General features: G+C 38.1%; 58 protein-coding genes and 3 tRNA genes (1 of these 61 cut by a window edge). 37 read left to right on the top strand and 24 right to left on the bottom strand.

Features of this window, described 5'->3' with window-relative positions; genetic code table 11:
- Positions 1–45 precede the first annotated feature (45 nt).
- From J4526_00935 to J4526_00925, 3 genes are all read left to right on the top strand, one after another.
- A complete protein-coding gene (locus tag J4526_00935) occupies positions 46–924 on the top strand; it encodes a hypothetical protein (GenBank protein ID WFO75495.1) in 879 nt (292 codons plus the stop codon).
- Between the two features lie 4 nt (positions 925–928).
- Positions 929–1,822: a hypothetical protein gene (locus J4526_00930; protein WFO75494.1), complete on the top strand. Its 894-nt coding sequence runs from the start codon at positions 929–931 to the stop codon at positions 1,820–1,822.
- Between the two features lie 109 nt (positions 1,823–1,931).
- Positions 1,932–3,041: an alanine--glyoxylate aminotransferase family protein gene (locus tag J4526_00925; protein ID WFO75493.1), complete on the top strand. Its 1,110-nt coding sequence runs from the start codon at positions 1,932–1,934 to the stop codon at positions 3,039–3,041.
- Between the two features lie 21 nt (positions 3,042–3,062).
- Here J4526_00925 and J4526_00920 read toward each other — a convergent pair whose 3' ends face one another.
- Complete coding sequence (locus J4526_00920; GenBank protein WFO75492.1) at positions 3,063–3,269, bottom strand: hypothetical protein; 207 nt, start codon at positions 3,267–3,269, stop codon at positions 3,063–3,065.
- A gap of 116 nt (positions 3,270–3,385) precedes the next feature.
- A tRNA-Ile gene (locus J4526_00915) sits at positions 3,386–3,487 on the bottom strand.
- 367 nt (positions 3,488–3,854) lie between these two features.
- Here J4526_00915 and J4526_00910 point away from each other — a divergent pair.
- The 5 genes from J4526_00910 (at position 3,855) to J4526_00890 (ending at position 7,435) form a co-directional block, all read left to right on the top strand.
- Positions 3,855–3,949: transfer RNA gene (locus tag J4526_00910), tRNA-Ala, on the top strand.
- A 78-nt stretch (positions 3,950–4,027) separates the two neighbouring features.
- On the top strand, positions 4,028–4,579 hold the full coding sequence (locus tag J4526_00905; protein ID WFO75491.1) for a hypothetical protein: 552 nt from the start codon (positions 4,028–4,030) through the stop codon (positions 4,577–4,579).
- 76 nt (positions 4,580–4,655) lie between these two features.
- Positions 4,656–6,305, top strand: coding sequence for a DUF2070 family protein (locus tag J4526_00900; GenBank protein WFO75490.1), 1,650 nt, complete (start codon positions 4,656–4,658; stop codon positions 6,303–6,305).
- A 64-nt stretch (positions 6,306–6,369) separates the two neighbouring features.
- On the top strand, positions 6,370–6,651 hold the full coding sequence (locus J4526_00895) for a hypothetical protein (protein ID WFO75489.1): 282 nt from the start codon (positions 6,370–6,372) through the stop codon (positions 6,649–6,651).
- 1 nt (position 6,652) lies between these two features.
- Positions 6,653–7,435, top strand: coding sequence for an HAD-IIA family hydrolase (locus J4526_00890; GenBank protein ID WFO75488.1), 783 nt, complete (start codon positions 6,653–6,655; stop codon positions 7,433–7,435).
- On the opposite strand, the gene J4526_00885 is transcribed toward J4526_00890, so the two are convergent.
- Positions 7,432–8,085: a metallophosphoesterase gene (locus J4526_00885; protein ID WFO75487.1), complete on the bottom strand. Its 654-nt coding sequence runs from the start codon at positions 8,083–8,085 to the stop codon at positions 7,432–7,434. The two genes, J4526_00890 and J4526_00885, sit on opposite strands and share 4 nt — an antisense overlap.
- 114 nt (positions 8,086–8,199) lie before the next feature.
- Here J4526_00885 and J4526_00880 point away from each other — a divergent pair, with 114 nt between their 5' ends.
- Positions 8,200–8,733 (top strand): hypothetical protein, encoded by a 534-nt coding sequence (locus J4526_00880; protein ID WFO75486.1) that lies wholly within the window; start codon positions 8,200–8,202, stop codon positions 8,731–8,733.
- Between the two features lie 54 nt (positions 8,734–8,787).
- Here J4526_00880 and J4526_00875 read toward each other — a convergent pair whose 3' ends face one another.
- Positions 8,788–9,621: an NAD+ synthase gene (locus J4526_00875; GenBank protein ID WFO75485.1), complete on the bottom strand. Its 834-nt coding sequence runs from the start codon at positions 9,619–9,621 to the stop codon at positions 8,788–8,790.
- 168 nt (positions 9,622–9,789) lie between these two features.
- Between J4526_00875 and J4526_00870 the strand changes: the two genes are divergently transcribed.
- The 3 genes from J4526_00870 (at position 9,790) to J4526_00860 (ending at position 12,363) form a co-directional block, all read left to right on the top strand.
- Positions 9,790–10,569 (top strand): hypothetical protein, encoded by a 780-nt coding sequence (locus tag J4526_00870; GenBank protein ID WFO75484.1) that lies wholly within the window; start codon positions 9,790–9,792, stop codon positions 10,567–10,569.
- A 180-nt stretch (positions 10,570–10,749) separates the two neighbouring features.
- The gene (locus J4526_00865; protein ID WFO75483.1) at positions 10,750–11,424 is read left to right on the top strand and encodes a hypothetical protein; all 675 of its coding nucleotides are present in this window, start codon (positions 10,750–10,752) and stop codon (positions 11,422–11,424) included.
- Between the two features lie 63 nt (positions 11,425–11,487).
- On the top strand, positions 11,488–12,363 hold the full coding sequence (locus J4526_00860; GenBank protein WFO75482.1) for a phosphatase PAP2 family protein: 876 nt from the start codon (positions 11,488–11,490) through the stop codon (positions 12,361–12,363).
- Positions 12,364–12,395: 32 nt separating this feature from the next.
- Here the strand turns inward: J4526_00860 and J4526_00855 are convergent, their stop codons facing one another.
- Positions 12,396–13,379 (bottom strand): dihydrodipicolinate reductase, encoded by a 984-nt coding sequence (locus tag J4526_00855; protein ID WFO75481.1) that lies wholly within the window; start codon positions 13,377–13,379, stop codon positions 12,396–12,398.
- 189 nt (positions 13,380–13,568) lie between these two features.
- Between J4526_00855 and J4526_00850 the strand changes: the two genes are divergently transcribed.
- The 3 genes from J4526_00850 to J4526_00840 all read left to right on the top strand — a co-directional run bounded on the left by J4526_00850 (position 13,569) and on the right by J4526_00840 (position 15,498).
- Positions 13,569–14,558: an NAD-dependent epimerase/dehydratase family protein gene (locus J4526_00850; GenBank protein WFO75480.1), complete on the top strand. Its 990-nt coding sequence runs from the start codon at positions 13,569–13,571 to the stop codon at positions 14,556–14,558.
- Positions 14,559–14,685: 127 nt separating this feature from the next.
- Positions 14,686–15,210: a hypothetical protein gene (locus J4526_00845; GenBank protein WFO75479.1), complete on the top strand. Its 525-nt coding sequence runs from the start codon at positions 14,686–14,688 to the stop codon at positions 15,208–15,210.
- A 27-nt stretch (positions 15,211–15,237) separates the two neighbouring features.
- Positions 15,238–15,498 (top strand): DUF4405 domain-containing protein, encoded by a 261-nt coding sequence (locus J4526_00840; protein ID WFO75478.1) that lies wholly within the window; start codon positions 15,238–15,240, stop codon positions 15,496–15,498.
- A gap of 2 nt (positions 15,499–15,500) precedes the next feature.
- Here J4526_00840 and J4526_00835 read toward each other — a convergent pair whose 3' ends face one another.
- The 3 genes from J4526_00835 to J4526_00825 form a co-directional block, all read right to left on the bottom strand.
- A complete protein-coding gene (locus tag J4526_00835; protein ID WFO76265.1) occupies positions 15,501–16,763 on the bottom strand; it encodes a GHMP kinase in 1,263 nt (420 codons plus the stop codon).
- Positions 16,764–16,780: 17 nt separating this feature from the next.
- On the bottom strand, positions 16,781–17,737 hold the full coding sequence (galT, locus tag J4526_00830) for a galactose-1-phosphate uridylyltransferase (protein WFO76264.1): 957 nt from the start codon (positions 17,735–17,737) through the stop codon (positions 16,781–16,783).
- Positions 17,738–17,870: 133 nt separating this feature from the next.
- Entirely contained in the window at positions 17,871–18,842 is a 972-nt protein-coding gene (locus tag J4526_00825; protein WFO75477.1) for a hypothetical protein, read from the bottom strand.
- A 104-nt stretch (positions 18,843–18,946) separates the two neighbouring features.
- Here J4526_00825 and J4526_00820 point away from each other — a divergent pair, with 104 nt between their 5' ends.
- From J4526_00820 to J4526_00810, 3 genes are all read left to right on the top strand, one after another.
- Positions 18,947–20,212 carry a hypothetical protein gene (locus J4526_00820; protein ID WFO75476.1) on the top strand — a complete coding sequence of 422 codons (1,266 nt, stop codon included), beginning with the start codon at positions 18,947–18,949 and terminating at the stop codon, positions 20,210–20,212.
- A 404-nt stretch (positions 20,213–20,616) separates the two neighbouring features.
- Positions 20,617–21,729 (top strand): M42 family metallopeptidase, encoded by a 1,113-nt coding sequence (locus tag J4526_00815; protein WFO75475.1) that lies wholly within the window; start codon positions 20,617–20,619, stop codon positions 21,727–21,729.
- Between the two features lie 69 nt (positions 21,730–21,798).
- Entirely contained in the window at positions 21,799–22,821 is a 1,023-nt protein-coding gene (locus J4526_00810) for a DUF1152 domain-containing protein (GenBank protein WFO75474.1), read from the top strand.
- Here the strand turns inward: J4526_00810 and J4526_00805 are convergent.
- Together J4526_00805 and J4526_00800 are read right to left on the bottom strand one after the other, a co-directional pair.
- Complete coding sequence (locus tag J4526_00805) at positions 22,810–24,087, bottom strand: ABC transporter permease (GenBank protein ID WFO75473.1); 1,278 nt, start codon at positions 24,085–24,087, stop codon at positions 22,810–22,812. The genes J4526_00810 and J4526_00805 overlap by 12 nt on opposite strands.
- Complete coding sequence (locus J4526_00800) at positions 24,084–25,016, bottom strand: ABC transporter ATP-binding protein (GenBank protein ID WFO75472.1); 933 nt, start codon at positions 25,014–25,016, stop codon at positions 24,084–24,086. Before J4526_00800 ends, J4526_00805 begins: the two co-directional genes overlap by 4 nt.
- A 155-nt stretch (positions 25,017–25,171) precedes the next feature.
- Between J4526_00800 and J4526_00795 the strand changes: the two genes are divergently transcribed.
- Positions 25,172–25,831 (top strand): hypothetical protein, encoded by a 660-nt coding sequence (locus J4526_00795; GenBank protein ID WFO75471.1) that lies wholly within the window; start codon positions 25,172–25,174, stop codon positions 25,829–25,831.
- 27 nt (positions 25,832–25,858) lie between these two features.
- A complete protein-coding gene (locus tag J4526_00790; protein WFO75470.1) occupies positions 25,859–26,173 on the top strand; it encodes a transcriptional regulator in 315 nt (104 codons plus the stop codon).
- Between the two features lie 255 nt (positions 26,174–26,428).
- On the opposite strand, the gene J4526_00785 is transcribed toward J4526_00790, so the two are convergent.
- Complete coding sequence (locus J4526_00785; GenBank protein WFO75469.1) at positions 26,429–27,706, bottom strand: hydroxymethylglutaryl-CoA reductase, degradative; 1,278 nt, start codon at positions 27,704–27,706, stop codon at positions 26,429–26,431.
- A gap of 121 nt (positions 27,707–27,827) precedes the next feature.
- Between J4526_00785 and J4526_00780 the strand changes: the two genes are divergently transcribed.
- Positions 27,828–29,150: an ArsB/NhaD family transporter gene (locus tag J4526_00780; protein WFO75468.1), complete on the top strand. Its 1,323-nt coding sequence runs from the start codon at positions 27,828–27,830 to the stop codon at positions 29,148–29,150.
- A gap of 23 nt (positions 29,151–29,173) precedes the next feature.
- Positions 29,174–29,980 (top strand): hypothetical protein, encoded by an 807-nt coding sequence (locus J4526_00775; protein WFO75467.1) that lies wholly within the window; start codon positions 29,174–29,176, stop codon positions 29,978–29,980.
- Here the strand turns inward: J4526_00775 and J4526_00770 are convergent.
- Entirely contained in the window at positions 29,969–31,594 is a 1,626-nt protein-coding gene (locus J4526_00770) for a hypothetical protein (protein ID WFO75466.1), read from the bottom strand. The genes J4526_00775 and J4526_00770 overlap by 12 nt on opposite strands.
- A 562-nt stretch (positions 31,595–32,156) precedes the next feature.
- On the opposite strand from J4526_00770, the gene J4526_00765 reads away from it, so the two are divergent.
- A complete protein-coding gene (locus tag J4526_00765; protein ID WFO75465.1) occupies positions 32,157–33,554 on the top strand; it encodes a hypothetical protein in 1,398 nt (465 codons plus the stop codon).
- Between the two features lie 194 nt (positions 33,555–33,748).
- Here the strand turns inward: J4526_00765 and J4526_00760 are convergent, their stop codons facing one another.
- Positions 33,749–34,105, bottom strand: coding sequence for a hypothetical protein (locus tag J4526_00760; GenBank protein ID WFO75464.1), 357 nt, complete (start codon positions 34,103–34,105; stop codon positions 33,749–33,751).
- 213 nt (positions 34,106–34,318) lie between these two features.
- Here J4526_00760 and J4526_00755 point away from each other — a divergent pair, with 213 nt between their 5' ends.
- Positions 34,319–34,966, top strand: a complete 648-nt coding sequence (locus J4526_00755) for a hypothetical protein (GenBank protein ID WFO75463.1) — start codon at positions 34,319–34,321, stop codon at positions 34,964–34,966.
- A 240-nt stretch (positions 34,967–35,206) separates the two neighbouring features.
- Here J4526_00755 and J4526_00750 read toward each other — a convergent pair whose 3' ends face one another.
- Together J4526_00750 and J4526_00745 are read right to left on the bottom strand one after the other, a co-directional pair.
- The gene (locus tag J4526_00750) at positions 35,207–35,542 is read right to left on the bottom strand and encodes a hypothetical protein (GenBank protein WFO75462.1); all 336 of its coding nucleotides are present in this window, start codon (positions 35,540–35,542) and stop codon (positions 35,207–35,209) included.
- A gap of 428 nt (positions 35,543–35,970) precedes the next feature.
- Positions 35,971–36,123: transfer RNA gene (locus tag J4526_00745), tRNA-Thr, on the bottom strand.
- Between the two features lie 706 nt (positions 36,124–36,829).
- On the opposite strand from J4526_00745, the gene J4526_00740 reads away from it, so the two are divergent.
- A complete protein-coding gene (locus tag J4526_00740) occupies positions 36,830–38,053 on the top strand; it encodes a beta-N-acetylglucosaminidase domain-containing protein (protein ID WFO75461.1) in 1,224 nt (407 codons plus the stop codon).
- A 176-nt stretch (positions 38,054–38,229) separates the two neighbouring features.
- Here J4526_00740 and J4526_00735 read toward each other — a convergent pair whose 3' ends face one another.
- Positions 38,230–39,459 carry an iron-containing alcohol dehydrogenase gene (locus J4526_00735; GenBank protein WFO75460.1) on the bottom strand — a complete coding sequence of 410 codons (1,230 nt, stop codon included), beginning with the start codon at positions 39,457–39,459 and terminating at the stop codon, positions 38,230–38,232.
- 465 nt (positions 39,460–39,924) lie between these two features.
- On the opposite strand from J4526_00735, the gene J4526_00730 reads away from it, so the two are divergent.
- Genes J4526_00730 through J4526_00715 form a run of 4 tightly spaced genes read left to right on the top strand, consistent with a single transcriptional unit; the run spans position 39,925 to position 45,215 of the window.
- Positions 39,925–40,707 carry a hypothetical protein gene (locus J4526_00730; GenBank protein WFO75459.1) on the top strand — a complete coding sequence of 261 codons (783 nt, stop codon included), beginning with the start codon at positions 39,925–39,927 and terminating at the stop codon, positions 40,705–40,707.
- A complete protein-coding gene (locus J4526_00725; protein ID WFO75458.1) occupies positions 40,704–41,432 on the top strand; it encodes a hypothetical protein in 729 nt (242 codons plus the stop codon). The genes J4526_00730 and J4526_00725 overlap by 4 nt, the downstream gene beginning before the upstream one ends.
- A gap of 58 nt (positions 41,433–41,490) precedes the next feature.
- Positions 41,491–43,542: a hydantoinase/oxoprolinase family protein gene (locus J4526_00720; protein WFO75457.1), complete on the top strand. Its 2,052-nt coding sequence runs from the start codon at positions 41,491–41,493 to the stop codon at positions 43,540–43,542.
- A gap of 5 nt (positions 43,543–43,547) precedes the next feature.
- The gene (locus tag J4526_00715; GenBank protein ID WFO75456.1) at positions 43,548–45,215 is read left to right on the top strand and encodes a hydantoinase B/oxoprolinase family protein; all 1,668 of its coding nucleotides are present in this window, start codon (positions 43,548–43,550) and stop codon (positions 45,213–45,215) included.
- Here J4526_00715 and J4526_00710 read toward each other — a convergent pair.
- Positions 45,210–45,536, bottom strand: a complete 327-nt coding sequence (locus tag J4526_00710) for a hypothetical protein (protein ID WFO75455.1) — start codon at positions 45,534–45,536, stop codon at positions 45,210–45,212. The genes J4526_00715 and J4526_00710 overlap by 6 nt on opposite strands.
- A gap of 106 nt (positions 45,537–45,642) precedes the next feature.
- Between J4526_00710 and J4526_00705 the strand changes: the two genes are divergently transcribed.
- The 4 genes from J4526_00705 to J4526_00690 all read left to right on the top strand — a co-directional run bounded on the left by J4526_00705 (position 45,643) and on the right by J4526_00690 (position 49,571).
- A complete protein-coding gene (locus tag J4526_00705; protein WFO76263.1) occupies positions 45,643–46,854 on the top strand; it encodes a hypothetical protein in 1,212 nt (403 codons plus the stop codon).
- Positions 46,844–48,130 carry a phosphoadenosine phosphosulfate reductase family protein gene (locus J4526_00700; GenBank protein ID WFO75454.1) on the top strand — a complete coding sequence of 429 codons (1,287 nt, stop codon included), beginning with the start codon at positions 46,844–46,846 and terminating at the stop codon, positions 48,128–48,130. The genes J4526_00705 and J4526_00700 overlap by 11 nt, the downstream gene beginning before the upstream one ends.
- Positions 48,118–48,687, top strand: a complete 570-nt coding sequence (locus J4526_00695) for an adenylate kinase family protein (GenBank protein ID WFO75453.1) — start codon at positions 48,118–48,120, stop codon at positions 48,685–48,687. Before J4526_00700 ends, J4526_00695 begins: the two co-directional genes overlap by 13 nt.
- 74 nt (positions 48,688–48,761) lie before the next feature.
- Positions 48,762–49,571 (top strand): 50S ribosome-binding GTPase, encoded by an 810-nt coding sequence (locus J4526_00690; GenBank protein WFO75452.1) that lies wholly within the window; start codon positions 48,762–48,764, stop codon positions 49,569–49,571.
- Here J4526_00690 and J4526_00685 read toward each other — a convergent pair.
- Positions 49,568–49,894 (bottom strand): divalent-cation tolerance protein CutA, encoded by a 327-nt coding sequence (locus tag J4526_00685; protein WFO75451.1) that lies wholly within the window; start codon positions 49,892–49,894, stop codon positions 49,568–49,570. The genes J4526_00690 and J4526_00685 overlap by 4 nt on opposite strands.
- 122 nt (positions 49,895–50,016) lie before the next feature.
- On the opposite strand from J4526_00685, the gene J4526_00680 reads away from it, so the two are divergent.
- From J4526_00680 to J4526_00665, 4 genes are all read left to right on the top strand, one after another.
- Positions 50,017–50,742: a DUF432 domain-containing protein gene (locus J4526_00680; protein ID WFO75450.1), complete on the top strand. Its 726-nt coding sequence runs from the start codon at positions 50,017–50,019 to the stop codon at positions 50,740–50,742.
- 2 nt (positions 50,743–50,744) lie between these two features.
- Positions 50,745–51,596 (top strand): mechanosensitive ion channel, encoded by an 852-nt coding sequence (locus tag J4526_00675; GenBank protein WFO75449.1) that lies wholly within the window; start codon positions 50,745–50,747, stop codon positions 51,594–51,596.
- Positions 51,597–51,720: 124 nt separating this feature from the next.
- Positions 51,721–52,749 carry an inorganic phosphate transporter gene (locus J4526_00670; protein WFO75448.1) on the top strand — a complete coding sequence of 343 codons (1,029 nt, stop codon included), beginning with the start codon at positions 51,721–51,723 and terminating at the stop codon, positions 52,747–52,749.
- A 22-nt stretch (positions 52,750–52,771) separates the two neighbouring features.
- Complete coding sequence (locus J4526_00665; protein ID WFO75447.1) at positions 52,772–53,440, top strand: DUF47 family protein; 669 nt, start codon at positions 52,772–52,774, stop codon at positions 53,438–53,440.
- A 15-nt stretch (positions 53,441–53,455) separates the two neighbouring features.
- On the opposite strand, the gene J4526_00660 is transcribed toward J4526_00665, so the two are convergent.
- The 6 genes from J4526_00660 to J4526_00635 form a co-directional block, all read right to left on the bottom strand.
- On the bottom strand, positions 53,456–54,208 hold the full coding sequence (locus tag J4526_00660; protein ID WFO75446.1) for a nucleotidyltransferase family protein: 753 nt from the start codon (positions 54,206–54,208) through the stop codon (positions 53,456–53,458).
- An 82-nt stretch (positions 54,209–54,290) separates the two neighbouring features.
- On the bottom strand, positions 54,291–54,830 hold the full coding sequence (locus J4526_00655; protein ID WFO75445.1) for a 2-oxoacid:acceptor oxidoreductase family protein: 540 nt from the start codon (positions 54,828–54,830) through the stop codon (positions 54,291–54,293).
- Positions 54,827–55,660 (bottom strand): 2-oxoacid:ferredoxin oxidoreductase subunit beta, encoded by an 834-nt coding sequence (locus J4526_00650; protein ID WFO75444.1) that lies wholly within the window; start codon positions 55,658–55,660, stop codon positions 54,827–54,829. Before J4526_00650 ends, J4526_00655 begins: the two co-directional genes overlap by 4 nt.
- A gap of 6 nt (positions 55,661–55,666) precedes the next feature.
- Entirely contained in the window at positions 55,667–56,785 is a 1,119-nt protein-coding gene (locus J4526_00645; protein WFO75443.1) for a 2-oxoacid:acceptor oxidoreductase subunit alpha, read from the bottom strand.
- Complete coding sequence (locus J4526_00640; GenBank protein ID WFO75442.1) at positions 56,778–56,999, bottom strand: 4Fe-4S binding protein; 222 nt, start codon at positions 56,997–56,999, stop codon at positions 56,778–56,780. The genes J4526_00645 and J4526_00640 overlap by 8 nt, the downstream gene beginning before the upstream one ends.
- Before the next feature lie 69 nt (positions 57,000–57,068).
- Positions 57,069–57,671, bottom strand: partial view of an NAD-binding protein gene (locus J4526_00635; protein ID WFO75441.1) — the 3' portion only. Its footprint extends 411 nt past the window's final position; 603 of the gene's 1,014 nt are visible here — the last part of the coding sequence; its start codon lies off the right edge, out of view; the stop codon is at positions 57,069–57,071.

The raw sequence follows: 57,671 nt of genomic DNA, 5'->3' as shown, positions 1-57,671 counted from the left end.
GAAAAATGATGATCTATACGTCAATCATAATAGTGGTGAACAATATTGGGTGTCAGGATACTAATAGATAAAGTATATTACGTAAGAGAAAACGGTGTATTTGAAGAAGGGTTTGTCTACATTGATGAAAACACTATAGGTGATCTTGGACGGGAGCCACCGGTAGAGTATAGTTTGAGTGAGCTCCATTATACTTTTGATAAGAAAGCTATTGTAATTCACGGGTATTCTGTAGCCTTAACGCCATCATTATACCCATTTAGGGGTATAACCGACAAATATGATCTTAGTGTATTTAGTAAAGAAGAGATCAAAGGCTTCATTAAAGCAGCTTTTTACGAGCTTTTAGCTAACGGCATTACTCTGCCGGTGATCTACAATGAAAACATGGAGTATATTCAGCTAGCTATTGATGTAGCGAAAACACTTTCAATACCTATTGCAATAATGGGCGATGAGAACTTGTTTAATTCTTATGGAAACATTATTAACAATAAGTCGATCTATGGAATAAAAGTAGATAGTGATCTACCTAGAGAAAGGATTTGCTATGATGAAATAAGTCCCCATTGCAGTATTGTTTATCTGAAGAACACTGTTAATGTAAATGCATTGCTTTCTCATGCATTAAGAAAATATGGGTTCGTCGACATCATTAAAGTACTGACAAGCCCGTACAGGATATTGGGTCTTGATAATGGTTTTATAGAGAAAAATGCAAGAGCACACATAACCATATATGATGCTAGAAAACCATTAAAAGCACCATTGTTAAAACACGCACCACAAACCATTCTCGCTAGAGGGTATTTACCAGATGTAGTTATTGTAGATGGTGACATAGTTGTTGAACAAGGTCTGGTTTATGTTGTTAATGAAGTAGAAGTAGCAAGAGCACTAGATGTTGTTTATAATAAATGGTGAAAGAATGAAATTATCTGTTGACTGTATTTTTTGTTTAATCGAGAGATTGTATCGTTTTATTAAAATTGTTGATTTGGGGTATAATGAGGTAAAAATAATTTTTAAATATATTGTAGATAATATTGGTGAAAAACCTCTTTATGAAATACATTATGGTTCTCTAAAACTTATCAACTTATTTGATAGTAAAAAGAAGCTATTGTCGTTGAGGAGAAGAATATTCTTGATGACAAAGAAACTATACGATATTGCCTTATCGATTACAAGTTCCATAAGGAGTATGGGTATAGAAGATGTTTTATCAAGAACAATAATATTATCTATACTTGTTGATGACCCATGGTTTTTTATTGAGAGTAAAACAGACAATATAGATTACACGAAGTTATCATCCATACTATCTAATCCCGCACCGCCTGGTCTAGAGGTACTCAAAGTAATAGACTATATGCCGTCAGGTTCTTCATTAGCGTATTTTCCTGGTAGCTTGGCTAGTTTATGGGTTGATAAACTCTTCATAACTATGCTTGCTGAAAAGAATATTGATGTTAACGTATACATATATAACGACTTGATAGGTTTTCAGCAATCTTTGGGTGACCTCAAAGATGCACTAATGGAAACCAGTCTTGTTTATCATGTACTTAATAAACCTGCTGACATATCATTTGAATTATTTAAGGCGATAAGAGACAATGACTTAATCCTCATCAGGAACCCCATTGGTATTGATTGTATTATCGAGAAGCTTGAGGAACTAAAAGATATTGCGTTAGCCAATAAGATCATACTAGTATTTAGATGGAAATGCCCCGTTGTTGAGAACATACTGGGCTACGTTCATGGCAAGTATTTTGTTATATCAACTGATTTGTTAATAAGTAAATTGTTTTTGTAAAGATAATTCGTTTTAAGTAGTTTAATATTATGTCCATAGTTATGGTAATAAATAATAGTCGTTTGGTCACCAGTTTATATGGTGTTGGGAGGGGTTTTGGGTGAATGTTTTGTCCGACCCAATTAAAATGATAAATAAAATAAAGAAAGTATTTATACCTGGCCCTGTAGACCCGCTTGACGAAGTGAAAAAAGCGTCATCCACAAGTGTGTTTAGTCACCGCTCTGAAGAATTTTCTCTACTATACAATAATATTGAAAAACTCATGAAACCAATTGTTGGCGCTTCTGAAAAATGCAAAGTAATATTGATGCCTGGCTCCTCTACGCTCGGTATAGAGTCTGTATTTATTAATATTCTCACGCCAAAAGATCGCGTCTTAGTTATTAAACATGGCTTCTTTGGTACGTGGATGGAGGAGATCGTTAAAAGATATACCAGTAATGTTGATTCAATTGAAGCTCCTTTAGGAAGTGTTAGTGATCCAGATATTGTAGTTGACAAGATTAAAGAAGGTGGTTATGATGTTGTTGGTGTAGTACATTATGAAACTAGTGCTGGTACGGCTGTAAGGTATCTTGATAAAATAGGTAAAGCAGCGGCGGAAACAGGTTCGATAGTTATTGTTGATGGTGTATCCAGTGTTGGTGCAGAAGAAATAAAAATGGATGAATGGGGTCTTGGAGCTATTGTGACGGGTCCTCAGAAATGCTTAGGTGCATACCCTGGTCTATCGATTATTGCTCTAGATAAGAAAATGGTTGATTTAATTTATGAAAAGAAAGATAAAGTGAAAACACCGTTTTACATGGACTTATGTAAGTATATAGAATACAAGGACAAGTATGGTTGGACTGTGACAACACCGCCTATAAATAATGTCGTTAGTCTGTATGTTAGTTTAAAGAAAATTCATGACTATGGCGTCAAGAATTACTTCGAATTGCATAAAGAAAGAGCAAAAGAAGTATATAGTTATGCTGAAGAAAAAGGTCTCAAACCACTGGTAAAAGACGAAAGTATACGTGCTTATAGTGTTGCGGTAATAGAAGTTAATGGAGCAAAGAATGTTGTTAAAAAGCTTAAAGAAAAATATGGTTTCGTTATTGCAACAGGTTTAGGCGAGTATGCTGATAAACTTGTAAGAATAGGCATGATGGGCTTTGCGCTTGTTGAAGACTTAAAGAAAGTAATCGATTACATTAAAGATTTAGCTTAAACAATTATTTTTACTTAAATATCAATGTTTTATTCTATAGAGGTTCTTACTCCACTTCTCAACATATCCCATCTTTGCTAACCGAGAAAGAAGTTTACCTGCGGATCTCACGGAAATACTCAGCTCGTAAGCCAGTTCTTGTGGTCTAATATATTGTTTCTTGCTTCCAATAAGGCGATGAGCTAGAGCATTCAAATCTATAGTTACGGTGAGTACGTGTTTTTCCACCAATTCCACCCATTACAGTATAAATAGAATATAAAGAGGAGAGAGATTGGTGTAACTATTCTGATCTATAAGAATTTCTACTAAGGCACTACTAAGGTAGAGGAACAAAGAAGAAGTGGGCCCGGGGGGATTTGAACCCCCGACCTCCCGGTTATCAGCTTCGCCTGGCCTCACTCTTTTCGGCCAACGGGCGCTCCACCAGGCTGAGCTACGGGCCCACTCCCGGCCTCAAGACTCTTTCTATTCCGTATTCCATATTGTTACAGGACTGGGTTTATAAACTTGTCATTTTATTTCGTCATAGTGCCTCAGAAAGCAAGTTTCATCACGTGATTAAGTATTCTTGGTATTCAGTTTATCCGCTGCTCCTCATAGGCATACCATATATTCGGGGCCCGTGAGAATTAATGCTACAATGGATCATCACTTGTCAGGCCGCCCGTCGCCTACATCTTCTCACGGGCCCCTCGATTAGTCAGTAGGGACTCGGGTGTATTAAGCAATACTTCTTAACGTTAATACTATATAAATAGATGGAATGCTAAATTATTAAGCCCCCAGATTGTATGTGTGTTAAAGAGAGGTGGGCCGGTAGCTCAGCCTGGAAGAGCGCCGCCCTCGCACGGTTCGAAGCCAGGGATAGGCGGAGGTCCCGGGTTCGAATCCCGGCCGGTCCACCATAATCCTTGTACCTTCTTTATTAATGGTAGTAAATGTTTTATTTTCACTATTAAGCCCTATTTAATGAGGGGATATTTTTGCAGGAAGCCATTATTACTGGTGAAGCCAGTATTTACGTGACAATAGCTCTGATTATAGGAGGAATAATTATCGCATTCATTGGTAAAACATTGTTGAAATATATAATGATGATTGTCTCAGGCGGTGTAATATCTGTTGCAATGTATATCTTGTTAACACGATGGCTTGACGTAGGAACATCTCAAGCAATAATAATATCAGTAATTGCTTTCCTTGTTGGAGCATTCCTAGGTTGGTTTATTGTTAAAGCAGCTATATCGGTTGTTATAGGATTAATACTGGGTGTGGTAGCAGGAGTAGCTCTTGGTCTTGAAGAAAATATTGCCGCGCTCATAGTCATAATCATAGTTAGCATGGGGCTCTCCTATGTCTTAGCCGAGAAAGTCATAGACTTTGCATTAACGCTACTAGGCTCAATTCTAGTCTTCTTCGGAATATACTCTTATTGGCCTACTATAACTGGAAAGGAAATAGGAGGCGTATTAGCGCTAATAGTATTCATAGCGGCAACATACTACAAAGTGAAGAAGAAAAAAGAAAAAGAGTAAGTACTCCATAAGCGAATGCAGTATAGACTTTAATAAACTAGAAACAAGGTCTCTCTGATAAGAGGTAGGATTAGTAGTGGGTAACAGGTCTAGTGTACAGAAATATTACAGAGTACTATTTAGTCTACCATCAAAAACCGTTATCATGGCTCTTATTGTATTGACATCTCTGGTACTTTATACAATATTAGGTGTTTTCTTTAAAGTATTTGTTTCATTAATTATACTCTCAGCACTATTGCTTTACCTGTATGGGCTAGTAGAAAAAAATCCTTTTTCCACGGTTAAACGAGTACTTGGATACATATTGTTCTCACTTGTCCTTGTACTGTTTCCTGTACTAGTTGTCAAAGAGTTACTGGGTATAACTAGTGTATCAGTGGTTTTGGCTAGTTTATCTGGTCTACTCTCAATATTAATAGTAGGAATATCGGGTCTTAATAGAAAAACCATAACCTACGTGTTGGTTTCTTCACTATTCTTGGCACTTGTAGTGTTTATGTTTATTAAGAGTAATGTAATAATATTCGTTTATGGTGTAATACCAGCTTTATTAAGCATAGGTACAGCGTATTATGTCGCAAGGCATAAGATCAGGGGTATAGATGTATTAAGTGTTGGTATAGGTTTTCTAAGATATAAGCTCAATGGAGAGAAGCTTATTGAGAGGATCTTCTCGAGATTATCTGTATTTAAAAACATACAAGCACATATAATATCAACAAGTAATGCAGCAATAATCTATACTGACATACATTATGGTCCATTTGGTAGAATCGGAAGTAGCGATTTTCCATCAATTCTTAGCAGTTTTCTAAAAGAGTATAAGACGTTGATTCTACATGGAATGGGCAGTCATGATAGAAACATTGCATTAAAAGAATATGCTATTAAATATGCTGAACTAATAAGCAATGCTATCCGTAGCAAGAAAGGAAGAGAGTGCATTCCTATAGACACTTTTACTGTTCGTGTAAATGAATGGGAAGCACTTGTATGTCTTTTCTCATGCATGGCACTAGTTTTTCTCTCTAGAACAAATGGGGGTATAGACGATCTACCCTACAGTATTCAAGAGTACGCTTGGAGGAAAAGTGTTGAAGAAGGTATCCAACCAATAGTAGTTATTGATTCGCATAATAGTGAATTAACAGTTGAACCCGACATAACCAGTATATTTACGTTGATAGACAAAGTAGTTGATTCCATAAAAAGAATCAAAATACAGAACCTGAACTACTGTGTAGGTGTATCATCAAGCAAGATAAATAACACTCCCGGTGTAGTCAATGGAGAGATTACGCTTCTCACGCTGAAGACTGGAGAAAAGTATACTTGTATACTCTACATACCTGGAAACAATATGGAGCCTGGTGTAAGAGAGGAACTAATCAAGGAAATGACCATGCAGGGGTGCGATATAGCGGAAGTAATTACTAATGATGAACATAGTGAAACAGGTGTTTTCTCGGGAGAAGTCTACAAACCCATTCAGCTAAGTAGAGAACTTTTGGAAAAGACGAGGGAGTTAGTAAAACAATCTCTTGATAATTGTTCACAGGAGCAGCTCTATTATAATAACATAGTATTCAAGGCGCCATTAATGGGTAATAGTATATGGAGGCTAAAATGGTTTTTAGAAAAACTATTCTATAAAGTAATGATTATTGACTTCATTAACGTTCTCTTTGTACCAATTGCGCTTACACTTATTTTGCCAGCATAAGGTCACTAGAATAGGTGGTGTATTGATGTATAGTATACCTGGGGATATTGTTGAGAAGATAAAAATGTCTTCCAAAAATCTATTCAAAAAAGTTTTGCATGAGAAACAGGATGATTATGATATGTTTGTATTGCTTAATGATAAAGGCTTTATAGTATGTGCGAAAAAGACACCTTATGCTTACTATGCAAAAATTATTAGGACTGACGAGGTAATGTTGTGGAATTGTTATAGTATAGAAGAAGATCCTCGTGGAACCTATGTTTTCTCGGATAATAAAGACGTGTTTATTGAGAAAATATTTTCTAAAATAATATCCTTAAAACAGGGAAATAGGGTTGAATGAAATGATTAAGTATAAGCTTGTATTAATGGATATGGATGGAGTTGTTTGGCGTGGTAAAGAGCCTCTTAGACAAAATATTGAAGCAATTAAATTCATGCAAGAACAAGGACTACGAATAGTGTTCTTCACAAACAACTCATCTAGGACAAGAATAGAGTATTTCGATAGGCTAAAGAGTCTTGGGCTAAACATTAACTATGAAGACGTATTAACAAGTGGTTTCCTAGCGGCAGAGTATCTGGTGTCCAAGAATTTGAATACAGTGTTTGTAGTAGGTGAGAATGGTTTAGTAGAAGAACTAGTACTCAAAGGTATTCATGTGGTTGTTGACAAGGAGACTGTTGATGCAGTTGTGGTTGGTATTGATAGATTCCTAACATACAACAAATTATCTAGGGCCTCCCATTATATTAGGATGGGTGCATTATTTATTGCAACTAACACTGATGCTACATATCCTTCGGAAAAAGGTGAAGAACCTGGTGCGGGTTCCATAATCGGTGCTTTGACGGTAGCTACAGGAAGGAGCCCGGATTTCGTTGCAGGTAAACCAAATACATGGGTTATTGACTACATTCTAAAGAAACATCATGTAAATAAGCATGAGATACTTGTTGTAGGCGATAGACTTGATACAGATATAGAGCTCGGTAGAAGAGCCGGTGTTGATACACTCCTTGTTTTAACTGGAGTCACTAGGCCTAATGATGGAAGGATCAGTAAATATAATCCAACTTATGTAGTCAATGATCTAAAAGAATTTATTAATGTTCTTAAAACTTAGAACCGTTTTATATTAACGTCAATAGTGTTTTTCTCGATAGTAATTAATGCATAGTATCTTTTAAACAAGGGCCCAGGATTAATAATTGTTGTCCCATTAATTTTTTCAACACCTTGTGCTTCGTGGATATGACCTGTTATCCATAATAATGGTTTTTTCTCTTCTAAAAATTCTCTAAATACCTTTGACCCGGCGTGAATTCCTGAAAATGTTCTATCAAGTATACCGTATGGTGGATTGTGAGTTACAATGATTGTCTTGCTAGGATCGATTTCTTTGAGTTGGCTAAGGAATTTTGTTAGTTCATCTTCTCTATATTCTATGAATGTATTGAAAGGTGTTATGATACTGCCTCCAATTCCATAGATACTGTATTCATTTACTTGTATTACTTTATTGTGTACGTTATAGATATCTCCGTTGAAAGAATTATGTCTAAGAAGTTCCGGGGGATCGCAGTTACCTGGTACAAAGAGTACTGGCGCTATTTCTGCTAGACTTGATAGTATTCTTAGTGCCTCAGCTAAGCTTCCAAAATGTGTTATATCCCCAGCAACAATAACATAGTCAATATTGTTTTTAATAACGCCTTTAAGTTTGTTTACAACATTAGTTCTTCCATGTATATCGGTTATTGCTAGGAATCTCATAGCATTTCACCATGTATTTACTACTAATTATGCTTGCTACTTAAGGAAGATAAACCAGTTAACTAATACTATATGAAGGTCTTAGATGTAGGGGTAGCTAGGTGAGTTACAAAAGTGTATAAAGGCAGTGGTGTTAAAGAATATAGCGGCTTAAAAGTGCTAGTTGAAGTAAAGGAAGGAAGAGTCGTTGTTAGCGGAAGAGAATATTTAGCCGAGCATTGCTACGCGACGGGTTTTCAAAAAGCCGTAGTGAAATTAAGTGGAAAAACAAGTATTGTTATAGAATATAGTGAATTACCTAAAGTAGTCTTCGAGGGAATATTAATTAAAATAGGTCCAGAGATCGATATTGGTTTTGAAAAACCAGTTATCATTACTACTGAACATACTGAAGGAAAAATCAAGGCAGTTATAGAGAACCTTGACTTAAAAATAAGTGCTGAAGGGAGTACCTACAAAATAGCGTTTGAAGAATGGATGACGTTTAGCTCGCCTAAAATAACAATAGAAATTAATAATGGATTTGATACGGTGCTAAATATTATTACAAGACCATTTACTTCGCTATGGATACATAGTTTGACAAGAAAGAAAATCTATGTTAATCCGGGTGAAAATGAGTACCGTATATTAATAGAGCCTTATTAGCTTTTACATAAAAGTATGTAATTAGTATGATTTCATAGATTTAGAAACTTTCCCCTATAACTCTTTAATAGGTTCTGGAACATTAGGTAATGATGGTATTGGTGGAGTCCCTCTTTTATGCCTACTTTTTCTATGTAATTCGATTATTTTCTGAACTTTCTCAATACTAATTCCTGTGGCTTCGGGTATTTCCTCAGGTTTTAAGCCAAGGTCGAATAAACTATAGAGTACAAGATCTATTTCAGTATACTTCATACCAAGTTCTTCCTCTGCCATATGGCCAGGCCATAGTCTTGGACTACTTGGTTTATTGTATATTTTTTCTGGTATACCTAGATACTTAGCTAGGTGCCTAACCTGTGTCTTATATAGACATCCTAAGGGCATGAGATCAGTTGCTCCATCACCATACTTTGTGAAGTATCCTATTAATATCTCGCTTCTATCGCCAGATCCTAGAACTAAGTAGTTGTTTAGATTAGCGTAGTAGTATAGTAGTATCATTCTAATTCTCGCTCTAAGGTTTCCACATGCAATATTATGGTCTGCATTGAAAAACGGTATATTTTCTGCAAAAGAATCGTAAATCTTTGATATATCTATTATGGTATAGTTTATGCCTAGTTTCTTGGCAAGGTCTATAGCATCTTTAACATCGGCTTCAGGTGTAGTCCTTGGATCAGGCATTATTAGTCCATGCACTCTATTGTTACCGAGTGCCTTTACCGCCAAAGCTGCTGCTGTACTTGAATCAACACCGCCACTCAATCCTATAACAACACCTTTTGCGCCAGAATTTTCTATAATTTCGCGAATAAACTCTTTAATAGTGTTCTCCACGGTATTAATATCGAAATTCAAGAGGTCACTTATTGTGATTCTCTTCATATTAACCACCTACTAGTTTGTGAATTTTCTACATAAAAGAGAAAGTCCGTGAAGAGCGCGTTCATCACGTGTCAGACCCGGGCTCTCTTCATCCTTAGTGCAATAGATTTATCCAACCCTAAATATAATTATCTTCTTGATGTTAACATACGACATGTGGTGTGTTAGTTGAGTGACATAGAGCTACGTCCATCATTAAGAGAGTACTTTAGGTCTATTATTAGTGAGAGACTGCCCGAGTTGCGAAACTATATTGTTCCTAGAAGACAAAGTTTCTATGAAGCCCCATACCCATCGCCTATTAGGGTTGTTGGCGACGGTTTTATATTTGGTATACGTGTCTTCTGTACAAGCGATTCGTTAAAGGATATAATCAAAATATTTACGACTAATCGTAAAATAGTGCTTCTTGAGACACAGATTTTTAGAGTTAGTGAAGGTTTTCTGGGCGTATTCGTACTTGTTACTGAGAAGGAACGAAATATATGGAAGATAGCAGGTGAAGTGGCTGATATTGATGGTGTAGAGCTCGTCGAAGTGCTTAAGTCAAAAAAACCGTTTACAAAGATGTTTATAAACAGCTTTACATATCCTCCATACTTACTTGAAAAGAAAACAGTAATCCTTCCTTTTGATAAGGTTATAAATATACTATCTACAATGAATAGCGAGGATTTAAGGAAATTAGCGAAAGGAATTGCCGAAGACATCATGGCGATTGTGAAAACTCAATTAGAACCAGAAGTACTTGTTCAATTGCTGGAGTCTCTTGGTATCGCACAATTGGCTGGGGTTACGTTCATAAATAACGATGTTGTAATTAAGATCAAACATTTTGGAAACGTTACCTGCTGCACATTCTACCAGTATTTATTAGAGGAATTATTGGGAAAGAATATATCAATGATCAAAGATGAGGAGGCATGTCTATTCAATATACAGTCATGAAGAATGTCAGAAAGGGCGTTTTTCTTCACCAAATATTAAGATGATCTGTAGATTGGTCGTTCATCATCCTATCGGGACATTATTTGGGAGTCCTAGATAATAGTAATATTTCTAAAAACAATTAATATACTTATTTAGCGGTAACTAGTAAATTAATTCGGAGAAAATGGGTTGATGGAAGTGGAGACAGTTATTCAAAGAAGGACAAGATATATTAAGACGGCAATTTTGATTATTGTTGCTTTCGGAATGGCGTATATTCTTGGCTACACTGTAGCTAGAGGATACAACGTATTTCTTGAACAGGAAATAATTTATCCACCAAGAAAAATTGGTCCTGTAAATTATACCGAAGATGTTTATGGTACAGTCGTTTATGTGCATATTACTGGTGTTTGTTATGAAAAAAGTGGTGTAGGTAATTCAACTAAGTATATTAGCTTGGGGATGTGTCGAGAATGGGTTCGGGCCGGGGAATTATCAAGACATTATTATGGTAGTTCCATAGAATATCCTTTGGGAGATAGGGTAATCGTTGCAGTATACTCTACTTTTACTGCTGATGTAGTTATAACGTATATAGCACCAGCAATATTCGTTGCTTTAGCTTATGGGATAATTAGTGTAATGGGTTATAGATTTGTGCCTGCCCTGTCTGTTACACAGCTCATTGGAGGATTCTTGGGTGCTAAAATGGGTTTAGAAGGTATTTTGGAAAAAATATATCCTTACATAATAGTTAAAACACATATATTATTGCTTGAGGCATTATTTTTACCAATAGCAGTATTGGCAGTCCATGCTTGCTTGAAGAAAATAGCTATGTCGTGGAGTAAGCGAAAAAGAGAACAATAGATTGTAATATTATACTACTGTTAATCAATTGCATAACAGATAATTGCCGGAGGCTGTGTATGTATGGTATTTCGTGTTACGAACCATGGGTTGAAGCTGGGAATAATAGAATTAGTAATGTACGGTATATCATTAGTTACAGTAATATTGTTAATCAGTGCTATTTTGACTGATAATGTTCTTATATGGAAGCTCTTGTCTAGTTTAGGTGAAGAATATTTTTACGTGGTCTTTTCTTTACTAGTATTGGTATTTATTGATGCTGATTTAGGTATCATACTATTTTACACGATAATGCTGTCGGGAGCTACCAATATTATCTTGAAGAACGCTTTCAAAATGCCCAGACCGCCTGAAAGCTTGTGGAGAGATAGTGCTGAAGGCTATGGTTTCCCAAGTGGACACACACAAGTAGCTACTAGTTTTTGGTCAATGCTTATATTAACTATGAGAAAAAGATGTCTTATTGTTCTTGGTACCATAGTAACGTTTTCAATAGCATTGTCGCGTGTCGCACTAAGAGTACATTACGTAACTGATGTCTTAGGGGGTTTTGCCGTTGGTTTAATGATTACATTAATTGTGTATTTTCTCACAAAATCTTGGTTTAAAAAATCACTAATAATCTTAGGCTTACTGACGTCTTGTCTGAGTTTGTTAAGCGGGGTTCTCTTTTCTCTTGGTGTATCTTACAAGATTGCTGGCTTATCCATTGGTGCATTGTTATATATTAAGTATCGTGAAGATTTAAAGAAAATAAATAAGGAGGCATTTGGGAGGAAATGTATTGTATATATAGTGACTGTTGCTATAATAATGTCTATAATATTGGTAGCTCATATTGTTGTTAAAGTATATCATGCACCTATCTATGGCTATGCATTATTCTATGCAGCTATCATGCCTGCATTTATTGTTGGTGTGAAAAAATTGTTATGAAATATTATGGTAATTAAGGATAATGATTTCTATTATTTTGTTGAGAGAAATGGTTTAAATGGTATTATATCAGCCATTGTTATAAGGCCTATAGGGAGTTTAGTTATGTTTTCAGCTATTGATACAAGTACAGATGCTGTACCCATGTCACCAGGTGTACCAGAACTAGTCCATGTTATATCATAGTCTTTTCCTTCGATAATTATTTTCTCATATTCATCAGCACCGACATAAGCGTGAAACTCTATACGGATAATCTCGTTGTCTCCAATAAATCCTCTGCCGTAACCTTTTATTCCAATGACTGTTCCTGGAGTTATTTTCTTCTCCCCGATAGTGATTTCTTTTTCGGCTACAACAGGTTCTTGTTTCTCTTCTACACGTGATAACTGAATACCAGCAGCATCAGCTATGAGCAATACTGACTCAGCATAACCAACATGTCCTGTGAGTTCTCCTGTTTCAAGCTTCTTTCTGAATTCTTCTGGCTTTAACCCTATGCCTACTTTCTTCTGGAATGGTAGTCTTCTCTTTGATGCATCAAGGCTTCTTACTGCCTTGATCTTTTTGATCGAAGGTATGGATGCTGATAATACTATTAGTAGTGTATCAAGTAAGAACCCGGGATTAATTCCAGTTCCAAGAACTGTTACACCGTAACTTATTGCTTTCTCGTCAAGTTTTCTGGCAAGAATAGGGTATCTGTAGTAGGGGTAAGCTAGGGTTTCACAAGTAGATACAACATCAAGACCCATTTCAATAACATTCAAGATTTGATCGTATACTTTATCTAGATAAGAACCTGTTGCATGTAGTACCACGTCGGCTGCTGCCAGCTCATCTATAGAGCTAGTAACATAGACGCCTATAGGCTCGATCCCAAGTATTTCCCCCACGTCTTTACCTTGTAATTTCGGATCTATGTCAATAACTGCTACGATTTCATGCCCTCTTTCAAGAGCAACTTTTGCTAATAACCTACCTATTGAACCAAAACCATACAATCCTATCCTCATAAAATCCCCCTCATAAGATCTTTTCACACAAATGTTAAAGTAATGTATTTAGAGAAAAATCTTTCTCAGATCATTATTAATTGGGTTTATGGATGTGAATTGTAGTATCGTGTGTGTTTAGTAACATTTAATTATTATGTGTTGATATGGTTTCTCTAAGGAAGTAAGCTTAACGGGAAGTGGTTGGTAATGACAGATGTTAGTGGGGTACTTAATAGGGTTATTGTAACTGGTGGAGCAGGCTTTATCGGTAGTCATTTAGTTGATGAGCTTTCGCGACGGGGGGCCGAGAAAATAATTGTGGTGGATAATCTAAGTAATGGTAGGCTAGATAACTTATCCAGGCATATGGGTAAGGGATATTTTAGTTTTGTAAAAGCAGATTTAAAAGATCCTAATGGACAGTGGGTTGATTCATTTAAGGATGCAGATGTAGTTTTTCATTTTGCAGCAAATCCTGAAGTTAGGGTTTCTAGTGTTGACCCACGTAGTCATTTTAACGAAAATATTTATGCCACGTTTAATGTCCTTGAGGCAGCTAGAAAACACGATGTTAAATACCACGTATTTGCAAGTTCTTCAACAGTGTATGGTGAAGCAAAAATTATACCAACACCAGAAGATTATCATCCTCTTGAACCAATATCAGTATATGGGGCAACAAAACTTGCCTGTGAAGCACTATATATCTCCTACGCAAAGCTTTATGGATTCAAAGTCCTAATAGCTCGATATGCAAACATAATAGGTCCGAGATCAAATCATGGCGTTATAATAGACTTCATAAACAAGCTCAAGAAAAACCCCAAGAGACTAGAAATACTAGGTGATGGTACACAGAAAAAGAGTTATCTACATGTATATGATGCAGTTGATGCAACACTGCATGCTTTTAATTATTTAGTTAAAGAGAGTAATAATGACTACGAAGTATTTAACATAGGTAGCAGTGATTGGATACAGGTCATTAAAATAGCCGATATTATTGTGGAAGAAATGGGGCTAAAGAACGTGGAATACGTGTTCGTTAAGACAACACCAGATGGACGGGGATGGCCTGGTGATGTTAAGTTAATGTTGCTAGATATAAGTAAGTTAAAGTCAATAGGATGGAGTCCACGATGGAACTCATATGAAGCCGTAAGGAAAACTGTTAGAGAACTTCTAGGTAAAGAGTAAACTTGGTAAAAAGATGCATGTTTCTTCAGATAAGTTCATGAATGTTCCGGAACAGTTTATTCATGCTAAGATTTATTATTATACAATAGCCGTATTTGCTTTGAGAGAAGCCATGTGGTGATTTAGAGTGGATAGGGGATTAATTATTGTGATAGCTATTGGACTACTTATAGCAATACTGCCAATATTAACTAACATAGTTATCCCAGCAATAGAAAGTATGGTATCTTCTAGTGAAACAACAACAAGCATAACTACAACAACTAGTACCACTAGTAGTGAAAGCGAGGGTATAATAACGGTATTAAAAGAAATTGCATGTTCAAACATTGGCTCAGATAGGCTTGAAGTAACGCCAGGGGCTGTTTTAGTTAAGCCAGGGAGTGAGTTTAAGATAACAATCAGAGTGTATTTCAGACACAGTCAACCTTGCCCCTACTCAAGTTGGAGATTAGAATATAGCGTCAGTGGTGGTGTAGAAGTTATCAATGATACGGGTAATAAACTTGTGGATTCACGTACGCTTGTACGAGAGCTTATTGTTAAAGCTAATAGTAACGGTACAGTAACTGTCACGTTTTTCTATGGACAAAACTGTCCATTCGGAGATAAAGAGGAAGTTAACGTAGAAATCTATGTGAAGGAGGAATAAGATAGAATAAGATAAGGGGTGAATTGCATGAATATCTTCATGGTAAGGAGAATAGTTTCTCTTACGCTATTAGTTGCATGGATTGCTACAGCATTAACGGGAATAGTGTTATACATGGGTTCTAGTGAATTATTCTATAAGATTGTTAGAGGAGTGAGTTTGAGAACTGTTGCTGAACTACATACATACTTCTCATTTATAGCATTGGGTGTATCAATAATCCATATATATCTTAACAGACACAGTATAGCGGCATATTTGGGGCTACGGAAGAAAAACAAACGCTGAGACTACAAGAGAATTTTTTCAATTTGATGTTCTTTTATGCCGTCATCTACTTCAACTATCCAGGCTTGTCTAGCCCCTATAATGGATGCTTTTTTAATTATGTTCTTGGCCACGTTATAGTCTCTGGCTAAAGCTATTACTACGCCGCCTAGCCCGGCACCGCTTAGTTTTGCTCCATAAGCTCCTGCTTTAATTGATTCTATAACGAGTTTGTCTAGTATAGGTAGACTAACATCATAGAGTTCCTTAAGAAGTATATGTTGATAAGTCATTATAAGACCTATGAGCTCCTCTTTGTTTTCTAACGAAACTTCCTCTTGTAAGAATTGACGTACGGTAGATACTGCTTCTTCGAGAAAATCGTGGTCTACAGCGTTGCCCCTAAGTATCTTTAAGGCTTCAATGGTAGACTTATGCATTTTGATCGTAAATACTATTCTTTTCCGTGGCGTAGGTGGCAACTTACTAAGATAGGGAGCTAGCTCTTCTAGACTAAGAGAACCCCATTCTGGTTCCCAGTAGTTGTATCCAAGCTTTCTCCTTAAACTATCTGGTATGTTTTGGGTGAGAAGCAGTCTTAAGCCGGTATTTATTTCCTCTTGGCGACGTGGATGTATTTTGGCTGTACTATGCTTTATACCTGAGTCAAGAACAACAAAAACACCCTCTAGTTTCGGTAATTGCTCCACGTTATAAGGAGGTTTCGTATTGATCAATGATATGTTTCCATACACGCAGCCATACTGATCTAATCTACCACAAGGTATACCGAGCACATCATGTTCAGCCTTATATGCATATTCTGCAATATCTTTCCTCGAGAGCCCTAAGTTAAAGAGACTATTTAGTGCACCAATAAAACTGGTGGTTAGTGCGGCACTACTCGCCATACCAGCTCCTATGGGTACATCACTATATATTCCAGCCTTGAATTCTTCTAATCTATAACCTGAATCAATGAGCACTTTCACGCATGATTTAAGATAGTTACTAAACAATTTCTTTTCTATAGAGCCAATGTTCTTCACGGAGAACACGTCATAGTATTTTTTCCTATATATTCTCAAATTAAATGATACGACAATACTTCTATCGCTACTACTTTTTGCTATAGCGGTAAAGCATCTTAAATTAACACCTATGGAGACCACTGGTAGCCCCTTATAGTCTTGATGGGTATTAAGAAAATCCAGTCTTCCTGGAACAGACACTATTTTATGTGGTGTTTCACCAAAGTATTCTTTAAAGAACTTTATTGCCCTCATGACAGAATTGTGCAAAACTACTTCACCATATCTTGTCTACACGAAGTATTCTCATAATTGTTTTTATAAAGACTATTTATTACATGACGTAGTTTTGCAGCATTTTCTTCGGGCATGGAATCATATGTAAAGTTTCCTCCACCAGTCTCCATTCCTGCTGCATACTTCATTTTACCCGAAGGCCTGTATATGCCATAGATTTCTATGTGGAGATGATAGTAGGGATAATGGTTATCTAATGGTGCCTGGTGTAAAACCATCATGTACGGCATTGGTCTCTCAAAAATATTTTTGATACCCTGAAGAACAGTTTTCAGGGTAATAGCAAGTTCATTGATTTCCTTATCGTTAAGTTCTGTGAGCAGTTGGATATGTCTTTTAGGATATATATGTACTTCAAAAGGCCAATGGGCATAGAACGGTATGAAAGAGATCCACTCCTTGGTCTCAAATACTATTCTTTCTTTATCTTTCTTTTCAACCGATATTATTTTACAGAAAAGACATTCGTTCTCTTTCTCAAAGAACCTTTTGGAGTTAATGAGTTCTCTTTCAATCTTTGAGGGTATAAAGGGGAGTATGTATATTTGGCTATGTGGGTGTTTTAGTGAAACGCCTATTTCCTCTCCTTTGTTGCGAAACCAGAAGAAATACTTCGCCCAATGCTTGTCTCTGTAATGGTTAAGCGCGTTCTTTATTTCACGAATAACGTGTCCTATATCGTCAATACTTAGGTCACTTAAGTCATCGAGGTCATGTACAGGAGTTTCCACTACAACAAGACATTTCCCACGGGACTCTTTCTTTGTATAAAACCAGTGCTTCTTTACAGGAGGGGGGTTCTCTATTAACATAGGATACTTATTTTCTACAATCTTTACTTTCCACCCATATCCCATTTCGGGAGCCCCAGGGCAAAATGGGCAAAAACCATGGGGTCTCCACGGTCTTTTCTCTCTGATACTAGAAACCATAACCCATTCTCCTAAAATGGGATCCCATCTTAGCTCAAGCACTCTATCTTCCGCCAATATAGAAGCACCAGATGGTTCTGGTTATTTCCTTATTTATTATTTCAGTTGAGGGATTAAAGAAAGAATTTTATTTCTACTTAAGAAAACGCCATAAATTCAATGGCGTGGGTTTACTGGTTTGGTCTTCAGGCAATAGTTTTCTATTCTTTATTCTTTCAAGAGCTCTAGTTAGAGGTTCTGCGTCGAGAGTTATTGTTACGGCTAATGCTGCAAGTCCACTCCATTTACCCCACTTGTCAACCCATACTTCTTCAGCGTGTCTTTCATCAACATTGTATACTAGCGCTATAATCTTTTTCAACCACCTATCTACTGGAGGGAGATCATACTTCCTAAAAGCGAGGACTAATGCTAGACGTGCAGTATAAGGACCAATACCCTTGATTTTTGTCAGCTTCTTCTCTAGATCAACCGAACTAGTTCTTTCTATGGTCTCCATGTTTTCTTTCAGGATATGTTTAGCTATATTGACTATAGTTTTTGCTCTATAGCCCACTCTTGCTTTCACAAGGATCTCAGGTTCAGCTAATATATGCTCGGGTGATGGTGGTAGAGGTATTATTGTTTTCTTCTTTTCGTTAATAACTACGGCTCTGTTGTAAAGTTTTATGATATTGTAGAGCATTTTCCATCCTTGTATAAAACTAGCGTTTTGTTGACAGACACCAATAACTAAAGACCACCATAAACTGGTTGATCTAGGGCGCCATCTACTATATTTCGTAGCAAATAAACTCAATAACAGATCGTTTTTGGCTATTTTGAAGAACTCGCTTAGATCTTCTTTTAACCCTAGAGTCCACTCTAATTTATCAATATAATTATCACTACACTTATTTGCAGAGTAGATCTTGTATTGCCTGGTCTTGATATTAATGATAGCTATGACTGGCTCTTTGTCTTCAAGAATAACTATACCCTCTTTACCATTAAACCAAAAACCATAGTTATAAACACCTAGAGTAAGGTTTAGATCGATGTTTTTATTTTTAATATGGCCGGTAAAACATTCCCTTAATATAATGTACTTATTTACTATAGACACTGTATAATACACCACTCTATTATTCTTCAAGGTTACTTTTATTTTGTTCAAGAGACTATATTGTTTCTAGCAAGGAGCATTCTCAATGGCAGGGGGTTCCCAGGTTGAGTGATATTAGTTTGTTAGAGAAACTTATTCCATCAAGTGTTGTCGCGAGAATAAGTATGGTAGACAATAAGTTGGTATTTGATGTGACAATAGGTTTTAGAGATGCTATTGATGGTGAGAAATGTCTATGGCTTAACCCTGGGCTTGTTGTTAAAGAAGTTTTGACGCAATCACCCTTCGAACTAAAATCTACGCTGACAAAGGATCCTGATGTAGGTGTTGTTGATGTTAATCGCGTCGATATACTATTAAGACAGCCAGTCTATGGTATTAGAATAAAATATGAAGGGTTGCTTAAACCTCTTCTAATAAGTCATTGGGGTAGTAGGGATAAACTCCATATAGGTAGAGCGGAAACACTATGGTACCCATTTACGATGGCGTGCAAGAACATTGTTGAAAGCCTTATTCTTTGTGAGCACGTTATTAGTGTGATGAGGTTTAAATTAAGAGATGGACTAGTAGCTATTGCCTCACTAGAGTTCCAAGGTATAGAAGACGGGGAGTGGATTTACACTAGTGGATATAAAACCAGTGCTCTAGAATTCATCATAGGGCCGTTTGCCAAGACGGAGTATTCTGGTAGAAAAACTGTTTATTCATATATTGTAGGCGAGCAAATGTATCCTTCAAAACAATTATATGATGTCATCGAAGAAATTGAGGGGTTATACAAAGAAGTATATGGTGTTGAACCACCGTATAGCCAGTATCACATAGTATTCCTCGATAAAACAGGAGGGTATAAAGCAGGAACGTTAATTGCCCTAGATAAAGAGTATGTAAAGACTATTGATGCACTTAAAGCGAATTTAATCCATGAACTTTCCCACACATGGTGGGGAGGATTCATCAAGCCATGTAGTAGTGATTCAACATGGTTAACAGAAGCTATTCCAGAGTACATAACAACGGTACTACTTGATAAACTCAAGATAAGGAAACTAAAAGACAGAGTAAAGAAGATTATGAAACAAGCTAAAGAATTAATGAAACAAAAAGGCTACAAACCACCAACAAAAATACCAATGCCTCTTACTGATGTCGAGGAAAAATCCTGGAGAATAGTAGGAGAAACCATACTACACGAAATAGCTAAGGAAATAGGCTATGACACACTAAACAGTATACTCTCCAACCATATGAGAAAATCTATGGAAGAACAAAAAAGGTATTGCATTACATGGAAACAACTTCTCCAAGAAATAGCAAGTGTAAGTAAAAAAGTCGAAAAGAAAATTGAGAAATACTTACAACAGTAACTATTTGTTTAAAACGTAATCAGGTTTTCTTTTCTCTACTTTTCCTTGTTTATCATTCTTATGGAGAAGAAGTGTAGCCGTGCCATTCGTCCACGGGCTCATCCCATGGGCCGTACGGCCCTGTTGCCCGGGTCCCTGACCCCCGTACTATAAAAGGTATTTCTTTATGAGGGATTATTTGTTTTTATTGTAATATGTTGATGAAACAAACGGGTTCTTATAAGATCTATTTGGGGGTATTTAATGATTATATGATCAGATGAAGTGCCCCCAAGGTTCTTCATTTATTTTCTGTCCCGCGGTTGTTCATCACCCGGGGGTTCTCTACCTATTCTAATCTATTTTTGGACAAGTGGAAGTAGATATTTATTTTATCTCTCTGAGATCTCTTTGAGGTGGTTGTATTGACCAGTACTGTCGATAAGAAGAGTGTTTATAGGATCCTTAAAAGACTGTGTAATATAATATCTCCTTCTGGTTTTGAAGAAGAGATCAGGAATGCCGTTGTTGAAGAACTTGAACCTTATGCTGATAGGTTGTGGATTGATGCAATGGGTAATGTTATTGCTGTTAAGAAGGGTGGTGGCGAAGGAAAACTTATGGTTGCCGCTCATATGGATGAGATCGGTCTTATGATTAAGCATATAACGAAAGAGGGATTCCTAAAGTTTACACCCATTGGTGGTTGGAGTGAACGTATATTACCTGGGCAAAGAGTTCTAGTAAAAACCCTTAAGGGGAGGGTTATAAGAGGTGTTATAGGCTCAAAGCCCCCACACATAATGAAGCCCGAGGAAGCTAAACAAGTTACACCTATGAAAGATCTATTTATTGATATCGGGGTATCTAGTAGAGAAGAGGCAGAGAAACTTGGTGTAACAGTGGGCTCCATAGCTGTTATCGAGAGAGACGTAGTAAAACTAGGTAATCCCGACGTAGTTACCGGTAGAGCTTTTGATGATAAAGTCGGTGTTGTAACAATGATCGAGTACTTCAAAGCTCTTGACGGACAACAACCTGTAGACGTATACGTTGTTGCGACCGTACAAGAAGAAGTGGGGTTAAAGGGAGCGAGAACAGCCGCATTCGCTATATCCCCAGACCTAGGTATAGCTCTTGATGTGACAATAGCTTCCGACATACCTGGCGTCCCTGAGGATGAGTATGTTACTAGGATTGGTAAAGGACCAGCCATAAAGATCATGGATGGTAGAAGCGGAACAGGATTAATTGCACACCCAGCAATCAGAGAACTATTGATCAAAACTGCTGAAGAAGAGAAAATACCTTATCAACTTGAGGTATTACCCGGCGGTACAACTGATGCATCAGCGATACAGTTGACTAGAGAAGGAATACCAGCTGGTACAATATCCATACCAACAAGGTACATTCACTCTCCAATAGAAGTACTTAACTTAAATGATGTAGTCAATGCTGTAAAACTGCTTCTAGGTTTCACAAAAAGAGTAAATAAAGAGTGGATTAGAGAGACATTGAAAAAGCAAATAAAGTAGTATAATACTGTTTTTGTAAGCAACTAAATTTTATACTGAAACAGTTTTTCCTACATATGGGTGTCATAAGTGAAGAGTTTTATCATAGACTTGTTTGGCTATGAACCAAGATCAGTAATGGTTTTCGGTATAGGTGGTGGAGGAGACGTTGTTACTGCAGCTACACTAGCTTTGTGGATTAGACGTAGTACTGGTAGAGACGCCTACATAGGATCAATTGCTTGGGAACGTTTTGTTGTGGATCCAGAGCCAGGACCTATACCTCTTGATTGTTTTCATGGAATAAAAGTTGTTGGCGAGCACAGCATTGTAGTTAATGGGGATTCTATTGTTGAGCGTAACGGTAATAAGTTCAAACCCCAGGTTGCACGTGTTTCCAGTGTAGTTGGAGAGCCGGTCTATGTTGTCGATTTATGGAAGGGGGTTAGTGGGTTCAAGAAGGGTCTTGAAGAACTCTCTGACGCCCTTGGTCTGGAGGCGTTTATTGCTGTTGATGTTGGTGGTGACGTACTTGCGGTTGGTAATGAGGATAATCTATGGAGCCCCTTAGCCGACTCAATGGGTCTTGCCGCTTTTGCTGGTTTTAAAAATAGTTTATTAGCAGTACATGGGCTTGGTTGTGATGGTGAACTTGATCCAGATTATCTGTTGACAAGAATAGCTGCCATTGCTAGTAAAGGCGGATTCATTACTGCGAAGGCTTTAACAAAATATGAAGCATGGATTCTCGAAAAGATTTTGGAGAAGAGTATTAGTGAAGCAAGTAAACTACCACTACTTGCATACAAGGGTTTCTATGGTGATTACCCGATTAGGAATGGTTCTAGAATTGTGAAGGTGACACCAGTGCAAGCGATAACATTCTTTTTGAAAACAAATATTGTCTATGAATTGTCTCCATTAGCTAAACTTGTTGATAATACAACAAGTCTTGATGAAGCCAATGATAAACTGAACAAAAAATGTATCTATACAGAGTACAATCTTGAGAAAAGTCTTCTAATCTATAAAGGTGTGGAGATAAAAGGCGAGCTGCTTAATGAGATAAGGCGGAAAGAAAGAGAAAAACTTTGCAGGGATTTACTCCTCTAAATATTTCCTTATCGTTTCCTTGTAGATAACCACTCCCAATGCATAGATTGCTATTGTTGCCACGAAGACCTTTATTATATCTTGGTACAGTTCAGCCAATGATATGTTAAATACCATTATTGAACGTATAGTATCTATAGCCCATGTTACAGGGAATATGTCAGCTAATAGCTGCATCCAGTAGGGCATCCATGTTTTCGGGAACCATATGCCAGCAGTGAAGGCGAGCATTAAACCTAGTATTGTAGCTAAGCTACTTGCGCCACGTACTGTTTTTGATAATAATGATAAGAATATGCCTATGCCTATAGTCATTAATCCTGTAGCAATTATTAATGGTATGACGAGCCAGTGTGTAGGGTTCAATGGATCCCATAGTATCTTTGCATTACAAGCAAAAACTCCAGCTATTATTGCTACTACTGCCGACAAGCCCAGGGTTATAAGACCGGCAATAGTCTTCCCCACAAGTAGGTCAGTTTCAGATGTTGGTGTCGAAAGCACTCTCTTCAAGGTCTTTTTCTCTTTCTCTTCAACAGCCATTAATGCTCCTATATTAAATCCTCCATAGAGGAATAGCATTCCAACAGCTCCAAGAGTATACCATCCAACAATAGTTTCTCTAGACCTAAGTGCCTCAGGTTTTACTTCTTCGAACGACGCATTTATGGGCTTAGCTATTCCTATAAGGTATGTTTTCAAGAACTCCTTCAACGGAACCTTGGTTTCATTTATAGGTATTGTCATGTTCTCCGGTATATTAGTGATAGTATAATTTATCTTCCTTAGTGAAACCTGTTCATTGAAAGCTTCTATAACCCCCATTATTATCGCTGAATTCACTTGACCCGAATAAGGATCCCTAGCTCCAACAAATACCTTTATGTGTGCTTGGCCCATTGTCAAGTTTTTACCAAAACCATCAGGTATTATTATGCCAGCATCTAGAGCCCCCTTCTTTAGATCGCTTATAAGAGTATTTTCATCATCATAAATCTTTATATTAAATAGTTTAACGTCTTTATACTCCATTTCATCAAGTATTTTAACAAATGTTGTACCGTTGAACGGCGCCTCTGACTTATCGTTATTAATTACTCCTAGATCGAGTGTAACAGGGGTACCAATTGATGGAGGCAGGAAGACATATGCAACCATGAATACCCAGATAAGTGGCCAAATAAATATCCAGAACACGGTTGCTTTATCTCTAAATAAAGCCTTCAGATCTTTCGCAACAAAGGCTTTTACTCGACCCCACTTCATCCTCTCAACCTCCGTCCAGTGAGTTTTAAGAAAACATCTTCAAGAGTCGGTTTTGTAATGCGTAATGCTCTAAACTTGATCTTTTTTTCATAGAACAATGAGGTTATCTTGGGGACAAGTTCATCCGGTTCATCGGTAGGTATTTTGAGTATATTATCTTCTGTATAAATATTTGGAGAAAACGTCTTAGCGGCTTCAACTACCTCTTTAGTGGCTGGTGTTTCCAGTTCTATGGATATAACTGATTTTGGCCCATACTTCTTTTTTAGTTCCTCAGGAGCTCCTTCAACTATTATCTTTCCCTCATTTATTATTGCTACCTTGTCTGATAGAATATCAGCTTCCTCCATGTAATGTGTTGCAAGAATAATTGTTTTCCCCTTCTTCTTCAAGTCTAATATAAGATCCCATGTCTCTCTTCTAATTCCAGGATCCATTCCAGTTGTTGGCTCATCCAATATTAGTATCTTGGGGTCAGGCAGTAGAGCTATGGCTAAACTTAATCTCTTCTTCATACCTCCCGAGTATTTGCCTACGAGCTTATTTGAATGTTCTTTTAGGCCAAAGGTTTCTAGTAACTCATGTATTCTCTGTTTTGCAGAGGACTCGTCTATTCCGTAAAGCCTTGCATAAAAGAGCAAGTTTTCATAACCAGTTAGCTCCTCGTAAACAGCCGGCTCTTGTGGGCAGTATCCAATGATCCTCCTTGTATCAGGGTCTTTTGGGTCACGACCATAGATTTTAACTTCTCCCGATGTTGGCAAGACAATCCCTGTTATTATACTTAATAGAGTTGTTTTACCTGCACCATTAGGGCCTAACAAGCTGTAGATAGTATTTTCTTCAACACTAAAACTAACGTTTTCTAGTACTATTTTATCATTATACTTCTTTACAATGTTATCAACAACTAGTATAGGATTAGGCAACCTACCAACCCAGATTTCGTTATCATAATCCTATTATCTTTTAGAACTTTAATACTATTAGATTATTTTGCGAGACAGAAGAGTAATGCAGTATATAATATATTTAGTACAAATGATTACTTGATATTGTAAACAGGGTCAAAGGTGTATTATCGTTGAGTGAGGAAGTAAAGGAGCTTGTTAATGTTTTAAAACGTGTTGAAAGAAAACTGTTGTTTGTGATATATGTTAAAGCAGGGCTTGCATATCTTTTATGGAGTATTGCTATTGCAGGTTGTATATTGTTATCTGTGTTATTATTCGGTTTAGATATAATACATGATCCTAATATAGAGGGATGTATTATCACGTTCTATTGGATTATAATGATTATTGTGGTACTATCTAGATTTTCTAAGGGTGTAAGGTTTATTGATGAAATTGTGAGAATGCACTTTAATATAGACTTTAATAGTATAGAAAGAAAAGCATCCAGAAAGTTTAGCAAGATATATGGTGCTGGATGGGCTTTAGGTATTGTCGTCGGTTGGATTATTATCCCGATACTTACAAACGGATTGTATACTCCTGTAGGGTTTCTAGTATTTCTTGGGATTGGAAATATGTCTATATACATAGGTATTTTACGTGCTTACAACGTTTCCTTAAGAATGCAGTTCATTTTCTCTTCGGCGTTCTTTCTAGCAGGACTAGCCACCTGTGCCATTATATTATACAAAAACATAGATGTCGCCTGGAGTTTCGCCGCATCTATAGCGCTACTCCTCTACATCATCATTTCATTCTATTACATCAGTAAATCAATGAGCATATAAAACTACAGAGTACCATGGTGTAGTATATTGAGCCACAGTGATGAAACTGTATCAGAGTTAGTGAAAACCCTGGCGAAGAACAAAGTGTTTGGAGCACCTGTCAGGCTAGCTGTAATGATCTATTTGCTTGCTAGAGAGGAGGCTTATTTTTCTGATCTAGTACAGGTGCTTGATTTAACACCAGGGAATCTTTGGAGTCATCTCAAGAAACTTGAAAGTGAAGGATATATAGTTTTGAAGAGAGTTATCGCTGATCGCCCTCGTGTGAAGATTGCTTTGACGCAAAAAGGTTATGAGAAAATTATGGAGATCATTTTAATGATTAAAAAGATTAAGAAGTAACTAGTACATGTCCTATAAAGTGTTTAACTTAAGAATATACAATAATAGAACTCAAAACATAAAGTGCTGATTTCCAGGTATAGTTCCCAATATAAAGCTGTTTAAATGATCTTTAGTATAAAGCTTTGCGAGAATCTGGATCGAAGGTGAATAAACTGTTTTACTGGTCAATTGATTGATGACGTGGGAAAAAGAGCTTAGAAGTATATTATTGTGCTCTTAGTAAGTGGAATGCAGAAAATGTGATCTAGTAGTTTATTGTAGGTTTTTCTTATACTTTTCTACTAGTTCTTTGGCATAGTCGAAGCGTACTCTCCCTTCTTTTATCATTTGTTCTGCAACGATATCTATTAGTTCACCTGTCGCACCAGCCATTATAGCTAAGTTTTTGGCATGTAGTCTCATGTGTCCTTTCTGTATTCCTTCGGTTACTAGTGCTCTTAGTGCTGCGAGGTTTTGGGCTAATCCTACTGCGGCCATTATTTCTGCTAGTTCTTTTGCTGTTTTCACTCCGAGGATCTTTAATGCTATTCTAGCTATTGGATGTACTTTTACTGCTCCACCAATAATACCTATTTGTAATGGTATTTCGAGTGATCCAACAAGATAACCTTCTTCATCGAGTTCCCATGTACTTAATGGTTTGTATACTCCTGTCCTGGCAGCGTATGCATGTGCTCCTGCTTCTATTGCACGATGGTCTTGTGCTGTTGCTAATGCTACGGCTATGATACCGTTCATTATACCTTTATTATGTGTTACAGCTCTATAGGGATCTGCTTCGGCAAGTATGCTTGCCTCGACTATTTTCTCGGCTACATCCTTACCGCCAACAGCTTCTGGAGATGCTCGAGCCCATGCACGTACTATTCTGTAGACAGCATTGTTTGATATTATTCTTAGGCGTGCTTCCCCGCCTGTTATTTTCTCTAGAATAGGTGCTATAGACTCTGCCATAGTGTTAACAGCGTTGGCGCCCATGGCATCAAGTACATCGACTATCAAGTGCACTACTATAACAGGACCCATGCGTGTATCAAGCACCCTGACTTCCAGGTCCTTAGCGCCACCGCCTAGTTTTACGAGAATAGGATCCTGCTGGTTGGCATGTTCAAGAATTTCTTCTTTCTTCTCGATAATCTTCATAGCTTTGTATTTTGGGGCTGTTACTTTGACCAAGTGTATTTGTCCAATCATGTATTGTGGTCCAGCCCGAGCTATAATACCCTGTCCTTCGCGTAGCATTTTTGCAGCATTACTTGCAGCAGCAACTACGCTTGTCTCTTCAATAACCATTGGTATAAGGTAGTCTTTGCCGTTTATTTTGAAGTTTGTTGCCACGGCAAAAGGATACGTCATACCGCCTATAACATTTTCTATCATAGAGTCAGCTATTTTTACATCGAGATTGCCCATGTTCTTAAGTAGTTCTATTTCTTCGGTAGTTAAGTTCGCCCATTCTGCAACTTTCTTTAATCTCTCCTCTATAGGTAGCTTATAGAAACCTGGTATACGTGAAGATTTTGCAGACATGGTTTTCACTAATTATTACTTGTTTACGTGTGAACAATATAATAGTATTTGTCATTAACTAGAGTTTAACAAATTTAAGAATAATTACTTATTAGGCTGTTTGCGCGTAGAAAACTAGGTCTTGGGGACTAAAACCACGACAGCGGGTGCTGAAATTAATATAATATATGTCGCCTTAGGCTTCGGCGTGCTTTTTGTATTCTATACTCTTCTGATTTTGGAGATAATGCATCGTACTCCAGCAGCACTATTAACAGCAGCTGTCATTTTCCTACTAAATATAGTGTTAAAATTTACTAGTTTCGATGAATTATTATCCGGTATAGATATTGATACAATACTCTTACTGATGAACATGATGATTATTGTTGGAGTCTTGAGCAAGACAGGTTTCTTCCGTTATGTTGCTTCAGTAATTCTAATGAGGTTCTATGATAGACCTTACATGCTTGTCTTTCTCTTAGCTGGTTTTACAGCTTTTGTTTCAGCCTTTATTGATAATGTAACAACAGTATTGTTGATAACACCTATTGTGTTGGATATATTTTCGGAACTACGTATTGATCCGAGACCTGTATTGCTCGCAATAGTATTTGCATCAAATATTGGTGGTACAGCAACATTAATCGGGGATCCACCCAATATTATAATAGGGTCTGTAGCTGATCTCGGTTTCATGAGTTTTATATATAATCTTACGCCAATAGTTGTTATCGATTTTCTAATATTTATCCTGTTTTTCAAGTTGGTAAATAAAAAGTGGCTTAAAGAATATCAAGTCAATGCTAAACGTACTGTGACAGTGTTATCTGTTAATGTGAATACTGTATTAATGAGGAGGACTCTTGGTGTATTGTTTTTTGTAATAGTACTGTTCTTTTTGGAGGATATTCTTGGTTATCCTCCTGCTATACCTGCAATGATTGGGGCGGGCCTCGTGTTATTGTTGGCTAGGAATTATATTTCCTATGAGGAAATTTTGGGATTTATAGATTGGTCCACACTTGTCTTCTTTATAGCAATGTTTATTGTTGTACGTGGAGTTGAAGCACTTGGTGTTCTTGGGTTTATAGGTAGTGGTATCTTGGCTCTATCTTCGAATAAATTAGCACTCATTGTAGTTATTGTATGGATCTCTGCATTGCTTTCTGCATTTATAGATAATATACCTTTTGTAATGGTTATGGTGCCATTGATACCACACTTGGCACATGCTGTAGGTGTTGATGCTACACCTCTTTATTGGGCTTTGAGTCTGGGTGCTTGTCTTGGTGGTAATGGTACTATTGTGGGTGCCAGTGCAAACATTGTTGTAGCAGGTATCGCCGAAAGAAATGGTTATCATATTTCATTTAAGTATTTCACAAAGAATGGTATGATGGTTATGCTATTGACTGTAGGAATTTCAACGTTATACTTAATTTTTAGGTACGTACTACTCTAATAGGGTAGGGTGCGTGGTCTCATTTGATAAATGTCCGTAATATTGTTGTTTGTGCCATAAAGAGCAGGAAAATAGTAGAAGCTACTTCAATAGCTGCCATACTATACCCATTAGCGACATACTATATTGTGTCAACAATCCCCAAGTATGGCGCAAGAACCATGTATACAAAAATGCATCATGAAGTACTTTATAGTATTGCAATGGACTCTATAGATCTAGTAGAGAAAACTCTTATTGAAAAAGGTGTCAAGAATATAGAAAAAAAGATCATACAAAGCAGGAAACCAGGTCGCGACTTCATAAAATTTATTAAAAGTATTAAAGCAGACCTAATTGTTGCCACTACACCCGATATAATGGGGAAAATCGGTAGTAAGTTATTTGTAGAGGCACATAGAAGTCATAGGCTTGTTCTTGTCTCTACAGCTAGATCTCGATGGGTGCAAGATATTAAGAAGTTGATGCTTCTCGTCTCTAAACCCAGTATCAGCAATCAAGCATTATACTTTAGTTTTAAATTAGCAGAAAGACTTGGTGCAGAGGTTTCACTTATAACAATGGAGAAACCAGGATCCATTGATGTACATACTGTTAAGATGTATTCTTCTTCAAGAAAAGTCAAAGTACATGTCGAGCCCATTACACGATATAAGAAGAATTATATTGATGAGATTTTGGATACTGCTGAGAATAATGACCTGTTCATTGTTGATAGAACGGTATTTATTAAGCATAAAATACTTCATCCTATACTCTGGTTTTACAAACTTAGTAAAGATGAGGAGTTATTGTTGAAGAAATCGCCTATTCCTATACTATACATGTAGTTTATTATACATGCTCTGTACCTGTGATAGATATGCATTTAATTCTTTGACGACATATGCTATCGTAAGCGTATATATACTGTATAATATAGCGGGATTTGATAGAAGTTCATCAAATAATTTTCTACTACCTTTATAGACTATGGCGTTTCTTACTAGTTGTCCATGAACTAGGTAGTTTCTTAGCATATTGATAGTCAGTGGTTTTTTCTCAAGAACAAATTCAAGATCTTCTTGTTGTATGTTCTGTTTTTCTTTTAGTTCAAGTAGTTTCGTTATGATGTCTTCTAGAGCCTTCTTGTAATTATCGTTACTTATTCTGTTTTTTATGAAACTTCTTAGTTTGTTCACTGTATTATCTATTATTTTGTTTTTCTCCGCTAATACTTTTTCAGGATCTTCTATTATATTAAGATACATATTTATCAGATCTATGTATAATTTCTTGTATGCTTCTTTTACCTCTCCGGGTTCTTCTTCAATTATTTTTGTTGATGCTTCTATAACCCATGTGTTTTCTTCATTTAGTTTGTCAAGAGTCTCTTCTAACGTATTTATTTTTACGTATTTGGTTAGGTTATTGTTCTTAATGTATTTTAGTCCTTCACTCATAGCTGTATGTAAATTCTTATAGTATAGTTCTTTTAAATTGTGTTTTTTCGCTAGTATTTCAAGGCCTTGGAACAGCATGTAAAGAGCTGTGAGGTATCTTGCTCTATAGTAATATCCTACTGATCTATTTAGAAACCATGATGCATCTTCCCAGGTTTCAAATACATCATAATGTTCTATTCTAACGAGTTTCCTATTATCTATTAGCTCCTCTATGTATGCACCATGGGCTGTTAATGCGTGAAAAACAAAATATAGCAGGCATGCCATTGCCTCATATATTCCTAGAAGTGCTAGTGGTATGAAACTTCTTTGTGTTAAGGCAAATTTTGTGTATATAAAGAGTAATGGTATTGCGAATACAGGTATAGTCATGAATACAATAAGTGTAAGTAATGCTCTTTCAACTTCAGGTTCTTGTGGGTGTTTAAAAACTCCTCTTCCTGTTCCTATTTGTTTAAATATTGTAAGCTCTATTGCTTTTTTATTCACATAATATCTTGATGCTATCCATAATGTCCACATGAGTGTTATCAATATCACTGAAGCCCATATTTGTATGGCTTTTTCCATGGTGAGCCATATTGTTAGTGTTGTAGTTGTTACTAGAAATATGTTCATTAGTAATATTGTTGTTTTATATTCTTCTGTGAATCTATGGCTTCTTTCACCTAAGATTACTCTCGTCATAGAATATATTGTAGTGTATAATATGAATGCTGACAACATATAGAGAATCATTACATAGACATAATGATCCGTATCTATAGTACCATAGATCATACGTGAACTCAATAATCCTACTCCAAATAGACTTATTGGTAGAAATACATGGATAATAGGTGTTGTACTAGTATATTCAACTAGGCCTAGTAACAGGTATGTGAAGAATAATATTACGGGTACAATAGCATAAGGAATACCAATGATGCTAGCTAGTACAGCACCTACGATTATGCTAAATATAATGATCTCTACTATACGCAGCCAAAAATAATTCATGTAAACCATCTCGACGATACTCGAGACTATGATACAGTTTTTCCACTCAAAAATAAGTACTTAGAGACAAAAATTATTTCTGTAGTTAAGGCAAATACTAGGGTGATGATTAATATAACTACTGTGAGCTATAGTTTTTCAAACCAAAGAATGACCCCTAATTAACTATTGTAATCTAATGTACTGTAGGATAATTGATGAACTCTGTTAGTGAATAATAGTGTTTTAGATGCATTTGATTCTTTATTCTAACTCGTCAACATAGTTTAGATAGGATTGCTATGAAATACGAAATTAATTAAGCCATTGTGATCTATAATGTACTTCCATGTTCGGGATAAGTAGCCTCTCACTATTCTTGAAGTTAATGTGTTTAGCAACGATGAGAAAGGTTAAAAGTATATGAAAGTATTCATTGTCTTTTCACAGATTTTTAATATTCATGAAGTATATGTTTGTGTAGTTTTGTACTCGCCATGTTTTCTAGGAGTGTTTTGTATCTCAGAACTAGATGTATCTATAAATTTTATAGACTGTATTATACCCTAATAGGTGGAATAATATGTACAAAACCTTGTTTGTGGTATTGCTACTAGTTTTGTTTGTAGTATCTCCGATATTGGTAACCTACGGTGAGAATGATTCTATTAGAATTGAAGTATACTCCGATAACTCGGTAAAACTCTATCTTAGTGGTAGCCAGGAAGTGGATTTTGATGGAACAGGGAATATCCAAGTTGAGTATACCTTTGGTGAAGACAATATTCGTATAGTGTTTAGTGGAGAACTCAATGATGTTAAGAACACTAATACAGTTAGTGAGCTCACATTTAGTTTTAATCAGAGCATTTCATCAAATGACGCTGTTGTAAATGGGGTTACTGATATAGTCTTCGAGCTCTCCAGTAGTAACGGCTCGTTGATTCTTAGAGGAAATGATATTCTATATCATGCCACCAAGAATCCACCTATTGAGAATTATTGTGGAGAAATTGCTATAGCTGTAGAAGGAGGGATCTCTGATGTACTTGGCATGTTTTTCTTGTTCCTCAATGAGCTCATGGTTGAGATGTATTTACAACAGGCTGGAATAACATGGATTGATATAAGTAAGCTTAGCGTTTCAACGCAGGATGGTAAGTATATTATTGAGTTTAATATCACTGTTGATATGGATAAATACGCTGAGTATGCAGAGGAGTACATGAATTTATCTAGAGAGGATGTATTAGGCTCATTCAATAAATCGTTTACAGAAGGATTTATGGAGATTAATACAGTGTTCTCCCTAAAGAACTCGTCTTTGAAAATGTATTTTGAACTAAATACTACCTACCCGCCTGAAGTAGCTGAAGAAAAAATCGGAGAATATAGTTCACTTAATATGACTTGGGTGCCTGGGTCTATAGAGCTCCCTGGATGGATCCCGTTTAACAAGACTATGGATATTGTTGAATCTGAGGAATTCCAGGAGTTTATTGCATTCCAAATGGCCACTGCAGGCCTCATAGCTTATGCTGCAGAAGAATTTGAGGTACTTCCATCAAGTGGTAGTATAGAATTGAGCTTCAATAATGGCGTAATGGAATATAGTATAGAAACGCCCAAGATCAGAGCAAAGGGTGCTGAAACACCTAAAGACACACTAAATGCGCTTGTGGAATTCTTCGAAACATACAAGCAGTTAGTGAAGAGTAACAGTGTTCTCGAGGAAATGTATGGTGAAGAAGTAGATGAAATGCTTGAAAAAACAGCTACAGTAACGCCAGGCGATGAAAATGTTGAGGTAGAACCATCAACAGTAAAACTAAAGGATTTATCCAAAGTGAACGTTACGGTTAGTGAGACAGAAACCTCAACGGGAGTAATTGAGAATCTAGTACAGAATCCCATGGCATTAATTGCCGCTGCAATAATGATTGCGATCATCGTTATACTGTTACTTAAGGCGAGAGGATAAATGTAAAGACTAAGAGCGTCTAAACAACTATTACCTCAATAGTTTTTCTCATTTTCACTTTTCAAGTATACTTACTTTCTGTGTCTTATAGATTACCGTGACTTCAATGCCGGTGATTATAGCAGGATAAAATTAGAGATAAAGCAAAAGAGCCTAATTATCATCTAACACTATAGCTACTAAGTGTTGCCGTATTACATCTTCTTTTTCTCTCTAATACTGATTATGTTGCCAGCTATTATAGATACAGCTAGGCCTACGAGAAGAATTATCAATGGATCATAGGGATTCCCTGTTATACCTATCCAAAAGAAGGAAAGACTTAGGGTGATCAGTAGAAGTAAGATAACAATGTAGAAAGGTCTCTTAAATCCGAACTCTAAGAGGCCCCCTAAGACAAGTAGTGATACAAACATGACAAGACAGACCAGAGAAGCAGTAATGTACCAAGCCCATTCACGTGAAACACCAAATATTGCCGCAGCCAATACAAGTAGGAATACTACAATAGGTTGAACAAGCTTAGTACCAGAAAATATTTTCCAAAACAATAACTACTCACCATTACTATATTGTATTCTGTTTTGTCTATAACTGCTAATATATGTATTGTATGATGGTGCTTCCAAGGTTTATTTAACAATACAATATTTTTGGTACTATGTTTTAGACACTCTATATGTGATAGAATGCGTTGATCAAAATCGTGTTCTATAGAAGAATAAAACATTGCTGGGTATTGATTTATTTAATAGGTGGATATTTTGGTACGTGTCAGAATTACTGGTAATCCAAGTGATGTTATTGATTGTTTAGAAGAATTTCTCAAGTACAGTGGTTATTCTTTCAAAAAGAGCATTTATGGTCGTATTTATGTCTTTAAAATAGGTTTTCTCAAGAGTATAAAAGTCGTTGTCTACTCTGATGGCTATGTTGATGTCTATGGGAGCAAGAGTTTGATTGATAAATTTATAGCAAGTACCTATTTTAGAACACGTGGATTAGTTGTTGTTAGAGAGAAAATACATGATGCGACTACTGCTCAGAATTTATTCGATGAACTAGTAGGCGATATTATTGAAGCAAGGATTCTAGCTAAGAAAATTAAATGGGCTAGACGCGATTTAATGATAAGTTCACTAATATTTCTCTCAATGTTCCTTGCCGTAATATTATCTGGTATGTTGACAGTATTGATTCTGTTATTGTTAATCTATATTTTAGTTCTTGTTGTACCGCGGAGAATTTATGGTGAAAAAGGAGATGAATGGTGGTACATACCGGTAAACTACTGGAGGTACAAGACATCATATGAACGTTTAATAAAAAGTATATGTAATAGATATATGTTTCTGCCAACTAGACAAAAAGAGAAAATAAAGACTATATTCAATACAGACAAGTGTTGTTAATGATAGCGTTTAAAACCTAGTTTACGGCAAGTATTATTGGCCTGTATAGCATCTTCTACTAGCCGGCTTACTCTAGAAGAGTACGAAGACTCTTCCTGCAAGATCCTCTTCAACATAAGCCGTTTTGGAGACTTCAGTTATAGACAAGATAAGATCTATTTGTCAGGCTGGTGTTTCGGAAAAGCGAGCGAGGCATTAATTTACGTAAACTCTTGGGAGGTATGGTAGATGCAAAACGATTTATTGACGGTTACGGGTTTTTGTTTTCTTGAGGTACTCGTATAGTTCATGGCACTTGGGATGGTTTAGATATCCATATTTATACATGTACTCATACATGAGGTTGTATAGCCTGATTTTATCGCGAAGAGCTAGACTCTGGTTTAGCTCTATTATCACTGGTATTGCTTTAATAATAGTTTTTATTCGATGCCATAACGGGTCATCCGCATTAATAGTGCAGGCAAGAAAAACCCCTATACACGGAGCTATATCACGAAACAAGAAAGGTACGAGTTTGGCCTTACCGCTATCATGTTCTTCAACTTCAGTACCCAAAGACCGGGTAATAGACAATACTAAACACCTACTCAGCATATCATGCTATTTGAAAAGTAGAAAAATCTTGTTATACTAGTACAAAACTCTGTATAGTATAATAAGTAAAGTAATACAAAGCTCTCGAACTACATTTATAAGCAAAATAATAATGTAACCTTAAAATTAACTGTTCTACAGGACACCACTCATTATTCATGGGATCATGACTCAGCTCCATGATATGGCGATGTCTCCTCTAGCTTACCTAGTTAGAAATAGCATCTCTTTTTTCCACTTAGCTTCAAATAACTTGTACTTGCTACTAACCACACTAAGGTACAAAGCAAACATAGAGGTAGCCCCCAACAAACAACATAAGACCAATAACACTAGAAGAAAAGCATAGAACTAATGCTATCGAACAAATTAATACAAAGATATAGGGAAGAGATCCGAAGAAAGAGTGGAGCCGCCGCCGGGATTCGAACCCGGGACCTCCGCCTCTCCGGTCCCCGGAGTACCCTAGAGTACTAGGGAGTACCAGGGCGGCGCTGCCAATACTCCGATACTCCGTATCATCGGAGTATACGGAGTTCTACCGGCTGAGCTACGGCGGCTCTTTTCTCTAGAGTAGTATCTGGTTTATTCTGTGGGATTATATAGTTTTACTTCTTCATGTTAATTGGTGTATAATGCAGTGCTTAGTGGTAGGTATTAGACGTTTCATAAACCGCCTATAATAATTAATGGGTGTTTTTTGACTTGGTTGATTATGCTTCTTGAATTGCCGGGCTCCGGGATGGTGATGGTAGTAGGTATTTTATCAGGAGGAAAAGTAGGCCTAGTCAAGTTGATTATTATGTTAAGATTTCTTTATCCAGTTTTCTTGAGACAAAAATGGTGATTGTGGTTTTCCATAGACTAAGTATTGATGGTTATGAGGATATTTTCGATTATGCCTGAGTTGGTTATGAGAAGCTTGTAGAGCAACCACGTCGGAGACAGGAAGAGTTATTGAACTCTATGCTTGAAAACATGTACGGTGGCGCGCGAAGGCTATTACCAGGATTTCTCCGGCGGAGGTACCTGAAGTATTGTTGTCCTAGAGAGGAAAATGGTATTATTCTTCCCGTGTTCATGGAGGGTATTGTGGCTGCTTGGAGATGTAGGTGGCTGGATTGTGGATATGGTTTTTATGTGGTGGCCATGTATTTTAGCTTAACGGGCTTGGTGTGGTTATTGATTAACGGGAGTATTGTTTAACTTATAGTGGTTCTGTACCTAGAATGGATGTGTGATGGATTATTTGGTGGTGGTACTGGGATGTTTGGTGTTGTTGAGGGGTTCTATGGGCCTGTGTGGGATTGGGTAGATAGGATAAGTATCGTGGAGTTCCTGGGGCGGATAGAATTAAAACTGTATATCTATGGCCCTAAATGGGATCCCTACCACAGGGTATGGTGGAGAAACCCCTATGACACAAGTTTTATTGACAGGTTCACGATGTTTGTTGATGCATGTAAGAGGTATGGTGTCGAGCCTGTTTTCGCTCTCAGCCCGGGACTTGATATAGACTACTCGTCCCAAACCGATCTAGGATTGCTGCTGAGGAAATTCGGGTTGTTCATGGATCTTGGTGTAGAAAGTATAGCTCTATTCCTAGACGATATCCCCCCGGTTGTTCGTGGAAAAGGATTCAAGAGCCTCGCTGAAGCACAAGCCAAACTCGTTAACCACGTATACAAAGAACTCAGCCCTAAGAACATGATACTCTGTCCAACCTATTATCGCGGAATAGTTGAAGACTACATGTCCGAGCTCGGTAGACTACTTGACCCAGAAATACACGTCATGTGGACCGGGATGTATGTCTGCTCAATAAGTATCACTAGAGAAGACATAGAGAAAACCACGAGGGTTCTTGGTAGAAAACCATTTATTTGGGATAACTATCCCGTAAACGACTACTTTACATGCCGAGGAATCACAAGACTACATGTAGGCCCGATTATTAATAGAGCCGAGAATCTGGCCGAGATAGTCTCAGGTTATGCTGCTAACCCAGCCAACCAGGTTGAAGCCTCCAAAATACCATTGTACACGATAGCCAAAATGGTGAATGAAGGAGCAAGCTACGACCCACAAAGAGCCCTAAAAGAAGCGATAACACTGGTTATCAACAAATCCGCGAGATACTGGTTCGAGAGATTCATAGAATTCAACAAAGCAACATTCATGGACCCCAGTGAAGAAACCATAGACAATAGAAACGCTGATGAAGTACTGGAAATAGTGAAAAGCCTCAAAGAAACCATGACCAACAAAAGATTGCTTAAGGAGATAACACCTGTACTAGACAAGATGGAAGCCATAGCAAAATACGCCAAAGGAGAGCAAGTCAATCTAAGCTTAAGCTATAGAGTACAGACAGCAGGTGAATACAATCCACCAATACCCGACGAACACATGAGAAATGAAATGTTTGGGAAGATTGTCAGAGTACTGCCTTGGTATGTAGAATCGTACCCAGAACAGAAATGGTGGTAACAAACATATTCCATACAGCTTTTCCGAATTTCTTTGGCAAACACATCTAATGGTTCTAGACTAATGTTCTTTTGAACAATCTTCTAGTGATCCGTAGACAATAGGTAATACAATGAAAATAGAATAATAAAAATAGATGATATGGTTTGGGGAGATATGGTAAATAATTACTTGGCTCACTTATTATACGGGTATAATGATTCCATGTAAATTTGTTTAACGACATCCCTTCTCTTTTCGATGGTTTCAAACGGTAATGGTGCTAGCATAATGAGGTCTTTTAGAATGGGGGTTTCGAATGCGAGTCTTACTAGGGTATCAACGTCTTTTTCGGTGAAACCTAGATCTGATAGTTTCTGGGTTATACCGATGTTGAATAGCCATTCTTCTATTTTCTTTGCAATGTATTCGGCCTCGCCGGGCACTCCTTTTAGACTGGGGGCTAGTGGTTCGTAAATGCTTGCAAGGGTTTCTGCTTCGTATGGATATATGTGCTTGACTACGGCCGGCATTAAAACAGCGAGACCTAGACCATGTGGTACTTCGGGTTTTACCGCACTTATCGGGTGCTCTAGAGCGTGTGTTAGATGTAGTAATGCGTTGTCGAAACTTATTCCGGCAATAGCTGATGCGTACAATAGGTAGTATCTGGCTGTGATGTTGCTTGGATCGTTTAATACTGCAGGCAAATATTTGACAATCAATCTAACGGCTTCCTTGGCTAATAGTTTCGAATATGGTGAAGATGTAATTGTAGTAGCAGCTTCGTTAACATGATTTAACGCATCAACGGTAACGTACCTGGTTTGGTTTGGAGGAAGCTTTATGGTTAATGTTGGGTCATCTATAGAGTATATTGGGTATATACAGTCAAAGGCGATTGCTGGTTTGTAGTTCTTTTCAGGAATTGTCGCTACAGCAAACCTGTTGACTTCAGTACCAGTACCGTGAGTTAAGTTGATTAGTACTATTGGAGCAGCTTTGGTGGGCTTGAACTTTAATTCATATAGCTCTCTTGCATTTCTATCTTTATACTCGAGGAGAACAGCAACACTCTTTGCAGTATCTAGAGGGCTGCCTCCACCTATCCCGATAACAGCTTTTGCCCCAAATTCTTTCCCTAGTTTTGTAGCTTCATCAACCATATCAACAGTTGGGTTTGCACTGACTTTATCGTAGATTACATACTCGACATTGTTTTCCTCTAGGGCCGGCTTGACATAATCCCAAGCACCACTCACTTTATAAGATCTTTTTCCAGTGACAAGAAGTATTTTATCAACACCAAGGTTTTCTTTTAAGTCCTTGATGATATCAGAAATCTTCTTTATTGCTCCAACACCAAAGTAATCGATTGTCCTGCACCGAAGTTCAAAGACTTTGTTTATATTGTTCTTATCCTCCAATATCATCACCCCATACTCGATGAAAAACAGTACCTTGATGGTTTTCTAAATGGGTTTCGAAATAATTAGACCAGTAAATCGGAAGTTATAGAAGTTAATAAACTGGTGAACCAAACTATATTAAATCTAATCAATCATATTTCTAGACATCTTCACCTAGGTATTCTTGATTATGTTAAGACTGGATATAAGGAGCTTCTAGATAAGACGTAGTCTGGAGAAATTCCCACGATATACTCTCGAGAGATTCCATGGTGGCTCATCTAAATCTCTGACTAGTTGCTAGAGAAAAGGTTTTTCATTAATATTACATAGAAAAATTATGTATGCATTGAGAAATAGTTCCTGAGTTACTATAGAACATACAAGGCTTCATCTTATCAATGATAATTTGCTTGTTTTCTGTACTATGTAGTTGTACTTATTAATAACCTGGCGGAACTATGATACTGGGGACCTATAGTTTTGGGATATGAGCCTCCTCCTTCTACTCTACCGAACAACGTAGCAATACTATGCATAGTCTTGTCCCTACTCACGCTCATATTTTTCCAGTTAATATACACGCCATCAATACTTAGTGAAACAAGTAAACTCGAGAAAACACATGAAAATGTTTTCTCTCAAGAAATAATTATTAAAGATGTAAGAATAACAAGGATAACGGAGAATTACATAGTACTAAAAATATGTATAAAGACAAAAAACGTACCACTAGTCTACGTAAATAAATCAGATACGTTACGTATATACGGGATAAAAGCCCTCGTAAACGGGACAAGTGTAGATATATTTTCTGGAGGCTCTGGCGTAGGCTATAATTATGAGACAGGAGAAGGCAAGATAACGTTCACCAGGTATGTGCGTAATGAATCACTTATAACGAAACTTGAGACAAAACTAAACATAACAGTATTCCTTAACACAACCATAGGGATGTTTAAGTACACGAAAATAGAAACTATAACACTAACCCCGCCGGAAATCAAGCTGGTAAACAATACTGTACAAGTAATAAACACACTTCCCTTCTCTATAGAAATATACTATAATGTAACACTAGCTAACAACACATTTATTATCAGCAACAAGACAATGAATGAACCCATAGTACTGAACCCAGGAGAGACATGGACATACACACCATACTTTACATCACTTATAAACACAAACATTGTCCACATAAAGATTGTTTGTACAAAAATAAACTATACAACAACAGAGACAATAGTGGTGAAGAAAACATGAAAATACTCGAGAAACCAGCACCAGAAATAATAGCATTATTTCTATTAATAACGTCAATATACATACTATATAGCGTAGCAACAACAAACATTATAACATACAATGGGTATCTCAAGGGATACGCAGACCTAGAAGAAACGGTTATAGATATTAAAGGATACAAGATCAGTAATACAACAAGCTTCCATATACCCTATGGTTATGCATGGCTTGATTTAAGGAATGAAGAGTACTATACACTACTGAGAACACGCATGACCGATATAAGAACCTATATTTCTATAGCATTGAATATAGTGATTATACTCGTAACAATATACACGCTCCTGCTAATAGCGAAGATAAGGAGAAAATATATCACGTGGGCTATAAACCTGATCTTCTTATCAGCTGCAATAATACTCTTGACAATACTGATACCGGTATACCAGATACATAACCATGTAGTTGCCGAAAACATAGTGTACTGTAATCAGCCACAACAAGTATTCATAAGTAACGATGGCGTGCTCGAGACAATAATTGTTTACAACAAGACAACAGTATACTGCATAATAACACCGCCGGAAACAACATTGAGAGCAATAATAATGACGATAATAGCCATGGTACTGATGACGGCATCAACCATATATAAGCTAATCAAAGAGATCCGTGAAAAAAGAGAAGTAATAGAGCAAAAACCCGAAAACCTAGATCTACTACCAATACTGGCAGGGAAATAAGTTTACAACATCAATATAAACAGTATACCGGGAAGCAATAGAGAGGAGGATGTATGGAGTGATACGAGTAGGGGTTGACGTCGGCGGTACTTTCACTGATCTCGTGGGATTTGATGATAAAACCGGCGTTCTTGTTTACCTGAAGGTCTCGACGAAACCGCGTGAGGCATGGGCTAGTGTTGTGGAAGCGGTTGAGTCAACGGAATTTCCTATAGAAGACATAGAAGTTCTTGTTCACGCGTCAACGCTTGGAACCAATATTTTCTTTGGACAAAAGAACCTAGAGTTGCCTAGAGCACTCCTTATAACCAACAAGGGGTTCCGTGACATAATAGAGATTGGGAGACAGAATAGACCAGAACTCTATAATCCGTTCTTCAAGAAACCACGACCACTCATACCTAGGCATAGAAGAATTGGTGTGGGAGGACGGATAGGCCCGGATGGCGGGGAGATAGAGCCTCTTGACACCAATGCCGTCAAGGAGATTGCTAGGAGATGGTGTAGTGAAACAGATGTCTTCATTATATCGTTCCTACACAGCTACATAAACCCTCGACATGAGATGCAGGCGAAGAAGATTATCGAGGAAGAATGCCCGAGTGCAATAGTTGTAACGAGTCATGAAGTAGATCCTAGGCCTATGGAGTATGAGAGGACGAGTACAACAGTAGTCAATGGGCTGCTGAAACCTGTATTAGCAAAATACCTTAAGATCCTCTCGGAGAACCTTAGGGCTAGAGGGTTCAATGGGAAACTATTAGTTATGAAGAGCAATGGAGGAGTATCATCACTAGACTACGCGGTAGAAAACCCGGCAGCATTCATAGAGAGCGGTCCAGCAGCGGGAGCAATAGCAACAGCATACTTCTCCAAGATCATGGGTATTGAGAAGACGCTGGCATTCGACATGGGAGGCACGACGGCTAAAGCATCGACAATAATCAACGGAGAGCCGTTGATGGTTAATGAATACGAGGTTGGCGGAGAAATCCACATGGGAAGACTCGTGAAGGGATCAGGGTACCCGGTTAGGCACCCGTACATAGACATAGTAGAGGTGAGTGCTGGAGGAGGGTCAATAGCTTGGATAGATCCAGGCGGGGCACTGAGAGTAGGACCTGTGAGTGCTGGAGCAGACCCGGGCCCAGCATGCTATGGTAAAGGAGGAGTGGATCCAACGGTAACAGATGCGAACCTGGTGCTGGGAAGGTTGCCGGAGCAAATCGCAGGTGGAAGAGTGAGACTCTACAAGAAATTGGCGGTGAAAGCGATAGAAGAGATAGCTAGGAAGCAAGGTCTCTCCATAGAGGAGACAGCATTAGCGATAATCAAGATAGCAAATACATTAATGGCGAAAGCATTGAGAATAGTTAGCATTGAGAGAGGGCTAAACCCCCGTGAATTCACACTATATGCATTCGGGGGAGCTGGGCCACTACACGCTGTCGAGTTGGCGAGAGAACTAGGGATCAAAGAGACAATAATCCCGCCGTTACCCGGGGTATTCTCGGCACTAGGGTTACTACTAACAGACTATAAGCACGATTACCATCAGGCAGTAATGAAGACTAATAATGAAGTAGATGATAAAGAGCTAGAACAAGTCTTCAAGAGGCTTGAAGAAAAAGCAGTGAAAACTCTTCTTGAAGAAGGAGTACAGCCAGATAATATAAAGATCGTGCGAACACTTGATATAAGGTATGCAAGACAAGCATACGAAATAACTGTACCTTATGTGAAGCCTATTGAGAAAACAATAGAGTTGTTCCATGCAATGCACCAGGAGAAGTATGGGTACAAACACCTGGATGAAGAAGTAGTCATAGTAGTAGCAAGAATAACTGCCTATGGATACACGCCCAAACCAAGTATAGTAAAGAAAACCAGGCCGATACCATATAAGCCAGAGCCCGGTAGTACAAGAAAAGTGTTCTTCGAAGAAACGGAATGGACTAGTACAAACGTGTATGATAGAGAGAAGCTGAGGCCAGGGGCGGTAATCAAAGGACCTGCGATTATAGAGAGTATTGATAGTACGATAGTGATCCCTCCAGGTTATAGTGGATACGTAGATGAATACACTACAATAAGGATTAGAGAGGAGTAAAAGCCATGATTGACCCTATTACAATAGAAGTAATCAAGTATGCACTGATCTATACAGCCGAGGAAATGGGCGTAATACTACGTAGTACAGCATTTAGCCCCAATATAAGGGACAGACAAGACTATTCTTGCGCAATATTATCGCCAAACGGAGATCTTGTAGCACAAGCCGAGCATATACCAGTACATCTAGGGAGCATGGTTGTGGCATCAAAAAATATTGTATCATGGATAGAAAAGGAAGGGGAAACACTAGAACCCGGTGATGTAATATTATCGAATAATCCATACATTACTGGAACCCATCTAAACGATGTAATGCTCTTAAAACCAGTATACTATGGAGACGAAATAATAGCGTTTGTAGCAAACAAAGCGCATCATGTAGACATAGGTGGTAGTGTTCCCGGGAGCATTAGTGTTGATGCAAAAACATTGTATGAAGAAGGACTAGTCATACCCCCAGTAAAGATAGTTGAGAAAAACAAGCTTAGAGACGATGTTATGAAGCTAATACAAGCAAACATAAGAACACCAGAGTACTTCAAAGGCGACATAATGGCGCAGATAGCAGCCTTGAATATTGGTGAGAAAAGAATAGTTGAACTTGTAGAAAAGCATGGTGTAGAAACGATAAGTGAAGCCTATGAGAAGATAATAGAGTATACAATGAATTACACTAGGAACAAACTAGCGGATCTAGTCAAGAAGTATCGTGTGGAAGGAGTATATGAAGCGGAAGACTATCTTGAGTCCAAGACGGGTAAGTTGCTGAGAATACATGCTCGAATTACAGTTAAAACAAATAAATTAATTGTTGACTATACCGGGTCTAGTGAACAAGTAGATGAGCCCTTAAATGCTGTTTATGGTGTAACAGTGGCAGCGACATCATTCGCTCTCAAAACAATAATAGACCCCGAGTTGCCTATGAATCAAGGTTTCTACAAAATAATATCTATAAATGCTCCTGAAGGAACGATATTGAATCCAAAACCACCAGCACCTGTAGGTGGAGGTAATCTCGAGACATCGCAGAGAATAGTTGATGTAGTATACTTGGCGTTATCAAAGGCTTTTCCTGACCTTGTACCTGCGGCAAGCTGTGGAACTATGACAAACGTACTTCTTGGAGGAAGGAATTGGGCGTTCTACGAGACAATAGCTTGCGGGAGCGGGGGGAGACCAGTATCTGATGGAGTAGACGGTGTCCATACTAATATGACAAATACACTGAATACACCAATAGAAATTGCCGAGAGAGAATACCCGATATTATTTGTAGCATATGAGCTAAGAAGAGATAGTTGTGGAGCAGGCAGGTATCGTGGTGGGCTAGGTGTAACAAGAGCGTTCAAGATTCTAGAAGACAATGTCGTACTAACGGTGTTCTCTGAGAGAGAAAAACTAAGGCCATGGGGGCTAGCTGGGGGAGAGCCTGGGGCTCCGAGTTACCACTACATTGTTAGGGAAGGAAAAGTTATTGAGCTTGGTTCAAAGAACACTGTTGTATTGAGAAGAGATGATATAGTATATATAAACACTCCAGGTGGTGGAGGCTACGGGGATCCGTGTAGAAGAGATGGAAAACTCGTTGAAAATGATGTGGTTGAAGAAAAGATCACGATGGAATATGTAAGGAAATATTACTACTGTGGAGACGAGGAATCATAGCTCATATTCCTGGACGCGTTTCTTTTTAGAAATCTCGGTTAAAGCTCTTGCTATCTCCCTAATCTTCTCAGCACTAATGGCGGCAGCGAGATCCTCAAGTTCATCAACATTCTCGATGAAAACGCCGCGAAACGCATCTTCAAGTCTGATATGTAAAACGAGTTTCTCGGGCTCTATAGAGGACTTCTTTCTCCTTTCAGGGAGCTTTACGAGTTCAACAATAATACGACCAGCTTTCAAAACAGGCTTCTTCTCCCAGGGATTCATTTGCTTGAGAAGTTCTTCAAGGCGTTGAATAAGATCTTTCTTCTCTTCAGACACAAGTAGACACCTCCTTTTAATGGTGCAGAAACACTCTAGTGTAGACGCTATACTATCTTTTTGCTTAAGGTATTTAGGTATTGTTCAGAATAAGTAATACCTGGGAATAAAAGTGATCAGGAGTAATGAGGAAGCTATAGAGTGTGCGAAAAAGTGTCTTGGAGAAAAAGATGTTAGTGGATGCTTTGTTGATTGTGCAATAGGCAAAGAACCCATTGAAGAAGCTAGCCAATGGATCAAAGTGTTCCAGAGACTACTCAAGGAAACCAGTAACAAATATGGATTCGTGAATGTTCTATTCAGCAGGGAATTCGGGAGCTTTATAAAGAATCCTAGGCAGCATTTGAAGAAGAAACTATTCATATACACACATGACCTACTAAGAGGGAGACTTAAGCCAGAAGAATATGGGCCAAAGGCTGCAGCAGCTCTTCGTACAAGTTTGAAGACAAACCTACGTACATTATATCAGAACTGGGTGTTCCTCGGAATAATATACCATTTACATAGGAATGGAACATTGGTGATCTACCCAGAACACTATGTCTTAAGCCTAGAGCGTAGCGGTAAGCAAAAACTACGCTGGATACCCCCTAATCTCGTAATAGACATACCTGGTAAGGGTAGCCTAAGCTTTTTCCTAGAGGCACCCAGGCCTCTAGCATGGGAGGATACAAGCGATCTAAAAGAGTCATGGAAGCTCTATACAGCTCTAAGACCCGATATGATGATCTATGGCGGCAGGATAATGGATATACTTGATACAAATAGCAATCCTCCCGTAAAGAAACCGGACTTGATAGTAGAGTGTAAAGAACTCATAGACTGGTATGCTCGCGTAAGAGATGTACGTGGCCCACTAGCTAGACCATTGACAGCCGAAGAATGGAGAAACCTGTGGATCCAAGGATTGTGGGATGGTCTGGCAGAAGTACTAGGAGTGACGAGGAAAGAAGCTATAGAGCAAGCAAAAGAAAAGAAGGGTATTAGGCTAAACGAAGTAAAAGTTGTTGAGTTATACAAGAGTGTCTATAATCCACGTGAAATGATACTAGTCTCGAGATACAGTGTACCAGACGAGGTTAGACACGAACTTGAATCACATGGGATCATTGTGTACGATAACGTAGGCTTCGACCTAAATAAACTGGCTGTTGTCGCCGAGCATGTATCTAGATATGCTAAATCGCATGGAGAAACAATAATAAAAATCAAAGACGAGAAACTAGCCCGGCTGCTACAAAAAATAATCATACTCTACAATAACGGAAAACTTGATCTCAATAAATTAGAGGAGCTAGTAAAACATGAAGTATAGTGAAGTAGAAACAATTTATACCATAGTAGTTGAGAAAAAAGACCTAAACTATGTCTCTAAAGTTGTCTCCAAATTCTACAGAGGGTGGATTAAGGTATCAACAGAGAAGTCATTGAAAGAAGGATATGTTATCGAGATCAAGCCCGGGTATGGTAGATCCCGTTTAGTTAACCCCAAATATGTTGTAGAATATGCTGGAGCAAGGAATCTCTCCAGCATCCCTCCACTAGAACTAGTTAGAACGATCGAGAGAGCGAGAGCAAGGTTAAGACTAACTGCTACATACAATGAATGCTTTGTTCTCTCAGAAGAAGGAGAGAAACTATACGGATTAGAACCTCACCCAGGTTATGACATGTTTTTTCTAATAGGCGCTGACACTGTATGTCTCCTAAAAGAACTCGGTATGGAGAATCCTCCGGAAACACCTCTTGTTTTAAGAAAGTTTCGCGGCGTTCATGACATATATTCTGGGCCAAGAATAGTAGGGAGACTAACTATACCAGATGAAGGAAGAGAGCTCATACTCGAGGAAGTAAGTAATGAAAGATATAGTAATGACTTCAATTTACTTCTTGATAAGAACAAGAGTATTATAATGGAGCATATGAGGATTTCTAGCAAAATCTTCGAGATAACTGGTAATCCCGATATTGTTGTTGTTAGTTTTAGTGGGGGCAAGGATAGTATTGTTGTACTTGACCTAGCCATAAAGTGCTATGGGAAAAACAAAGTGTATCCAATATATGTTGATACAGGCCTAGAATTTCCTGAAACAATAGAGTATGTTAGTAAAGTTCAGGAATACTATGGTATTGAGGTCGTGAAGGCTTTTGCAAAGATAGATGAAGCTGTTAAGGAGAAGGGGTTACCAACTAAAACAAATAGATGGTGTACAGGACTAAAGACAAAGGCTTTCAAGGAAAAACTAGAAGAAATTACGCGTGGATACGAACAAGTACTTGTTGTTGTCGGTGATAGGGATGCTGAGTCTGTTTCTAGGAGCCATAGGTCTCCAGTAAGGAAGTTGAGTGATAAGATGATCGAGGTTGCGCCAATAAAGCAATGGTCTACAGCACATGTACAATTATACATGTATCTAAATAAACTACCAGTTAATCCATTGTATGAACAAGGCTTCTATAGAATAGGGTGTTATATATGCCCTGCACTCCGTAGTCTAGAATTATATATTATGACGAGAAAATTGTGGAATAGACTATGCGGTAAAGAGTTTATTGAAGAGTTCCTGAGGGAGAAGAAATGGGTAAAGTAATAGTAGTAATGGGGACTCCTGGTACAGGAAAGACAACACTGGCTAAAATGCTTGCTGAAAAACTTGGTGCAGTACATATTGACTTAAGTGAACTTGTATTAAAGGAGGGATTGTATACTGACTACGACGAGGAAGTAGCGAGTTTTGTTATAGACGAGGAAGCGCTCGTCAGGCGTGTGAAAGAGATTATTGAGAACAACAAGTTAGTCATAATAGATAGTCATTACGGTGAAATAATTCCACGTGAATACGTTGAGAAGGTAATAGTTCTACGCACAGACCCCGAGGTTCTAGAAGAGAGACTTAAAAAGAAAGGATGGTGGTGGGATAAAATCAGAGAGAATATTGAGGCGGAAATACTTTCTGTATGTACACATAACGCGATCCAGGTTTTCGGTGAAGATAAAGTATACGAAATAGATACAAGCAACAAGAGCCCTGAAGAAATACTTGAGGAAGCACTTAAGATCATTAGAGGTGAAGGAGAGCCTGGTCTAAAGTATGATTGGCTTTCCCTAAAGCCTTTTGAGAAATTAGAGAAGTATTTCTCTAAGTAGCTTGAATCGAAATATTTAGTAGAGGGGCAGGACTCCCTTATCAACAGCAAGCAATAGCTCGGGTAAGCATGACAATGACTAAAACACGAAGGGGCTTCACATTAGCTAGCTGGCATGATTTAAAACTTGTGGTATCGAGAGCTGATGTTGTACTTGAAGTTCTCGATGCAAGGGATCCAATGAGTACTAGAAGTAAAAGACTAGAGCAAATGGTTGAAAACATGGGGAGAGAGCTTATTCTAGTTCTTAACAAGAGTGATCTAGTGCCGAGAGAAATTGTTGAAGCCTGGACTCGTCTCCTTAGAGACCGTGGATATCGTGCCGTATACATAGCGGCAAGGGACCATAAGGGTACACGTGTTTTAAGGAGAACAATAAAAGAAGTAGCACCAGCGTTTCCCGTGATAGTTGCTGTGACAGGGTATCCCAAAACAGGTAAATCAACAATAATCAACGCACTAAAAGGAAAACACTCGGCTTCAACAAGCCCTATCCCAGGAAGCCCAGGGTATACTAGACATGTACAGCTCTACAGGATAGATAGCAAGATACTAATGATAGACACGCCAGGAGTGATACCTGTTGAAGGAGGGCCTCTTGAAAGGATTATAAGGGGCATGTCTCCTGAACAACTTGATGACCCAGTTAAACCTGCTATGATGCTTATAGAAAAAATATTGAAACACAATCCTTATGCCATAAGATCAGCTTATGGGATTGCTGAAACAGATCCGTTAAAAATACTAGAGAAAATAGCTATTAAGAGGGGATGGTTTTACAAGAAAACAAAAGAACCCTTGATCGAGGAGGCTGCTAGAACAATTATACGTGATTATCATAGAGGAAAAATACCTTTCTATGTCAAACCAGAGGATTATTTCTAGGAAACACTTTCATCAAGCCATTTCAAGTAGTCACTGGACCCCACTACTATTGGTAGAGCTATTATCTCTGGAACAGTATAACTATGGAGTTTCTTGACAGTATCAACTAGTTCCTTAAACTTATCAACCCTTGTCTTGATAACAAGAAGAGATTCATCGCCTTCTTCTACTTTACCTTGCCACCAATACACGCTATGTATTTTCTCGACAATGTTTATACATGCTGCGAGCTTCTTCTCGACCAAGGTTTTTGCAATACGTTTGGCCTCATCAAGCCCACTAGTAGTTACAAGCACTAGAATCCATCCACCCCAAAGAGACATACTCTCATCCCCGTTGAAACTATTTAGTTTATTGATATTAAAGTAGATATGCGTCATATAATAAACATATTATTTAGACCAGGTTAAGAGAACACGAAAATAGTATAAACACGGGAAACATTATGCCGGGCTACGGCACCGAGTTATATGGAAGACTTGTCCTAGAAGACCATGTCATACATGTGGGTAAAGATGGGAAAATACTGTCTTATGAAAGACTTGTAAATGGAGAAGTAGTTGTCTCCAAGAAAATATATGGAGCCGACAAAGTAGTACCAGTACCTCTCTATCCAGTCAATATCCCGGCTTTGTTCACAACATACGTGCTTGTTGTTTTCAAGAATTCTCTAGATGTGGCTCCAGGAGAAGAACTAACAATATATGTGCCTATACCTGTGGATATAGCTGTTTATGCTGTAAAGAATAATAATAGTGGGAAAGAAGTGTTTAGTGTTGTTGACGTGTTTTCAGTTAAAAAGGTGAAATACGGGCTTTATGGGCCTGTTGATACTGGTGTGGTGGCACGTTACTATAAGACAGAGTATTACTTCAAAGAAAAGGATCCTGATCTAGGCGAAGCTATAGCCAAAGTTGTTGTGAAAAACAAAACACAGGAGTGGGTTACGGTTACAAGAATATTGCTTGAATCAAATCCATTGAGTTTATTCTATGTTAAAGGAGAATGGAAAGCCTATACACAGGAGCTTAATTTTGTAATAACATCGCAGAAAACAGGATCAATATACTATGGTAAGCCGTTTAAAGACAATGTAGTGCCAATAACTGATCCACCTCAATTGCGTCAACCAGTAATACACTTCAAAACAGACATGATCTGGGGTTTGTAGTTATGAGTGAAAATGATTCTCTTGTAAATACTTTTGAGTGGATGACATCAATTAATTACCTAGGTATACTTTATGCGATTATTCTTTTAACTATAGGCGCAGTTATTGCAATGGTTGTACGCAAGACTGTACTAAGAGTAATGGCTAGATTTGCTCCCAAAGAAATTGCCGGCACTGTATCGAAAATAATCTACTATGCAATACTGGTGATCTTTGGGGTATCCGCCATAGGAATGCTTGGAATAGATCTTACTGGATTTGTTCTGGCAGGAGGAATAATAGGTATTATTCTTGGTTTTGCACTACAGTCTATTACTGCTAATCTTGTCTCCGGGATATTCTTGTTTTGGGAGCGTCCATTGAAACCAGGAGACTTTATAGAAATCGATAATGTTATAGGTAGGGTTGTTGAGATAAACTTCATGTCAACAAAAATAATAGACTTGAAGGGAGTTCTCATAAGGATTCCTAATGAAAAAGTATTCCAGGCAATAATAAGAAACTATAGTGGTACTGTGGCACGTGTTCTAGAGTTGGTTGTCGGTATAGCTTACAAGGAGGATGTAATGAAAGCATACAAGGTTATACGAAGAGTTGTTGAGGAACACCCGCTTGTACTTGTTGAGCCGCAGCCAGATATTTTCGTCTATCAGCTTGGTAACAGTAGTGTAGACATAAAGATCAGGGCATGGGTTCCATCAAAAATGTATTACACTGTACTAAAAGATCTTCTATGGAGAATCAAGGAGGCACTAAGGAAAGAAGGTATAGAGATACCGTTCCCGCAAAACGACATATGGTTCAGATCCCCTCTCGAAGTAGTTGTACGGTATGAAAAAGAAAAACGTGTATGAAGAGTAAGTACTGTACATATCAATGGGTACTTTTAGTTAGAGGTATTTTTATACAGAAAAGTATCCATAGAGAACACGGAGTGATCGAAAGACGCGGTTAAAAGAATTCTAAAGGTGTACTAGAGTGCTTCCACCTGAAGCAATTCTTCTTATAGGCTATGCGGCGGCACTATACATGGCGTGGAACATTGGTGCAAACGATGCTTCTAACCCAACAGAGACAGCAGTGGGTTCGGGAGCACTTAACATACGTCAAGCAATACTATTGTTCTCAGTTTTCGCTGGGCTTGGTGCTGTACTCCAGGGATATATGGTTATGAAGACTATAGGTAAGGGTATAACACCATTCACAGATCTTGCAGGACCCCTTGCAGCAGTTATCGGAGCCGGGTTATGGATTACTATCGCTACCTACAAAGGCTTACCAATATCTACGTCACAAAGTATTGTAGGCGGTGTTTTTGGCGTTGGCTTCTCGTACATATTGCTGGGAATAATAAGTATCAATGACATAGGGTTTAGTGTTCTAGTAAAAATAGTGTTGAGCTGGATTCTTTCACCACTATTATCAATAGCACTTGCAATACTGCTTTTCTATTTATTTAAGAAGATAGCCCCACGAATCAATGCCAAGATATTTAGAGCATTACTAATAGGATCACTTTTGTTCTCAGCATATTCTTTCGGGGCAAACGATGTTGGTAATGCTACTGGAGTCTACCTAGTAATAACATCTAAGTATCTTGGCCTTCCTGATGTACAGACAAGATTGTTCCTCGCAATACTTGGTAGCATAGGGATAGCGCTTGGAGCATTTACTATGGGTAAAAGAGTTATTGCAACGGTAGCATACAAGATAACGAGATTAGACTATGTAACTGGGACGGCTGCAGAATATGCTAATGCTCTTGTAGTGTGGTTGTTTACTACAATACCATATATGTTGTTTGGATTCGGCATGCCTATATCAACAACGCATGCCAGCGTCTCTGCAGTCATAGGAGTTGGTATAGCTAGAGCTAAAAGCCTTAAAGGAGTCAACATGAAGATCGTGACAATGATTGTTGCTTCCTGGCTTCTCACACTTCCTGCTGCAGCATTTTTTGCTTTAATTACACATCAACTACTTTACAGGCTTATACCCCAGATATAAAATGTGAGCAGGTGTATGTGTCTTGACCACATGGGTTTGGCTTTCAAGACGTGTTGGGAGAGAAGCTCTCCAGACAAGTCTTATACATATTAAACATGTGATAAAAGTTGTCACCGGATTACATGAAATGATAAAAATGATACTTGAAGATAAGAAAGACAAGGCGCTCGACATCTATAACACTGTCTATAGAGAAGAAGAAATAGCTGATGAAAAGAAACGTGAAATAATAAAGTTGTTGTCGGAAGGAGTATTACATCCCATGGACCGTGACGATATATTAAGACTAGTACTAACGGGCGATGACGTGGCTGCTCATGCTAAAGCAGCTGCTAGAAGACTAAAAATAGCTCTCGACACATCACTTTCAATACCACGTGAAGTCCTTGTCCTACTAGACGAAATGATGGAGAAATCAGTCAAAGCAGTGAAACTACTAGAAAACGCTATAGGGTCACTTATAACGGAGCCTAAGAAAGCTCTTGAGGATGCTGATGAAATAGAAGAACTGGAAGAGCAAGTAGATGAATTGAAGATGAAAGCTTATGAAAAAGCTATAGAGTATGGTAAAAGTAATTGGGATATATCAAGTATAATAGTCAAGGAGATTATTGATAACGTGGAAATGATAACTGATAAATGTGAAGACACGGGCGATGTAGTCAGAGCTATAGCTCTCATGAGAATTTAATAGTGATTAGCCAGGCTAGGCTGCTAAAATTTCTTTAAACATATTATCTATTTTCTCGTTGTCAAGCTTTTCATACCTCTCTGTAGTTCCTACGTCGAACCATTCTCCATCATAGAGATAAGCGTACACTTTTGCGCCTCTCTTAATCAGTTCTGGTATAAAGTCCCCCATGATATCTATCTTCTCGCGTGTAGAACGTATTTCCTCAAGTACCTTCAAAGTACTTGTCTTTAGTACGAGGATACCAATAGTAGCCTTGATTGGCAGCCATGGCTTTTCTCTGATCTCCATTACTCTGTTTTCTTCATCAACTTCTACAACTCCTACTGGAACCTGGTATTTTGATGCAACAGCCAAAGTAGCATCTGCATCGCGCTCCTCATGATACTTTAGTAGCGACGATAAATCCATGTTAGTTAATATATCACCATAATATACTAGTACAGAGTCGTATCCCTCAAACACATTCTTCCTGTATGCATTAAGGAGGGCACCACCAGTACCAGAATAGCCTGGCTCATCTATAACATACTCTATATTGACACCAAATCTACTTCCGTCTTCAAAATAGTTTATTATTTGTTCGTGCTTATAGCCTACAAGCATGACGACATCTCTGATCCCATGGTATTTCAACAGCTTTATGATGTACTCAAGAAGAGGTTTTTGCTTCTTGCCAATGGGTATCATTACTTTTTGGAAATAGTATGTTAAAGGACGCAATCTTTTGCCAAGACCACCGCCAAGTACAGCTGCTTTAACCCTCACGTTAGTCACCCGTGTCAGAACAAGCTATTTCTATCCTACATGTATGCGGTCTATAAAAATATGTTTTCTTGATATAACAGTATTACCTAGCTGTATTCAGTATATCCTTAAGCTTTTCTCCTATACTCACTCCAAGTTTATAGGCTCTGATGTTTGCTTCCCAATCTTTTTTCTCACGAAGTATCGACAACATAGTCTCTTCATCAATATCAATGAGCCCAAGCCCTTGTAGCATTCCTATGCTGGCCATGTTTTCTCTTCCCGATAGATTATTTGATACAAGTTCACTGACTATGGGTGCTTCAACTACTTGTTTACCTGTTTTAGTCATAACTAAGTCTTTATCAACTATTGTTAGATCGGTGTTCTCGAGAAGCTTATTCCATCTCTTTGCACCAGCTTCATGAAGTACTATGGCTACATCGAATGCTTCAATAAAGGGATTCTCTACTTTCTTGTCATCTACTATAACGTAGGCTAGTACAGAACCGCCTCTAACCTCGGCACCATAGCTTTGAAGCTGTACAACATAGTATCCTTTCTTAAATAATGCTTCGGCTAGAATTGAGGCAGCAAATACTATTCCTTGGCCTCCTCTTCCTAGAAATGCTATAGATTTCATTGTGTTACACCTCTCGCCTTCTCTACAATAGTCTTATATTGTTCTATGTAGCCTGGCTTGTCTTCACGTTTAAATATACCTACGGGGACATAGTTTCTCTTCTCATCATCGCTTAGCATATTGTATTTTTCTATTGGTATGCATTTCCTCATTAACTCCTTTAGTTTCTCTCCGGGAGTTTTACCTTCTCTACGTACGATGTATGTTATACATGGTGTATAGACTTCTATAAACCTGAATCCACGTTTAATCACTGTAAGTACTTCTTTCAAGCTCTCTTTTAATTGGAAGAAATTGCTTACACACCAACGAGCAACATAATTGGCGTTGGTGTTTGCTATCAAGCCAGCTATATCCATTGGGTACTCTGGGTTCCCGTAGGGTGTTGTCGGTGTTACGAATCCTTGTGGTGTTGTCGGTGCCATTTGCCCGCGTGTCATGCCGTATACCTGGTTGTTGACTAGTATGACTATCAAGTCCATGTTTCTACGGGCTGCGTGAAGAAGATGGTTTCCTCCTATGGAGGCTAGGTCTCCATCGCCAGCTATAACTATTACTTCAAGACTTGGGTTGGCTAGTTTAACGCCAGTGGCCACAGGGATTGCTCTTCCATGGAGGGTGTGGAGTGAATCAGCCTTGATATAGGGGCTTGGTATCCATGAAGAACAGCCTATACCGCTGACGAACACGTAGTTCTTTAGATCTTTTACTCCTATTTCACTGAATGCTTTGAAGAGAGCATTCATTACAATACCGTTGTAGCATCCTGGGCAGAATGCTGTTGGGAGAACTTCCTCGCGAAGATAATTTCTAGAAAAGTGTTTCGCCATAGTATCTCACCTCTCTAAAGCACTTATTATCTCGCTTGGATAGATCGGTATTCCTCCTCCAACTTTATTTACGGTCTCTATAATGGTTGTTTTATCGACACAAGCCATTACATCGTATACTAATTGTCCAAGATTAAGCTCAGGTACAACAACTTTCTCAACGTTCTCTAGTAGGCTGCGTAATCTATTGTAGTCTATAGGCCACACAGTCTTAAGTTCGATGAGCAGTAGTTTTTGGTTAACAGATAGCTTCCTCCAGGCTTCCCTGGCAGATCTACATACCGAGCCATAGCATACAATGGCCTTCTTAGCTTCACTAGGATCGCCTAATACATTGTACTTAAAGATCTTCTCTATGTTTCCCCATATTTTCTCCTTGATCCTCTTGACAAGCTTGTAGTGGGTCTCAAAACTATGTACATCCCTATAGCCCTTGCCATTATGTGTAGAACCCGTGACCAAGACATAGTATCCTTCTCCTACACTAGGCATTGGTGGAGGGACCCTGGGGTCTGGTGAATCAAAGAAATCCTCATCGGGCTTGCTAGGCTTTCTTCTGCTTGGTATCTTCACTTCTTCACGTGTATAAACAACCTCTCTACCATGGCCTATGAATTCATCGGATAAGACTATAACTGGTGTACGGAGTTCTTCAGAGATTTTGAATGCTTCAATAACCATATCATAAGCATCCTGGGGGGACTGAGGCGCTAGCACAGGGATGTACTGGTCTCCATGCCTACCCCACCTTGCAGCCATCAGGTCTCCCTGAGCTGCTTTGGTCGCCTGACCTGTTGCAGGACCCGCCCTCATAACATCGATGAGTACCAGCGGCGTCTCAGTCATTGCAGCATAGCCTAGCCCCTCTTGCATCAGCGATAAGCCTGGGCCACTTGTAGCAGTCATTGCCCTAGCACCAGCCCATGATGCACCTATAACCATGTTTATTGCAGCAAGCTCGTCTTCGGCTTGTATGAAGACCCCTCCTCGTCTAGGCAATTCTTTTGCCATAAAATGCATTATCTCACTGGATGGAGTAATAGGGTAGCCTGCATAGAAATTGCATCCAGCATCAAGAGCGCCTAGCGCAGCTGCCTCGTTTCCCGATAAGAAGAGCCTAGCCATTCTCCTCACCTTCCTCAGTAATTGTTATCGCGAAATCAGGACAGAAGACTTCACATAATCTGCATCCCATACACTTCTTTTCCGTAGGAACAGGGTAACGATAGCCTCTTTCAGACAAGTTACGAGAAAGAACAATAGCTCCATGGGGACATATGGTGACGCATATACCGCATCCTTTACAAAGATTTTTATCAACTACAATACGATACCCCAAGGGATCACTACACCTGGTATACTCTTCTTCTAAAAATTAACTCCAAATGTCTATAAGCTATGGTTTTCCTTATTCTACTTTATGCTTGTATGCTTTGAGTAAAACGAGTTTATCGCCTGTTTTTAATACAGTGTTTTCTGGCGGTAAGAAGAATTGTTGTCCATTCCTCGTCATGTATAGTACCTTGTATCTACTACCATCTTTTTTAAACAGTTTTTCTTCAAGCTCTCGTATAGTTAATCCCTCTTCCTTGTCAGATATGTCGTATTCAATGAGATCAGCGTATCCCTTGGCTGTGGTAACATCTCTAATGAAACTAACTACAAGTGGCTCGAAAACTGATGATGCTGCAAGTCTCCCTATTATACCTTCAGTCAATACGTAGTCGACGCCAGCTTCTTTTAACAGATCACCTGTATTATCAGATAATACTACTGCTGTTACGAGAGCTTTCTTATTAAGTTTCCTGATAAGGAGTGCTAAGTGTAGGGTCTTACTATCATCGTCAAGGCAAAGAACTATATGACTGGCTTTCTCTATGCCCGCTCTTTTGAGAGTGTCTTCATCGTATTCTCCAACAATATAATCTATAGGAGGAGGTGTTTTTGGCGTTTTACTCATAACCCAGCCTGTATAGTCTTCTAAGTTATTCCTAATTAACTCGCTGATGAT

The organism is Desulfurococcaceae archaeon MEX13E-LK6-19, assembly GCA_029637525.1.
In the GTDB taxonomy this organism is placed as follows: Archaea; Thermoproteota; Thermoprotei_A; order Sulfolobales; family Desulfurococcaceae; genus MEX13ELK6-19.
Note: the sequence above shows the minus strand (reverse complement) of the source record. Positions and strands in the feature narration are given on the sequence as shown.

Bases quoted from the DNA above. Each gene is read 5' to 3' on its own strand.
- J4526_00835 (WFO76265.1), bottom strand. From the start codon at position 16,763: ATGAGGGCAATAAAGTTCTTTAAAGAATACTTTGGTGAAACACCACAT.
- J4526_00860 (WFO75482.1), top strand. From the start codon at position 11,488: ATGGTATTTCGTGTTACGAACCATGGGTTGAAGCTGGGAATAATAGAA.
- J4526_00675 (WFO75449.1), top strand. From the start codon at position 50,745: ATGAGTGAAAATGATTCTCTTGTAAATACTTTTGAGTGGATGACATCA.
- J4526_00930 (WFO75494.1), top strand. From the start codon at position 929: ATGAAATTATCTGTTGACTGTATTTTTTGTTTAATCGAGAGATTGTAT.
- J4526_00840 (WFO75478.1), top strand. From the start codon at position 15,238: ATGAATATCTTCATGGTAAGGAGAATAGTTTCTCTTACGCTATTAGTT.
- J4526_00765 (WFO75465.1), top strand. From the start codon at position 32,157: ATGTACAAAACCTTGTTTGTGGTATTGCTACTAGTTTTGTTTGTAGTA.
- J4526_00890 (WFO75488.1), top strand. From the start codon at position 6,653: ATGATTAAGTATAAGCTTGTATTAATGGATATGGATGGAGTTGTTTGG.
- J4526_00885 (WFO75487.1), bottom strand. From the start codon at position 8,085: ATGAGATTCCTAGCAATAACCGATATACATGGAAGAACTAATGTTGTA.
- J4526_00855 (WFO75481.1), bottom strand. From the start codon at position 13,379: ATGAGGATAGGATTGTATGGTTTTGGTTCAATAGGTAGGTTATTAGCA.
- J4526_00690 (WFO75452.1), top strand. From the start codon at position 48,762: ATGACTAAAACACGAAGGGGCTTCACATTAGCTAGCTGGCATGATTTA.
- J4526_00805 (WFO75473.1), bottom strand. From the start codon at position 24,087: ATGAAGTGGGGTCGAGTAAAAGCCTTTGTTGCGAAAGATCTGAAGGCT.
- galT (WFO76264.1), bottom strand. From the start codon at position 17,737: ATGGTTTCTAGTATCAGAGAGAAAAGACCGTGGAGACCCCATGGTTTT.
- J4526_00650 (WFO75444.1), bottom strand. From the start codon at position 55,660: ATGGCGAAACACTTTTCTAGAAATTATCTTCGCGAGGAAGTTCTCCCA.
- J4526_00645 (WFO75443.1), bottom strand. From the start codon at position 56,785: ATGGCTAGGCTCTTCTTATCGGGAAACGAGGCAGCTGCGCTAGGCGCT.
- J4526_00740 (WFO75461.1), top strand. From the start codon at position 36,830: ATGTTTGGTGTTGTTGAGGGGTTCTATGGGCCTGTGTGGGATTGGGTA.
- J4526_00685 (WFO75451.1), bottom strand. From the start codon at position 49,894: ATGTCTCTTTGGGGTGGATGGATTCTAGTGCTTGTAACTACTAGTGGG.
- J4526_00725 (WFO75458.1), top strand. From the start codon at position 40,704: ATGAAAATACTCGAGAAACCAGCACCAGAAATAATAGCATTATTTCTA.
- J4526_00715 (WFO75456.1), top strand. From the start codon at position 43,548: ATGATTGACCCTATTACAATAGAAGTAATCAAGTATGCACTGATCTAT.
- J4526_00785 (WFO75469.1), bottom strand. From the start codon at position 27,706: ATGTCTGCAAAATCTTCACGTATACCAGGTTTCTATAAGCTACCTATA.
- J4526_00655 (WFO75445.1), bottom strand. From the start codon at position 54,830: ATGAAATCTATAGCATTTCTAGGAAGAGGAGGCCAAGGAATAGTATTT.
- J4526_00895 (WFO75489.1), top strand. From the start codon at position 6,370: ATGTCTTCCAAAAATCTATTCAAAAAAGTTTTGCATGAGAAACAGGAT.
- J4526_00770 (WFO75466.1), bottom strand. From the start codon at position 31,594: ATGAATTATTTTTGGCTGCGTATAGTAGAGATCATTATATTTAGCATA.
- J4526_00700 (WFO75454.1), top strand. From the start codon at position 46,844: ATGAAGTATAGTGAAGTAGAAACAATTTATACCATAGTAGTTGAGAAA.
- J4526_00850 (WFO75480.1), top strand. From the start codon at position 13,569: ATGACAGATGTTAGTGGGGTACTTAATAGGGTTATTGTAACTGGTGGA.
- J4526_00695 (WFO75453.1), top strand. From the start codon at position 48,118: ATGGGTAAAGTAATAGTAGTAATGGGGACTCCTGGTACAGGAAAGACA.
- J4526_00875 (WFO75485.1), bottom strand. From the start codon at position 9,621: ATGAAGAGAATCACAATAAGTGACCTCTTGAATTTCGATATTAATACC.
- J4526_00680 (WFO75450.1), top strand. From the start codon at position 50,017: ATGCCGGGCTACGGCACCGAGTTATATGGAAGACTTGTCCTAGAAGAC.